Source organism: Vibrio sp. KUL78, from assembly GCF_059725505.1.
Genome location: NZ_AP045837.1, coordinates 2820594 through 2878264, shown reverse-complemented (window position 1 = coordinate 2878264; position 57671 = coordinate 2820594). Strand labels below are relative to the sequence as shown.

Below are 57671 nucleotides of genomic sequence, written 5' to 3'. Positions count from 1 at the left end.
TTGGAGGCGCACTATGTCTATGCCGATGTGACCGATGAGTTCTCGCTAAGCGAGCTCATGGCGATTGCGTTCGAGCGCTATGGCCAGATTGATGTGTTGGTGAACTGTGCTGGCTCGACCAATGGTTACAGCACCATCATGGAGTCGAAGAAATCGGAGTACAACGCCAACTTTGAAGTGAATGCGCTGGGTACGGCTTTGACGATCAAACACGCTGTACCTTACATGCCAAAAGGCAGCAGCATTATCAATATTGCATCGGTTGCCGGTACACAGGGTGTGCCATACCTGGGGGCGCTTGCTAGCTCAAAGTGGGCGGTCTTGGGTATTACTCAAACCGCAGCACTTGAACTTGGTACCAAGCAAATACGGGTCAACGCCGTATGTCCTACCTCTGTCGATACCCCGCGTGCGCACACGTCCGGTGGCGAGCCACAACTTCGCATGGAGAAGCGCGCTGTCCCACTTGGTCGTATCGCCCAGCCAGAAGAAGTCGCAGCGGTGGTGCATTTCTTAGCATCGGAAGACAGTAGCTTTGTGAATGGCCAATCAATTGGTGTTGACGGCGGTTTCAGCGCCGGCATGAGTATTGATGCCTACAATCAGCTCGCACAGTGATTAGCTCGCACAGAGATCAACTTGCACAAGAACCAACTAGCACAATAATTTGGAGCTTATTTATGAATAAAACCCGTTTACTTTTAGGAGCATGCCTATTGATGCTCAGCTCAAGTACTTTTGCTTATTATTGCGATCAAGAAGCAGAAGGCGCTGTTGTTGGTGCCGTCGATGGTGCGATTACCGGTGCGATTGTTGGTGGTATTGTTGATGGCAGTGATGGTGCGAAAACTGGCGCTGTGATTGGCGGCGGTGCTGGCGCGGTCGGTGGTGCTATTGATGGTGCTTACTATGAGGATGCTTGTGAAGTGGCAACGGATGTGATCGTTGAAGACGAGATCATTGCAGAGGAATATCTGGCGGAAGAGTATATTGAAGAAGAGTACATCGCCGAAGAGATCGTCGAAGAAGAAATTGAAGATGAGTACTTAGCTGAAGAGATCTACGACGACGCTTTGTACGACTAATTCGGAATTCACAGCCATCAAACTATAAGAAAAGAGAGCCAATCGGCTCTCTTTTCGATTCTAACTTTTTATAAACGCTCTAGGGCTTCAAGTAGCTTGTTTTTAATGGCTGGGCTTGAGATAAAGGCACCCAAATATCGCTCTTCATTACCCTCGAAGTCAGGGCGGATTTGTAGCATTTCTTTGTAGCTTGCTTGCGCTTGTTTGAATTCACCCTTGTAGACTTGGATGACCGCTTTGAGCATCGGGATCCAAAATAGACGACGCAGCGATAGCTTGCTGACCGACTTCTCAGCACCGTCAAAGTCATCTTGCATGATCTTATACACCACAGAGGCAATCGAGAACCAAGGTGGACGGAACGGGTTCAACTCTTTAGAGCTGCGAATCAGCTCTAGGCCTCGTTCGAATTCGCCTGCCATGCACAATGCCCAGCCACACAAACCAATCTGATAAGCGGCATTCGGGTTGATATCCAATACTTTGTCGACGGTCTCTATAATGCCGTTAACGTCGTCTTTCAACTGATGCGCCATCAGCATTGCCATTTGTGCTTCTTGGTTGCTTGGCTCTAGCTCTACCGCGCGGCGAGCGTGGTTCAGGCCGGTTTCAACGGCGTTATCGACTTGCCCCATACCAAGCATCTCGGCATCAAAGTACAGAACTGCGAGCATAGAGTGGAGCAGCGCTACATCAGGCTCGTTCTGAACCGCGCTAAGCAATGCTTGCATGGCTTGAAGGTGGGTATCTTCTGTCAGCGTCATTAGGTAGTGACGATAGCGCAGGGTGGCTTCATAAGTCGACAAGTGCTCAATCTTCTTCTGATTGCAGCTCGCATAGATTTCACGATGGATAATTCCAAAGCTAGACGCAAGCTCAGCAACAATCTCGGCGATGATGTCGTCTTGAACAGAGAATAGGTCTTCAGTGGCGAGGTCACAGGTGTACTTTTCAGCCCAGACTTGCTCACCGCTGTCGGTGCGATATAACTTGGCATAGATGCGTACCTTGTTGCCAAGTGCCTGCATAGTACCAGAGGTGATAAACGATACATTGAGCTTCTCACCAAGCCCTTTAACATCTGCGGACGTGCGAGGGTCAATATTGGTATCACCAAGGGCATGCATCGAGACAACTTTTAGCATGTCAAAGCGAGCAAGCTCAGTGGCGAGCTCTTCACCAAAGCCTTCTGCAAAGAAGCGTTTTTCAGCATCATCTGATAGAGACAAAAATGGCAGTACAGTAATGGTTGGATTAAGCGATTTATTGGTCTCGCCAACCATTTGCGCCAGAGTTGTTGATTGACGAGCGGCCTGTGGAACCTGAGGGGTAAAGAGAGGGCTGTAGCGACCTTTAGGGATCGACAGTACCAATGGGTCATTAACCCCTTCCGTTAAATAATACGTTTCGAGAGTGCGTCGGACGCGACCCGCTTGAATTCGAACAATTGGGTCTGCTTGATGATCAAAATCAGCATCACGATCAAAGACTTCGGTAGCAATCGTAAATTGCTTTAAGCGATCTCCATTGCCCGCCAAAGTTTGCTCTACAACGAAAGAGAGGAGCTGCTTCATCTTAGGGCTTTGGTCGAATGCTTTGCTGGAAAGAATGCGATTGAGTTGATCTTTCACACGGGCTTGATTTTCTTCGATTCGAATATCTAATGGAGCTTGTTCTGACACCGTTGGTAACTCTCTCTTTGTAGGATCTGCGTATTCTGCCACTTTAGGACATTGAAAAATAGTAACGAGTTCACTTCTTGATTAAAAACTAGATATCACTCGCTACTCATACCAATATAAAAGTATGCACGCCGTTAAAATAATAATCTAAACCATAGACTTATCATTAGTAACTATAGACGAGCCGAATGCTTACAGCGAGCCGACAGGCTGACATTTTTACTAAAAAGTGCCGCCAACTCAGTGGCTTTTGTTATCTAAACGTGATTATCATGTAACAATTGATATCCGCTAATGCTGTGCGTTTTTACGCGTGGGGAGAGGTCATGGAAAAGACGAATAATAGGATAATTCTGGCAGCGATTTCAGCCTTGTGTGTCTCGTCAAATGTTGGGGCGATGGGACAGTTTCTTGATCCCAAAGATGGAATGTTTGATGCGAGTAAATGGGTGCTGGATAACGCCGTGGGTTTTATGCCTGTGCCCATCATTATTACTGACCCAGCCGTTGGCGCTGGTGGTGGTGCCGCGCTACTGTTTTTCCATGAATCTGAGAAGCGCAAACAGCTTAGAGAAGAGAACCCCGACGAAGTGGTGGGTTTGCCGCCAAGTGTCACGGCAGTAGCAGCGGCGGCAACCGAGAATGGCTCTTGGCTAACCGGCGCATTCCATTTTGGTTCATGGCAAGAGGATACTTGGCGCTACCAAGGTGGTTTGTTTTACGGCTCCTTTAACCTTAAATACTATGTTGTCGATACCCCATTTGATTTCAATATCGATGGTCTCTATTTCATGCAGGATATTGACTACCGAGTCGCGGGCAGCGATTGGTTTGTTGGTGCTAAGTACTCGATTCTTTCTTCAAAAAGTACGTTCGATTTAGGCGGCTCGATCCCAAATATTCCCCCCCTCGATTTTGACTTAGAGGACGCTGGTGTCGAGCTTAAGGTTACCTATGACAGCCGGGATACCATCTTTACGCCTAATGACGGGCTAAAAGCTAAGCTAAGTGCCGACTTCCACAATACGGTATTTGGTGGCGATGTCGACTACACAAAAGCTCGTGCACAGGTGAACTACTTCGCACCTGTTCGAGATGCTCTCATTATCGGCGTCAGAGGCGATTACCAAACGGTTACTGATGATGCACCATACTACGCCAGACCTTTTATTAATATGCGCGGCATTGCCGCCATGCGTTATCAAGGGCAGGATATGGCATTGGCTGAGCTTGAGGCGCGCTATGACATCACCCCCCGCTGGTCAATCATCGGATTTACTGGAACCGGTAAAGCCATTGAAGATGGACAAAGCTTCTCCGATGCAGAGTATCAAAGTGTGTTTGGTGGCGGCTTCCGATACCTTGTTGCAAGACAGCTTAATATGCGGGTAGGTGTGGATGCTGCGAAAGGTCCAGAGGAGTGGGCGTATTACATTACTGTCGGGCATGCGTGGCAGTTATAGTGGTTGGAGAAGCCCACATCACGTGGGCTTGCTAAAGCTACTTTTTCTTGAGAAGCAAGGTTACCGCCGCGAGTATCAGTGTAACCACAATACTGCCCGCACAATAGTTAACCACCGAAACAAACCCGTTTAGCTCTATCAATTGACCTGCGATAAAGGTACCCGCACCAAAACCCCCAGCCATTGCAAACAATAGCAACCCTTGTGTCAGCGCCGGTGAGCTTGGGCTAAGTGACTCAGCAATCGCGGGTATAGCCATATCAAACCAAGAGATTGCCTGCATCATCAGCATAATGAGTAGGATAGGGACCAAGCTCGACACGCCAGTATCGACCGCTAGCCATAAACCTATTGAGGTTACGGCATAGCAAGCCAAAGCTGCCATCCAGACAACATAAGACCCAAACTTCTGCGCGCAACGTCCCGCTGGTTCAAGTAGTAGCATCGTAACAACGGCTGAAGCAGCAAGGCCAAAGGCTGAGTGCCCGAGGTCTACATTAAACACCTCTTTTATGATGATAGGCCCCGTTTCCATCAGGTTGCTTGAGGTGAACATCGAGATGAACACGGTTACGAGAAACACTATGAAAGCAAGAGTACTGGCACTTTTTGAAGTAGCTTGAACGCTGTCTTCAGATTCAGCGCTTGTGGTGATTCGTGGAGGAGGCGAGATAAACACAGTGATGATCGAAACCGCGACAAGCATCATCAATAGCAGCAATTGCTGCTCAGAGCTCCAGCCTAAAAGTGATACCAAGCCAACTAAACTACCAGCGACCACAATGCCAAAAAACTGCATTTGAAATAACCGACTTAACCCCCGGCTCTGATCTTGTTCATTGAGTGCATTGAGCACAAAGGCAGGGTTGAGCACAAGCTGTGTGACGGTGCCAATACCAATACTGAGTCCAACCAGAATATACATGTAGCTTGTGGTGCCAGCAAAGTAGAGCAGAATGAGTGAGGTGAGGTGGGAAAACAGCGCCACCTTTTGCAGCTCGCGGTGAATGGAGTATTTGTCTGCCAGCCAACCAATCAAGGGTGCGCAGACACCAAACAGACCGACCAGCGACATTACCGTACCCATTAGAGCCCCGCTGCCTGTTCGCTCAATAATGAGCGGTGTCAACATAAGGGCAATACCAACCCACTGAACAACACCAACGGACATCTGTGCCAAGTACCATGGCCTAAATATGGTCATAATCAAACCTCATAATATTTCCAAAACTAGAACTGATACCTAATGCACTGATTTGAAGAACAATTAGGGCTTAGGTATCGGCTCTCTGCTTTGTTGGACTATATCGATTTGAAGGCAATGGACGCAGTGTATTACTGGTTGTTACTCAAAAAGGCTAGGTATCTTACTGGCGGAGATGACGGCTAGATGAGACCTTGTCAAAACTAGTGATTGAGAATCACAGCCAGATCGGTGAAAATAGCGCCCATTATTTTTTCGACGCCTTCGAGTAGTGGTTGAGCCAATACTCTCAAACGCTATTCTACAAACCAAGAAGATCGAGATTCATGTCAAATCCTCAATTTCAGCAAGAAGTTTCTAAGCGCAGAACTTTTGCGATCATCTCTCACCCGGATGCGGGTAAAACCACCATTACTGAAAAAGTACTGTTGTTCGGAAACGCGATTCAGAAAGCAGGCACAGTAAAAGGCCGTGGCAGTGCACAGCACGCGAAATCGGACTGGATGGAAATGGAAAAAGAGCGTGGTATCTCGGTAACAACCTCCGTGATGCAGTTCCCATACAACGACTGCTTGGTTAACCTTCTTGATACCCCAGGACACGAAGACTTCTCGGAAGATACCTATCGAACACTGACGGCTGTTGACTCTTGCTTGATGGTTATCGATGCTGCTAAAGGTGTCGAGGATCGTACTCGTAAACTGATGGAAGTTACCCGTCTTCGCGATACGCCTATCGTTACCTTCATGAACAAACTTGACCGTGACGTTCGTGACCCAATGGAAGTATTGGATGAAGTAGAGAGCGAATTGGGCATGATGTGTGCGCCAATCTCTTGGCCAATTGGTTGTGGTAAAGAGTTTAAGGGCGTGTATCACATCCACCGTGACGAAACGATTCTTTATGAATCTGGTCATGGTCATGAAATCCAAGAAGTACGCATCATCAAAGGTCTTGATAACCCAGATCTTGATGAAGCTGTGGGCACTGATCTTGCTGAAAGCGTGCGTGAAGAGCTTGAGCTAGTGATGGGCGCATGCCCTGAGTTTGAACTTGAGTCATTCCTAAAAGGTGAACTGACGCCAGTTTACTTCGGTACCGCTCTTGGTAACTTCGGTGTTGACCACATGCTAGATGGTCTGACTAAGTGGGCGCCAGCGCCACAAACTCGTCAAGCAAACGAGCGCGACGTTGAAGCGACAGAAGACAAGTTCTCTGGTTTCGTGTTCAAGATCCAAGCAAACATGGACCCTAAACACCGTGACCGTATTGCCTTCATGCGTATCGTATCGGGTACCTACAAGCAAGGTATGAAGATGAACCACGTTCGTACTGGTAAAAACGTCAGCATCTCTGACGCAGTCACCTTTATGGCGGGTGACCGTGCGCGCGCAGAAAATGCGTACGCAGGTGATATTATCGGTCTTCACAACCACGGTACCATCCAGATTGGTGATACCTTCACTCAAGGTGAATCACTGAAGTTCTCTGGTATTCCAAACTTCGCACCTGAGCTGTTCCGTCGCATTCGCTTAAAAGATCCATTGAAGCAGAAGCAGCTACTGAAAGGTCTGGTTCAGCTATCTGAAGAGGGTGCAGTACAGGTATTCCGTCCACTACAAAACAACGATCTGATCGTTGGTGCGGTTGGTGTGCTTCAGTTTGACGTGGTAGTTGCGCGTCTGAAGTCTGAGTACAACGTTGAAGCGATCTACGAGAGCGTTAACGTTGCAACCGCGCGCTGGATTGAGTGTGACGACGATAAGAAGCTAGAAGAGTTCAAGCGTAAGAACCAAACCAACCTAGCGTTGGATGGTGGCGACAACCTAAGCTATGTTGCACCAACTATGGTAAACCTAAACCTAGCGCAAGAACGTTTCCCAGATATTAAGTTCCGTGCGACGCGTGAGCACTAATGCTGGTTGATTGAATGGAAAAGCCGCTCGGGAGAGCGGCTTTTTTTGTTTTTGGTAGGGTTATTGAAGAGCCTACCCCCTCTAACTCCCCCTTATAAAGGGGGAGAACTACAGGCTAGCTCCTATCGTCGCATCGCCGTTTTTTTGTAAGGCGATGCGTAGCGAGCCAGTAGTTCCTCCCCTTAATAAGGGAGGCTAGGAGGGGTAAAAACGCGAAGCGTTTTCTACTCACGCTCCTTAGTATAAGGCACCCCAATCGCCTTAGGCGCCACCGCCTTACCAATAAACCCAGCCAACAAGAACACCGTCAACACATACGGAATCGCCTCAATCGCCTGTACAGGAATTGGGAAGTCACCAATCGACACACCCTGCATACGAATCGCCAACGCGTCCAAGAAGCCAAACAGCAAACAGGCACCCATTGCCGTAAACGGACGCCATTTACCAAAGATCAGCGCCGCCAGAGCCATATAGCCCTTACCTGCACTCATGTTAGGAATGAACTGCGCCGTTTGCGCCACGGACAAGTAAACGCCGCCGATACCAACTAACACGCCACAAATAGCGACCGCAGCATAACGCATGCGAACTACTGAGATACCGGCGGTATCAACGGCTGATGGCGATTCACCCACAGCGCGTAGACGAAGTCCAAAGCGCGTCTTAAACAGTAGGTACCAACAAGCTGGTACGATGAAGACCACCATGTAAACCAGAATCGAGTGGCCACTGATAAGCTCTGAATAGAGCAGACCAAGCACAGGCACATCCGCTACCGCATCCGCACCCGGGAAGGTGATAGGCGCAAATCGCGCATCGCCTGAAAGTGCTGGTGTTTGACCACCTTGCTGGAACCAGTGACGACCAAGCGTAATGGTGAGGCCTGCCGCGAGGATATTGATTGCCATACCACTGACCACCTGATCGCCGCGGTGGGTGATCGAGGCAAAACCGTGGAGCAGGGCAAGTAATACCGATACGCCAATACCAGCAAACAGACCAAGCCAAGCGGAGCCTGTGACATGTGCTGTCGCAGCACCCGCAAATGCTGCCGCCAGAAGCTTACCTTCTAGGGCAATATTAACGATGCCCGAGCGTTCACAAAACATGCCAGCAAGCGAGGCAAGGATAAGCGGGGTTGCCACACGTAGCGTGGCATCAAGCATGAGAATAATCGTTTCAAACATAATCAAGCGACTCCTTTCTCTGCTTGTTGCTCAGCTTGTTTTTTGCCGAACAGTTTGAGGTAGGTTCTCTCTAGAGAAGGGCGGAACATGTGCTCAAGTGCGCCAGAGAATAGAATCACCAAGCCTTGTAGTACCACAACGATGTTTCGGTCAACACCATACTCAAAACTCAGCTCTGCACCACCTTGGTATAGGAAGCCGAACAATAAACTTGCCAGCAGTACACCCACTGGGTGGTTACGACCCATCAGTGCAACAGCGATACCAGTAAAGCCAAAGCCTTCAACGAAGTTCAGCTTGATCTGGTGTAGCTCACCTTGAAGTACGTTCAGACCAAAGAAGCCCGCCAGCATGCCCGAGATAAGCATGGTCAAGATGATGATCTTCACATACTTGATACCTGCGTAGTTAGCTGCCGATGGATTAGAGCCCACAGAGCGGATCTCGTAGCCCCAGCGTGAGTGCCACATCAGTAGCCACACAAACACACAGCACAAAAGAGCAAAGATAAAGCTCAGGTTCATTGGGCTTGGTGCCATTTCAACCCCAACGACCGCGAGGATCTCATGCATCTTTGGTAGCCAACTTGAAGCCGCAAAGACTCGGCTTTCTGTTGCCATCGTGGTTTCTGGCTTGAGGATATCGACCAACAAGTACGCCATCAAAGAAGAGGCGATAAAGTTAAACATGATGGTGGTGATAACGATGTGTGAGCCGCGCTTGGCTTGTAGGTAAGCTGGGATAAATGCCCAAGCTGCGCCAAATAGGCCGCCGACAACAATTGCTACCGGAAACACAATGTACCAAGGCGCATATTCGCCTAAGGTGAGACAGATAAGCCCCACACCGAGGCCGCCAATGTAGGCCTGACCTTCGCCACCGATGTTAAACAGACCCGCGTGAAACGCGACGGCAACAGCAAGACCGGTAAAGATAAAGCCTGTGGCGTAATACATGGTGTAGCCAAAGCCCTCGGCATAACCAAAGGCGCCCGTCCACATCACTTTTGCGGCATCAATCGGATTGATGTCGATATACATAAACAGCAGGGCTGACACTAGGAATGCCACCAACACGTTAATCGCTGGTAGCAGAGCCACGGTTACCCAAGCTGGAACTTTTGCTTGGCTCATGCACTTTCTCCTTGTGGCTGATTGGCCGCTGCCGATTTAAGGTGGTCAGGCATAATGTTTGCCATCATAAGACCTAACGTTTTCTCATCGGCATCTTTGATTGAGACCTCGCCGACAATCGCGCCATCGAACACGACAAGAATGCGGTCAGAAAGGCTCAAGATTTCATCGAGCTCTACCGAGACTAAAAGTACCGCCTTATCGGCATCGCGCGCTGCGATGATCTGCTGGTGGATGTATTCAATCGCGCCGATATCAACACCACGAGTCGGCTGCCCAACCAAAAGCACATCCGGGTTTTGTTCCATTTCACGGGCAATCACTAGCTTTTGCTGATTACCACCGGAGAAGTTAGCGGTTTTCAAAGTCGTGTCGTTGGGGCGCACATCCCACTTATCCATGCTCGCCTGACAGCTCTCCTTGATGGCCTGCTTGTCTTGCAGAAGACCTTTGTTGTATTGCGGCAGGTGATGGTAGCCAAGGATATAGGCCTCTTGCGCCTCGAACTTGTTGATAAGCCCTTGTTTGTGGCGATCTTCGGGAATATGCCCCACGCCAATCGCACGAACCTGCTGCGGATCGAGCACAGTGTGTTTATCGATGTGACTGCCATTGATGTTAATGCTGCCAGAGTAAGGCTGGATGATGCCGGATAGCAGGGCGAGGATCTCGGATTGACCATTGCCAGATACGCCAGCAATACCGACCACTTCACCTTGACGCACGCCAAAGCTCACGCTTTTCACGCGCTCGACGCCTGCGTCATCAAAGTACTGTAAGTTATCGACTTTAATCAGCTCTTTCTTCGGATGGGCCTCTGACTTATCGACTTTGAGGCGAACTTTGCGTCCTACCATCAGCTCAGCCAGTTGCTCTTTATTGGTGTCGGCGGTCACTACATGTTCTACCATCGCACCTTGGCGCATGACGGAGATGTTATCGGTGATCGCCAATACTTCACGCAGTTTGTGCGTGATGATCATAATGGTGGTGCCTTGCTGACGAAGTTTGTCGAGGATCTTAAATAGGTGATCCGCTTCTTGAGGTGTCAGCACGCCCGTTGGCTCATCGAGGATCAAGATCTTCGCACCGCGATAGAGCGCCTTTAAGATCTCCACTCGCTGCTGAAGACCTACCGGAAGCTCGCCAACTATGGCGTCTAAAGGGACTTCCAAGCCATAATCTTCGGCCAGTGCTTTGAGTTTCTTTTTAGCTTTGCCAAGGCTTTCTTGTAGCTTCCATCCATCTTCAGCGCCGAGAACAATGTTCTCGAGTACGGTAAAAGTCTCCACCAACATAAAGTGTTGGTGCACCATGCCGATGCCTGCCTTGATCGCTTCTTGAGAGTTCGTTGGCTTATAACGTTCGCCATTGACGGTCATCTCGCCTGCATCTGCGTGGTAAAAACCGTAAATAATACTCATAAGAGTGGACTTGCCTGCACCATTTTCACCAATGATGCCGTGAATCGTGCCTTGTGGAACTTTCAGGTCGATATACTTGTTGGCGTGCACCGCGCCAAATCGCTTATCGATCTGCTTGAGTTCGATGGCAATAGATTGTCCATGTGTCACTAGATACTGCCTTATAATTATACGCCGCTGTTTTTAGGCAGCGGCGTTGTTATATTTGAACCTAGGTTGTTGATAAATAGCTACAACATAGGTTTTCATTCTGAGTGTATGAGGTTATATGTTACACGTGTTGTCAGACATGTAGTCGTGAACGGCGATCTTGCCCGATACGATGTCAGCTTTAAGGCCGTCTAGGTACTCTTTCATTTCTGGTGTGATTAGATCTTTGTTGTAGTCATCGTATGCCCACTCAACCGCACCTTCTTTAAGACCTAGCACCTTGATGCCTGCTTCCCAGTTACCTTGCTCAGCTTCTTCCCACGTGTTGTAAGCGGCAACGCCTACCTTCTTAACCATTGACGTCAGCATAGTGCCTGGTTGTAGGTGGTTTTGGTTTGAGTCAACACCGATAGCGAAGTTGCCCGCATCTTTCGCTGCTTGGTAAACACCCATACCTGTGCCGCCTGCTGCTGCGTAGATAACGTCCGCGCCTTTAGAGAACTGAGATTTAGCAAGCTCAGAGCCTTTCGCTGGGTCAGCAAACGCTGCAGGCGTAGAGCCTGTCATGTTTTGGAAGGTTTCGATTTGTGGGTTTGCGTATTTCGCACCTTGGCGGTAGCCGCACTCAAACTTACGAATTAGCGGAATGTCCATGCCACCTACGAAGCCAACCTTCGCAGTTTTTGATGCTTTAGCGGCAAGTGCGCCGACTAGGAATGAACCTTCATGCTCTTTAAATACAATAGATTGCACGTTTGGCTTATCAACCACCATGTCGATGATCGTGAATTGAATGTCTGGGAATTCAGTGGCAACCTTTTCTACCGCTGAAGCCATGTTGAAGCCAACAGCAACGATTGGTGTGAATCCACGGCTCGCTAGACGGCGCAGACCTTGTTCGCGCTGTGCTTCATTCTGTGGTTCAAATTCACGTACCTTAATGCCTTTATCTGCATTGAAGACTTTTACACCATTTTGGAACACGGCTTCGTTGAATGATTTGTCGAATTTACCGGCTGTATCGTAAACCACTGCTGGTTTTGCTGCGAATGCACCAAATGAAGTAACTGCCACTGCGAGTGCAGACATTTTTAGAATAGTTTTTTTCACGATCAATTCCCTTATAGTGTCGAATGATGGGGCATCATTGACGATTCGATAGGCTAGGCGTATCCAAAATAACTTGCCTAGAAAGTAGTCGTTTGTAAAAACATGATCTGGCCAGCCACAAGCAAACCGAACAGTTTACAAACAATGCGTGCCATTTTATCGTTTGCTTGTGCAAAAAAAACGCTTTGCATGGCAGCATTGAGGTATAAGTCACAACTTAGTGACAAAACTCTAACTATTGCAGCTATCCTTTGTATAGCGAGGCGCAACGCGTTAAATACTGCAATCGATTACACCTTTTTTTGGGATTCATGATGTTGAAGTTAATGAAGAAATGGCTAAAGAAGTATGACGAATGGTGTGCCTCTCTCGGTCTCACTCCAGAGAACAAACGCAGCTGCGTTCCATACAAAAAAGAGCCCAACCGCGATGATAGATAGTCACTGTCATCTCGATCTACTTGCGGATAAAAAAGAGATCCAACAGGTACTTCTCGATGCGAAGAGCGCTGGTGTACAGAAAATTGTTGTCCCTGGGATCAATGAAGCGAATTGGGAGCGAATTAGAAAGCTCTCGACAGACTACGACCAGATCCATTATGCATTAGGTTTTCATCCGCAGTTTTTAGATGGCGTTACGAAAAGCAGTCTCGAGCGACTCGCTCAACTGGTTGAGGAACAGGTTCCAGAAAAATGTGTGGCGATTGGCGAGTGCGGGCTCGACTTTTATCAGGGTCGTGAGGATGAAGCCTTTCAAAAGCAGGTTCTAGAAGCTCAGATAACGTTAGCCAACCACTGCAAGTTGCCAGTATTACTCCATTGTCAAAAGGCTCATCAAGACCTTGTGGTATTACTTAAACAAACTCAGCCGAAATATGGCGGAGTTGTACATGGCTTTAGTGGCAGTCTGCAACAAGCGATGGACTTCGTAAAACTGGGTTTAAAAATTGGTGTAGGCGGTGTCATTACCTACGAAAGAGCAAAGAAAACACGCGCGACGATAGCGGCTTTGCCTTTGGAAAGTTTGTTAATAGAAACAGACGCACCTGATATGCCATTAAGTGGTTATCAGGGCAGTCCTAATGAGCCTAAAATGATAAGTTTGGTGCTATCTTCTTTAATTGAGTTGAGAAATGAATCCGAGCAAACGGTTGCCTCACAATTGGATGTCAATAGCAAATCTACGTTTAATTTTTGTGATTAAAATTTACTTAAATTGTGAATTCGAAAACGTTTGCAGAGTCTATTTGTGAGATTGATCACAAATCTCAGTGTATCTTCCATGTGTTCAGAACGAAAGTGTGAGGGGGGTACTACTTTCTTTTCTGTGGGTTTGTATAATCGCCCCCGCTTTTGAGCTTCAATTTTTGTTACACGCCAAATTTATTATATAAGGAAGTCATAAACTATGAGCCTGTTTATGAGCCTGGTTGGTATGGTAGTGCTTATTGCAATCGCAGTACTACTATCGGATAACCGCAAAGCTATTAATATCAGAACTGTGGCTGGCGCATTTGCTATCCAATTTGCACTAGGTGCATTCGTTCTTTACGTACCTTGGGGTCAAGAGATCCTACGTAGCTTCTCTGACGCTGTATCTAGCGTGATTAACTACGGTAACGACGGTACGTCATTCCTATTCGGTGGTCTTGTTTCTGACAAGATGTTTGAAGTATTCGGCGGCGGCGGTTTCATCTTCGCTTTCCGTGTACTACCTACACTAATCTTTTTCTCTGCGCTAATTTCTGTACTTTACTACCTAGGTGTAATGCAGTGGGTTATCAAGATTCTTGGTGGCGGTCTGCAAAAAGCGCTAGGTACATCTCGTGCGGAATCTATGTCAGCAGCAGCTAACATTTTCGTAGGTCAAACCGAAGCACCTCTAGTTGTACGTCCTTTCGTACCTAAGATGACTCAATCTGAGCTATTCGCTGTAATGTGTGGTGGTCTAGCTTCTATCGCTGGTGGTGTACTTGCAGGTTACGCTTCTATGGGCGTGCCAATCGAGTACCTAGTAGCAGCATCTTTCATGGCAGCACCTGGTGGTCTTCTATTTGCTAAGATCATCAAGCCAGAAACAGACGAGCCAGTAGAACAACTACACAGCATGCAAGCTGAAGGTGAAGACAAGCCAGCTAACGTTATCGACGCAGCAGCGGGCGGTGCATCAGCAGGTCTTCAACTAGCGCTGAACGTAGGTGCAATGCTAATCGCATTCATCGGTCTTATCGCTCTGGTTAACGGTATGCTTGGCGGCATCGGTGGCTGGGTTGGTATGCCTGAACTACGTCTAGAATTGATTCTAGGTTGGATCTTCTCACCACTAGCATTCCTACTAGGTGTGCCATGGTCTGAAGCGACAATTGCTGGTGAGTTCATCGGTATGAAGACGGTTGCGAACGAATTCGTAGCATACGCGAACTTCGCACCATACCTAGGTGACGCAGCACCAGTTGTTCTTTCTGAGAAGACTAAAGCTATCATCTCATTCGCTCTATGTGGTTTTGCGAACCTTTCTTCTATCGCAATCCTACTAGGTGGTCTGGGTAGCCTTGCACCTAAGCGTCGCGGTGATATCGCTCGCATGGGTGTGAAAGCAGTAATCGCAGGTACGCTATCTAACTTGATGGCAGCAACGATTGCTGGTTTCTGTCTAAGCCTTGCTGGCATGTAATTGCTCGCGTTAAGGTAATTAGTATATAGACGCCGTATTAAATCGCCCCGTAGCAAGAAATTGCTGCGGGGCTTTTTTGGTTTTTGGGGGCCAGAAAACCTCAATAGTCCTTTTGGGATAAGGGATGAATGATGGACAACGGAACTTTTTTGAGATACAAACCGTTTGCGTTTTAATCGGTACTACCGTTTTTGAGATCACTCCTATACTGTATAGGCTACTCAGTAACTCATCGTGTGTTTAAGGTAATGACACAGACAATTGATGAGTTATTCAGCCAGAGCCAGTTCTCACCACAGATAGGAATCAGGTGATCTAAACGAGCAGGTACTGTGCGGTGACAGGGATAGCAATTGGTGAGGCAGCGAGTTTGCCGAGCCGAGTCTTCAAGGAACCAAGTCCGTTCATTTATTGCTGACGTGTTTGTCAGGTAATTAATTGAATATATTGACCGGAGATAGAAATGAGCGATTTAAAATCAGCAGCTCTACGTGCACTAAAACTTATGGATCTAACCACGCTAAATGACGACGACACTAACGAGAAAGTGATCGCACTATGTCATGACGCGAAAACGGCTGTGGGTAACACAGCTGCGATCTGTATTTACCCTCGCTTTATTCCTATTGCTAAGAAAACCCTTCGTGAGCAAGGTACACCAGATGTACGTATCGCGACGGTAACCAACTTCCCACACGGTAACGACGACATTGAAATCGCAGTAGCAGAAACCAAGGCTGCAGTTGCTTACGGCGCAGATGAAGTAGACGTGGTGTTCCCATACCGCGCACTGATCGCTGGCAACGAAGAAGTAGGTTTCGAGCTAGTGAAACAGTGTAAAGAAGCGTGTGGCGATATTCTTCTGAAAGTTATTATCGAAACCGGTGAGCTAAAAGAAGAAGCACTTATCAAGAAAGCATCAGAAATCTGTATCAAAGCAGGTGCTGACTTCATTAAAACCTCTACAGGTAAAGTGCCAGTCAACGCGACTCCAGAGTACGCTCGCATGATGCTAGAAGTGATTCGCGATATGGGCGTTGCTAAGACCGTTGGTTTCAAACCAGCTGGTGGCGTGCGCACTGCGGAAGACGCGGCTGCTTACCTAGCAATGGCAGACGAAATCCTAGGCGCAGACTGGGCAGACAACATGCACTACCGCTTTGGTGCATCAAGCCTACTGACCAACCTACTGAATACATTAGAAGTAACTGACGAAACTGCGGATCCTAGCGCGTACTAAGTTACTTTGCGGGATTTGGGGTTTCGCGATTGACCCCTCCTTGCCTCCCTTTATAAAGGGGAGGAACCACTGGCTCGCTAGCGCATCGCCCTATATTCAAAAATATAGGCGACGCGACGATAGGAGCGAGCCCGAGGTTCTCCCCCTAATATAGGGGGAGTTAGAGGGGGTATAAAACGCCTATCTAAACCATCCACACGCCCGCAACTTCTACCCTACACTTATTTTGTACTTCAGCACTTCGCTGTGGAGGCACTAATGTATTTACCTCAAGAGATTATTCGTAAAAAACGCGACGGTCATGAACTAAGCGCGGAAGAGATCAACTTCTTCATTCAAGGTGTTGCGAAAGACACGGTATCGGAAGGTCAAATTGCCGCATTTGCGATGACCATCTTCTTCAATGAAATGACCATGCCAGAGCGCATTGCGCTGACGTGTGCCATGCGTGACTCTGGCATGGTTATCGACTGGAGCTATATGAATTTTGGCGGTCCGATTGTCGATAAGCACTCAACCGGTGGCGTGGGGGATGTTACCTCCCTAATGCTTGGTCCAATGATTGCAGCTTGTGGTGGCTTCGTTCCTATGATTTCAGGTCGTGGTCTTGGCCATACAGGCGGCACACTGGATAAGCTTGAAGCTATCCCAGGCTACAACATCACCCCGACTAATGAGGTATTTGGTGACGTAACGAAAGAGGCAGGTGTAGCAATCATCGGTCAAACCGGCGATCTTGCACCAGCTGATAAGCGCGTTTACGCGACACGTGATATCACGGCGACGGTTGACAACATTTCGCTTATCACAGCGTCTATTTTGTCGAAAAAGTTGGCTGCGGGCCTAGAATCTCTAGTGATGGACGTAAAAGTCGGCTCTGGTGCCTTTATGCCAACGTACGAAGCATCAGAAGAGCTTGCAAACTCAATTGTTGCAGTGGCAAACGGCGCGGGTACAAACACGACTGCGATCCTCACTGATATGAACCAAGTACTGGCATCCTCGGCGGGCAATGCGGTGGAAGTGCGTGAAGCCGTACAGTTCTTGACTGGTGAATACCGCAACCCTCGCTTGTACGAAGTGACGATGGCTCTGTGCAGTGAGATGTTGGTACTTGGTAAGCTGGCAAGCGATACCGAGCAAGCGGAAGCGATGCTTAATGAGGTACTCAATAACGGCAAAGCCGCTGAGTGCTTTGGCAAGATGGTGAAAGGTTTAGGTGGCCCAGCAGACTTTGTTGCTAACTACGATAATTACCTAGAGAAGGCAGAGATCGTTAAGCCAGTGTTTGCTGATGTTGACGGTATTGTCTCAGCGATGGACACACGTGCGATTGGCATGGCTGTCGTTGGTATGGGCGGTGGACGTCGCGTAGCAACAGATACTATCGATTATGCGGTTGGATTCGATCAATTCATCAAGCTTGGTGAAAAGGCAAGTGCAGACAAGCCACTTGCTGTTATCCATGCTCGCAATGAAGCGCAGTGGGAAGAAGCCGCAGACGCGCTGAAAGCCGCCATCACCGTTGGTGATACAGTTTATACAGAAACTCCTTGTGTATACCGCCATATTCGTGCGGAAGATCTAGCATAAGGGTGGAGAGAAGTTATGAAACGTGCATTTATTTTAGTTCTAGATTCTTTCGGTATTGGCGCAACAGCGGATGCCGATAAGTTTGGTGATGTGGGCTCAGATACCATGGGTCATATTGCTGAGCAGTGTGCGAAAGGTCTGGCAGACAACGAACAACGTAGCGGTGAGTTGAAGTTGCCAAACCTATCCAAGTTAGGCTTGGCTATGGCCCATAAAGAGTCAACGGGCGCACTTGCAGCCGGTTTGCGTGATGACGTCGAGGTCATTGGTGCTTACGGCCACGCTGCTGAACTGTCTTCGGGCAAAGATACACCATCTGGCCACTGGGAAATTGCCGGTGTACCAGTATTGTTTGATTGGGGTTACTTCACAGACAAAGAGAACAGCTTCCCTAAAGAGCTAACAGATCGCATTTTAGAGCGTGCAGGTATTGACGGCTTCCTTGGTAACTGCCATGCCTCTGGTACTCAGGTTTTGGATGATCTTGGTGAAGAGCATATGAAGACAGGGCAACCTATCTTCTATACCTCTGCGGACTCGGTATTCCAGATTGCATGTCACGAAGAGACATTTGGCTTAGAACGCCTGCTTGAGCTGTGTCAGATCGCTCGTGAAGAGCTTGAAGACTACAACATCGGTCGTGTTATCGCTCGTCCATTTATTGGTCCTGGTAAAGGTCAATTTGAGCGTACTGGTAACCGTCGCGACCTTTCTGTCGAACCGCCAGCACCAACTGTGCTGTCTAAACTGGTTGATGAAAAGCAAGGTCAGGTCGTGTCGATCGGTAAGATTGCTGATATCTATGCGAACTGTGGCATCACTAAGAAAGTGAAGGCGACAGGCATTCCAGCACTGTTTGAAGCAACCAAAGAGCAGATCAAAGAAGCGGGTGATAACACGATTGTTTTCACTAACTTCGTCGATTTTGATTCAGCGTACGGTCACCGCCGCGATGTTGCCGGTTATGCTGCGGCGCTGGAATACTTTGATTCTCGTATTCACGAAGTGATCGAGTTAATGCAAGAAGACGACGTGCTTATTCTGACGGCGGACCACGGCTGTGATCCAACATGGCAAGGTACCGACCACACTCGCGAGCATATCCCAGTCATCGTTTATGGTGAGAAAGTACCTGCAGGTTCTTTGGGGCTACGTGAAAGCTTTGCTGATATTGGTCAAAGTCTTGCGAGCTACTTTGGTACATCCTCAATGGACTACGGAAAGAACTTCCTGTAATGACAGTAAGTTAAGAGCAAGTTAGCTTGCTCTTAACTCGTTTAAACCATTTTTCAGAATTGATAACGAACAACGTAAAGGAAATAACAATGGCGACTCCTCACATTAACGCGGAAATGGGTGATTTTGCTGACGTAGTATTGATGCCAGGTGATCCACTTCGCGCAAAATACATTGCTGACACATTCTTGGATGATGCAGTACAAGTATGTGATGTTCGTAACATGTACGGCTACACAGGGACCTACAAAGGTCGTCGTATCTCGGTGATGGGCCATGGCATGGGTATCCCTTCATGCTCAATCTACGTGACAGAGCTGATTAAAGACTTTGGTGTTAAGAAGATTATTCGTGTTGGTAGCTGCGGTGCGGTGAACGAAGACATTAAAGTACGTGACGTAGTGATCGGCATGGGTGCGTGTACTGACTCAAAAGTGAACCGTATTCGCTTTAAAGATCATGACTTTGCAGCAATCGCGGACTACCACATGGTGAAGAATGCTGAAGAAGCGGCTAAAGCACGTGGTATTAATGTGAAAGTGGGTAACCTTTTCTCTGCTGAGCTGTTCTACACACCGGATCCAGAAATGTTCGATGTTATGGACAAGTACGGCATTGTTGGTGTTGAGATGGAAGCGGCGGGTATCTACGGCGTTGCAGCAGAATACGGTGCGAAAGCGCTGGCTATCTGTACTGTCTCTGACCACATCAAAACGGGTGAGCAAACCACTTCAGACGAGCGTGCAACAACGTTTAATGAAATGATGGAAATTGCACTGGACTCAGTACTTCTGGGTGACGCTGAATAAGCACGTTTTCTTAGATAGTTTAAGGCCTCGCAATTGCGAGGCCTTTTTGTATTCGATGGTTGCTTAAGAAGCCTAAGGTTGCTTAAGAAGTCTAAGGTTGCTTAAGAAATCTAGGGCTGCTTAAGAAGAAGGTTTTCGCCTTTGTCTTTCGATTGCCGTCTAAGCAGTACCATTAGCAAGATGCCGCACAAGAAGCTCATCAGGATCATCATATACATAAAGCGGTCACTTTTTCTGTAGTGGTGATCTGAAATCGCCGTTACTTTGCCGGTTTCAAAGGTAATACGAACAAAGCCAATAATCGTATTATCGTTAATGATAGGCTCGACCAGTTGCTGGCGTCCGATACTGGCAGTCGATAGTGGGGTATCGAGCCCCAATACTTCACGAACTGTCTGAGCATTGTTACTCGAGGCAACTTTGACCCCTTCAGAATCATAAACCGTCGCATCCAGAACCAGGCGTTCTTTGGACAGCTGATTCGTAAGTGCACCGAGACGCTCTTGATCTTGGTCTATAAGCATCTGCCTTGCCGACTTTGAGGCTTGCGAGATAAGTACTTTTGATAGCACTTCTAATTGGTTAGCTTGAATGCGCTCGTTCCCTTTGCTGATTAGTACGCTGTTACTGGTAATAAAAAACACCATCGCCGCGATCAAGCACAAGGCAACCAAACGCAAAAAATTCCTAAACGAAAACAGTGAACCGTCCATAAAAGTGCAAAAGTACTAAGAAATTACTGATTGGTTCATATTGATGCTTGCACAACCAAATTGCAATAGGGTAACGTTTCGGGAGCTCATTTGAAGGAAGGATTAGCCATGGATGCTATCAAACCGCTTGCGATCAGTAAGCGTATCCCACTAAAACAAAGATTTCCGGAGACATTACTCTCTCACTCGCTAGAGAAGCGCGCTGCTACCTGGATTGTCTACGCACCCACTTTATACACCGAATTGTTCAATGATTTGGACTTCTATGTTGGCGAGACCACTCGAATCTTAGATATCTGGCAAGTCGGTCAATACGAGGTTGCTTTGATGGAGGGCAACCTCACACCAGACCATATTAGTATTCTTGATGAACTGAACGTCGATTATGCAAGGCTTTGCGATGTTCCTGATCTCAACAAGCCAGGTGTTATTGTGCTCGATATGGACTCAACCGCGATTCAGATAGAGTGTATTGATGAGATCGCTAAACTGGCTGGCGTCGGTGAGCAAGTGTCAGAGGTGACCGAGCGAGCGATGCAGGGTGAACTCGATTTTGAGCAAAGCCTTCGCCAACGTGTTGCTGCATTAAAAGATGCTGACGAATCTATTTTAAGTGAAGTGCGTGAATCTTTGCCTTTGATGCCAGAGCTTCGCGAGATGATTAAAACACTGCAAAGCTACGGCTGGAAAACCGCGATTGCGTCAGGCGGCTTTACCTATTTCTCTGATCACTTAAAAGAGATGCTCGACCTAGATTTTGCACAATCCAACACATTGGCGATCAAAGATGGCAAGCTATTGGGAGAGGTTGTTGGAGAGGTGGTTTCGGCGCAAACCAAAGCGGACATTCTGCTTGAGCTTGCTGAAGAGTACGACGTGGAGCCGCACAATACGATCGCTGTGGGTGATGGTGCGAACGACCTAGTGATGATGAAGGCTGCGGGTCTCGGCATTGCTTATCATGCAAAACCTAAAGTTGAGGCGCAGGCTCAAGTTGCTATTCGACATGCTGGATTGGGTGGTATCGTTTGTATCTTGTCAGGTCTGCTTGCAAGACAAAAGAAAATTGGCTGGTAGTTGATAGCCAGTGATTTCAAAAAAAGCCCTCGCAGGTTAACCTGCGAGGGCTTTTTAGTTGGCGCAATTAATGGTTCATCTCAAGTCGGATCAACACTTCTTCAGTAATGTCCACGAGCTCGCAGTATCCAATAATAGAGGTCATTTCGTTTTCTAGGTTACGTGCATGGCTTAAGCTCAACGACAGCAGCTCGTTGATGTCTTTTTTCATGAGCGTAGTCAACGCGTCATAAACAGGTCCGGAAGAGACTCTCAGAATGTACAGCTCACCCATGCTAAGGGCATCTTTAATGAACTTAATGCGCTGCTGGGTAGACTCGAAATCATCGCGAACCTTAGTGTGAATCGATTGGATTCTATCGCCGAGTTTAAGGACGCCAATATAGAGCTCACAGGCAATAGGCTTGGCACCTGGTTTTCGTTTGAGAGGCTCGGCCAATAACGAATTACTTCTGCCTTTAAAGATGGGCTCAAGCGCCAGTTTTTGGTCGTGCCCAATGCGTTCAAAGAACTGCAAGTAGCCGGGCAGTGGAAAGTTAACGCCCACTGAGCGGCATTTGACTGAGGTACCGCGTTTATCGACGTAAACGGGCGTAGAGACCATTTTTCCTAGTAGCACGTTGTGCAGTGCCTCAAGTAATGAGCTACTTGGTAAGATTTCTTGCTGAGCGACTAACTTGTCTTGGTTGTTCTCTATAATGCCTCTAAAGAAGGCGATTGTTTTGACCGTCTTTCCAGATTCAACGATAGAGAGGTGCACCGTTTTTCTGTCCGCTGACATGCGAACAACTTCGTATGGTACCTGGTTCAATGGAATTCGGTCGTTGTAACGTTTGAGCTCCAAATAGTCGACACTAAGGATCGAACCAGAAGGAATAGCCAAAGGCTCTGCTAGCTTGATGCTCGCGCCGTGCTTAGATAAATCGACGGTCTGTCCTTGAATTCGAACATTCTCTCCCGCGCTGACAACAAGTGGTGAAGAAAACTGATATCTAGGTTCTCTTCGACGAGATTTGGCATCAAAGTACAGCCCTCTAGGCTGTGTTTTGACATTTCTCGGGTGTCGGAACTGATTAAGAGTACTGGCTGGCAACCTTGGCTTTTCAGTAAATAGATAGTCGCTGGCGGATTTGTCGTCACTGATTTCTTGCAGTATGCCAAAATGCGTCAACTTCTCGTCGTGACCAACAAGCTCACTGTAGTGTTTTGATATGGTCAACATATCATCGGTTGATAGCTCAAATACCGACAGCCTAAATGCACGCCAACTCGCTCTTCTACCGCCAACATGCCAGAACAGTTGACGCTCTTGGCGATCCGCTTCGGGCATCATCATGGAATAGAACAGCTTCATTCCATTGTGTTCGTGAGTAAAGGTATAGAGAACGTTACTGCATCCTTTTATACCAGCTTTGACTAGCAGGTCCATTCGCTGGTTAGAGAATAACGAGGCTAGCGATTGCTGGTTACGTTCGTCATGCCAATAGCGCCAGATATCTTGGTTGTTTTCTGTAAGCAACGCGACTTTCAGATCGTTGCCACTAAAGAATAGTGGCAGGTTACAAGCGTGCTTCAGGTAGGTATGCTCAAATCCACGAGTCCGTGCACGAGTAATACGATCTTGATTGTCGTGGCGAACCTTTTTGGACTCAGTATTGAGCATCTTGTCGACGACGAGCTCTACGGCATTGGTACGCGTTAACCTAAGTGTGCGTAGATACTTCACCGGAGAGATGCCATGCAGACCATCAACACCAAGCACTCGATACTCAATAGGTTTGGTGATTTCTTTTAGTTGACTGGTTTCCGCTAGTTCGTCGAATGTAACAGAAATAACTTGCCCTAAATCGTAATCAAAGGTGCCAGGTACTTTAAACTTAGCTCCAGAACTAGAGAGGTCGACACTCAGACCAATAACGGTTTCACCGTTCTCGAGCGTAATGGACACCTGTGACTCGACCTTTAAGCGGCACTCCTTGCGCTTGAGGTCATAACCTAGATTTATGGGTGTGGCAGCATAAGGACTTTGCGGGTCGGTTAAATCTCCGCTATTGGCATTGCGTTGCTCGTCACCCAAGTTGCTCAGTGTTTTCTTGTCAACAAGTAGCTCCCATACTCCCTCGGTGTAACCACCGTATTTGCGAGTGAGCTTGTGATAGGAGTTAAATGCGCGATCGTCCAGCCAGTGTGCAAGACCATCTAACTGGTACTCGTGACAGTTGGTAGAGACGCGTCCACGTAGGTCAATACGTTTATAGCAGGGCGCCATAAGACGATTGAGCTCCATCTTCACCAGTAACTTAGTAGACGCAGATTCGCCTTCGGTGACTTGGTTGAGAACTTGGTCGAAGTCCTCAGCGTGGTAAGCTGAAATCAAACGTTCGGCAATGGAAAGTATTTCTGTTTGCTGCATGAGTTTTGTTAAAGTGTCCCTTTGATGATGAGTTTCATCAGAATAAGTACAGCGTAATGCCTTATTATATCGGCAGCCATGCCGAAAACCTTAACGGTATGTATAGGAAAGATAAGGTATTGTCTCACTTTATTCTTAGGGTATTGTCATATATTGACAATACTTTTCATTGGTTACACACCGAAACTAATAGATTAGTCAATAAATAAATGCAACTCAGTGCATTGTAACGCTAGAGTAAGTAGGTTAGTTCAAATTATGGCAAAAGCGAAAAGAGCTTACGTTTGTAATGATTGCGGAGCAGATTTTCCCCGTTGGCAAGGTCAATGCAACGCATGTGGCAGTTGGAACACGATCAGTGAAATCCGTCTGGCTGCATCACCTCAAGTGGCTCGCAACGAGAGACTGACGGGTTATGCTGGTGGAGCGACGGAGTCGACAATCCAAACCCTCTCTGAGATTGATCTGCAAGAAGTGCCGCGATTTACCAGTGGCTTCAAAGAACTGGACCGAGTGTTGGGAGGCGGCGTTGTACCTGGCGCGGCCATCCTCATCGGTGGTAACCCTGGTGCTGGTAAATCAACATTGCTGCTGCAAGCTATGTGTTGGTTGTCCTCTCAGATGCCTACTTTATACGTCACTGGTGAAGAATCTCTACAGCAAGTCGCTATGCGCGCTTCTCGCTTAGGGTTACCGAAAGAGCATCTCAAGATGCTTTCTGAAACCAACGTTGATCGTATTTGCCAAATTGCTGAAAAAGAGCAGCCAAAGCTGATGGTTATCGACTCGATTCAGGTTATGCATGTTGCCGATGTCCAGTCATCACCAGGCAGTGTGGCGCAGGTACGCGAATCAGCGACAGCACTAACTCGTTATGCTAAGCAAAACAATGTAGCGATATTCATCGTTGGTCATGTGACTAAAGATGGTACCTTGGCTGGTCCAAAGGTATTGGAACATATCATCGACTGCTCAGTACTACTTGATGGCGGCACGGATAGCCGATTTAGAACACTTCGAAGCCACAAGAACCGCTTCGGCGCGGTAAATGAGCTTGGCGTATTTGCGATGACGGGGCAGGGGTTAAAAGAAGTCAGTAATCCATCGGCGATTTTCCTCTCTCGTGGCGAGGAAGAAACATCGGGCAGTTCAGTCATGGTGGTGTGGGAGGGGACTCGTCCGCTCCTCGTTGAGATCCAGGCACTGGTTGACTACAGTCAACTGGCGAACCCGCGCCGCGTTGCGGTAGGCCTTGAGCAAAACCGTCTTTCGCTTCTTTTGGCTGTGCTGCACAAACATGGTGGCTTGCAGATGGCGGACCAAGATGTGTTTGTCAACGTAGTGGGTGGCGTCAAAGTTACCGAGACCAGCGCAGACCTTGCTTTGGTTATGGCATTGCTTTCAAGCTTTCGAGATCGTCCGCTACCGAAAGATGTGGTTGTATTTGGTGAGGTGGGGCTTGCTGGCGAGATTCGCCCGGTACCGAGTGGCCAAGAGCGGTTAATGGAAGCGTTTAAACACGGCTTTAAAAAAGCGATTGTTCCGGCGGCCAACATGCCGAAAGGCGGTATTGAAGGCATGCAAATCCACGGCGTGAAGAAGCTTTCAGAAGCGATTTCAGCATTTGATGAACTTTAATGGTGGCTTTTGCTCAATTTCAGGTAGAATACCGCCAACAAAAGTACGATTTTGCGAAATGACATCGAAAAATCACCAAGAGCAGCTAAAATTAACTGCGATCTGGTAACAACACCCAAATCCGTTGAAGCTTGATGACATAAGCCTTGAGAGAGCATTTCTCCCAAGGTGGCGTGTGATCGAGTCGGGTTCGGGTAACTTTTTTTTAATACACATGCACGCAGAGGTATCGGTCTTTACAGATTGTGATATACTCTGCGCGCAATTTATACCTTATAAACAGAGTAAGACAATGGCAGATTTATCAAAGTACAGAAACATTGGTATTTTCGCGCACGTTGATGCGGGTAAAACTACCACCACTGAGCGTATCCTTAAGCTTACTGGTAAAATCCACAAAACTGGTGAAGTACACGACGGTGAGTCTACAACTGACTTCATGGAGCAGGAAGCTGAGCGTGGTATCACAATCCAGTCTGCTGCGGTAACTTGTGAGTGGAACGGCCACCGCCTAAACGTTATCGATACTCCGGGACACGTTGACTTCACAGTTGAAGTATATCGTTCACTTAAAGTACTAGACGGCGGTATCGGTGTATTCTGTGGTTCTGGTGGTGTTGAGCCTCAGTCAGAAACAAACTGGCGTTATGCGAACGATTCAGAAGTATCTCGTCTGATCTTCGTAAACAAGCTAGACCGTATGGGTGCAGACTTCTTTAACGTTGTTGACCAGGTTAAGAACGTTCTAGGTGCTAACCCACTAGTAATGACTCTGCCTATCGGTCGTGAAGACGATTTCGTTGGTGTTGTAGACGTACTAAACCGTAAAGCTTACGTTTGGGATGATTCTGGTCTTCCAGAAAACTACGAAATCCAAGACGTTCCAGCTGACATGGTTGACGATCTAGAAGCTTACCGTGAAGAGCTAGTTGAAACTGCTGTAGAGCAAGACGACGACCTAATGGAAGCGTACATGGAAGGTGAAGAGCCTTCTATCGAAGACCTTAAGCGTTGTATCCGTAAAGGTACTCGTGACCTAGCGTTCTTCCCAACATTCTGTGGTTCTGCATTTAAGAACAAGGGTGTTCAACTCGTTCTTGACGCTGTTGTAGATTACCTACCAGCTCCAACTGAAGTTGATCCTCAGCCTCTAACAGATCCAGAAACTGGTGAGCCAACTGGTGAAGTTGCGACAGTATCTGCTGATGAGCCACTAAAAGCGCTAGCGTTCAAAATCATGGACGACCGTTTCGGTGCACTAACGTTCATCCGTATCTACTCAGGCCGCATGAAGAAGGGTGATACTATCCTTAACTCTGCAACTGGTAAGACTGAGCGTATCGGTCGTATGTGTGAGATGCAGGCTGACGAGCGTAACGAACTTACTGAAGCACAAGCTGGTGACATCATCGCTGTAGTAGGTATGAAGAACGTTCAAACTGGTCACACTCTATGTGATCCTAAGCACGAATGTACTCTAGAAGCTATGATCTTCCCAGAACCAGTAATCTCTATCGCTGTTTCTCCGAAGGACAAAGGTTCTACTGAGAAGATGGGTATCGCTATCGGTAAGATGGTTGCAGAAGATCCATCATTCCAGGTTGAGACTGATGAAGATTCAGGTGAAACTATCCTGAAAGGTATGGGTGAACTTCACCTAGACATCAAGGTAGACATCCTTAAGCGTACTTACGGCGTTGAGCTAGAAGTAGGTGCTCCACAGGTAGCTTACCGTGAAACTATCACTCAACCAGTTGAAGATAGCTACACGCACAAGAAGCAGTCTGGTGGTTCTGGTCAGTTCGCGAAAATCGACTACCGTATCAAACCAGGTGAGCCAAACTCTGGCTTCACGTTCTCTTCTTCAGTTGTTGGTGGTAACGTTCCTAAGGAATTCTGGCCAGCAGTTGAGAAAGGTTTCGCATCTATGATGGAAACTGGTGTACTAGCAGGCTTCCCAACGCTAGACGTAGAAGTTGAACTATTTGACGGTTCATTCCACGCAGTTGACTCATCGGCAATCGCTTACGAAATCGCAGCGAAAGGTGCATTCCGTCAGTCTATGCCAAAAGCTGGTGCACAGCTTCTTGAGCCAATCATGCACGTTGACGTGTTCACTCCAGAAGATCACGTTGGTGACGTAATCGGTGACCTTAACCGTCGTCGTGGTATGATCAAAGACCAGCAAGCTGGTACTACTGGTGTTCGTATTAAAGCTAACGTTCCTCTATCAGAAATGTTTGGCTACATCGGTCACCTACGTACTATCACTTCAGGCCGTGGTCAGTTCTCTATGGAATTCGAACACTACGCAGCATGTCCAGCAAACGTTGCTGAAGAAGTTATCGCTAAAGCGAAAGAAGACAAGAAGTAATAGTTCTTTGACTTCAGATAGTAAAAACCCGCCGAAAGGCGGGTTTTTTTATAGCCTAGTATTAAGGTTCTACCGTGAGTTTGGCCTCAGAACGTAGTCGGTCTCGATGATGGAGAGGTGTGACATATCACAGCGCTTAAACTCATTCACTTCTTTGTTTAGCCAAGACAAGAAGGTTTGAATTTTTGGCCGGTTGAAGTGGTTTGTCGGTGCACAAACATAGTATGCAAATCTAGGTTTTAACGCGAAGTCACCGATACGAACCAGTGTCCCTTCTTTTATGTACCTGTAAGCGAGGCTGTGTTTAATCAACCCAACCCCTTGCACGGACAATGCTCCCTCTACAACGAAGTGTGCCCCATTATACTGAAGCGTTCGCGTGCCAATCGGTGCACCAACATGGTTAAGCCACAAGCTCCAGTCCATATCGGGCCAGGTATCTTCGATTAAGTCGGCTTTATGCAGATCATGAATTGTGTGGATGTTGTGTTGCTCCTGATACAGGGGATGACAAACGGGATAAATAATGTCCTCCATCAAAAGTCGGCTCTCGACATCAGGGTATTGCCCCTCACCATAGCGAATACAGATATCAACCGAGTCATCTTGGAATGTCACCAGTTTATTATTGGGTTCAAGTAGCAGGCTAAGCTCTGGGTATTGCTCACGAAAGCCCTGAATTCTAGGTACCAACCAATGCTGAGCAAAAGAGGGAAGGGTAGAGATAGAGAGTCGGTTGGGCTCTGCGTCGTTATGGATGCTCTGAACGCCGCGAATAATATGTTCAAAGCCCTGACTTAACTCCTTAAAAAGCGAATGTCCTTCGGCTGTGAGCATGACTTTTCTATGCTGTCGATAAAACAGCTCACAACCAAGCTGCTCTTCTAGCTGGCGTATTTGCTGGCTGATTGCCGCTGCTGAGACATAAAGCGTTGAAGCGGCATCCTTAAAGCTGCCAAGTTTGGCAGCTTGATAGAAATAATACAGCCCTTGGAGTGGAGGAAGTTTATCTTTCACTTAAGTTTTCCTTAACTCAATGGCAGGATAGATCGTTTGTCAGTTTTCTCTGTGTGCACAAAAATTATACGAAAAGACGGAGGGAAAACAAATGGACAGAACTATTACGAAGCTCGAATGTGTAGAGCAAGAAAATGATGGACTTGAGCAGAGAAAGAATATCTTAACTGTACTTGGCGTTTGGTATCGAAATTACAGAACTCGAAAAGCGCTTGCAGAGATGTCAGAATGGTTACTTGATGATATCGGAATCACTCCCTATGAAGCGAAACAAGAGCACCGTAGACCTTTCTGGAAATAAAATAGGCGACCCTAAGGTCGCCTATTCTGCGATAAAGAGTGATTACTCTTCCCATACCACAAGCTGACCTTTTGGCCAGTTCTGACCGACTTCGTGGTACTTCTGCTCCAGAAGGTGGCGTTTAATTTTAAGGGTAGGGGTTAGCAAACCGTTTTCAATGCTCCACGGCTCTTTAACCATAAGAACGCCTTTGATGTGTTCGTGAGATTCCAGCTCTTGATTCATGCGTTTGACGACTCGTTCTGCGGTACGAGCATAACGCTCGCGGTCGAAGTTCGGGAAGTCGTGAGGGACGACCAGTAAGATTGGTGCAGGCAGGCCTAAACCAATCAAACACATCATCTCAACGCGGCTGTACTCTGCGAGCTTTTTTTCAATAGGAACGGGCGCAACAAACTTACCTTTGGCGGTTTTAAAGGTGTCTTTTTTACGACCTTGGATAGTTAGGTAGCCTTCACTATCGATCACACCAATATCACCGGTATGCAGCCAGCCGTCACTATCAAATGACTCTTGTGTTGCGATATCGTTTTTGTAGTACCCAGAGAACAAGCCTTTACTGCGAACCATGATCTCTGAGTCATCGGCAATCTTGAGCTCAATACCCGGGCCTGCATTACCCACCGAACCGATTTTATCTCCGCGGAAAGGATGGTTGAGGGTGCTGTAGGCGAAGGATTCAGTCATCCCCCAAGCTTCGGTAATATTCAAGCCGACACTGTGGTACCACTCGAGAAGAGCAGGTGAGACAGGGGCTGAGCCACAACCTAAAACACGAGCCTGATCAAGGCCCAGGCCATCAGCGAGTTTCTTCTTAATCAGTGTGTTGACGAAAGGTATTTTCAACAGGATATTGAGTTTTTTCTGCGGTAGCTTGTCTTGAATTCGTTGTTGGAACAAGTTCCACAGACGAGGTACAGAGATAAACAGCGTCGGACGCTGCATCTTCACGTCTTCAATAAAGGTATCCAGTGATTCTGGGAAAGCAGTAGGTACGCCACCCTGTACTGAAGAGCCAAAAATATAGACTCGCTCGGTAATGTGCGCGAGTGGCAAGTAAGAGAACAAGCGGTCATTGGCTTCAATACCGATATGATCAATCAGTCGTTGTACCGACCAAGAAAAAGCGCCATAGGTCAGCATCGCACCTTTGGGTAGGCCTGATGTGCCCGAGGTGTAAACCAGCGACATCAGCTTATCATCATAGTGAACAGGGCGCTCTTCACTTGGCTCATTGTCGGCGACCAACTGAGTAAAGCTGTGTTGGCACTCTGGCGCTGAGTCATAAGGTAGAGAGATAGTAATCAGATCGCTAAGATTTCCCATCACCTCACTGGTGGCCGCTGCGTCATCCAGTTTTCCTGCGATAAGTACCTTACTCTCACTGTGAGTGAGACAATATTCAATGGTATCAGGACCTGCTGTAGGGAAGATCGGCACGCTGACATAGTCACCGAGCATCATCGCAAGATCGCAAATAAACCACTCGGCACAGTTTTTCGAGATTAACGCGACTTTATCACCAGGCTGAATGCCAAGCCCACGAAGTGCCGAAACCAATCGTAGTGCTTTATCAGCAACTTCGGCATACGTGAATTCAACAAATTGTCGGTTAATGATTTGTTTTAGGTAAACCTCGTTAGGTTTCTCATGCGCCCACTTTAGGATCATTTCGTTAGGCGGTGGTAGAGTACAGCTAGAAGTAGTCGTTTCGTTAGGCAGTATCATTCTTGAACTCCGTTTACGTGTAGAACGATAAATTTTATAGTTGTATTTATGTTAATTGATTGTTAACACTACAATACTAGACATACTGAGAATGGACTGCAAGAAGCGATTGGCGCATAAATGCGGCCCCGAGCACATAAGTCGAGTAAAAACTCAATTTTTCGGGGCGCATTCACAACGAGTAGAAGGCCGTTTCTTTGCTAACGGTTAATGTCTCGGTAGAAAGTTTGATTGCATCACAAGCTTTACAGCGTCTTGCTGCGCACGTAGGGCTTGAACACAGTTTCCGTCGATCTTGCCGAGGGTAACCATTTTCTCTAGCTCTAGAAGCGCATGGGTCAGTGACCAAGATTCGCTGTAGGAGCGGTGACTTGTCAGGGCATCAAAAATGTTAGCAACGGTTACAATTCGCGCTGATACAGGAATATGCGCGTGACTGAGGCCGCGAGGCGCGCCGCTGCCATCGAGATACTCATGATGATACTGAATGATCTCTCTTAGCAATTGAACACAGGTTTGTTGCTCTTCATGAATCTGCCGAGCTAAAGCGTTAATCAGATTGAGCCCTTGCTGGATCTGTGCGGTGAGTTTCAAATGATCCCCCCAATCCTCCAGCCAAAGGCTTTGCTGCTTAGTACCAAGATTCGAGTATTTACCTACATCATGCAGCTCAGCAAACTGAACCATATGCTCGATAGTTTCATCATTCAACTGATAAAGCTCTGCTACTTTTTCACCAATTAGGCGTGTGTACTGACCCACGCGATAGGCGTGATCAAGGCTCTCGTTCTGATGCTCGAAGTTGGTGCGGCGAAGAGAGAAGCCTAAATCGGACATAGCGTTGACGCACTGGTGCTGTTTACAAATCTGACGTACGAGATTATCAGAATCTTTGATGAGCTCGCTGGTGGTTGATGAGTCGAAGAACCCTTTGCGATCAGCATCGAAAAACAGCAGGCCTATAAACTCACCGTTGTCAAACACAGGTCGAGTGAATGAGGCTTCGTAGCCCTGTTCAAGTAACCATTTAGAATGCTGCGAGTCATTGGCAATTTCGGTTGGGATATCATTGACCACACGAGTTAGTTGGCGAGTGACCATCCTACCTAGGCGAGACTGAGCAGAGATAGGTGCGCTGTAATGAAGCAAGGGAGTGCCTTGTAACGTACTGTGCGCAAAGGTTCGCAGTTGACCATGAGTACTGTCATAGGATGCAAAGGCCAATCTGACGACTTCAGGTGTTTGCTCGTGAATAGCGAGGTGCGTCTGCTCAATAGCCTGATTGATTGAGCCGGCTTTGGCGGTGTTTAGGTGCCGATTGCGGGGTGTAGATTTGTCCATAACTCGCCTCCTTACTGTCACCTACATACATGGCACGCGAATCTGGTTGCGGTTACAGTTGCTCTCATAGATAGCGTCGTGAGAGCAAGAGGTTCGTGTGCGAACCGTGTTGGAAGGTGATTCTATAAATACACGCTTTTGCTTATATCGTTAACCCTTTTGATGCAGTTGACGGTCGATAAGGGGCATTTGCCCCTCATAATTAGTGTATGAATCAGCTAGAAAACTTGCGAGAAATATCGCTCAAAATCAGAGCGATACTTGATTTAGATTAAATTTGCTAGGCTCGGAGCAATCAGACCAGCACAAGCAAAATAGATGACCATCCACACAATAGGCAGTTTAAACTGTTTCATCAGTAAGGCGCCAAATAGAACCCAGGCTAAGTCAAGCGAAGAGACCACAGCACTGACGAAAACGGGCTGGTACAGCGCAGAGAGTAGTAGACCAACCACCGCAGCGTTGACCCCCATTAAAGCCCCTGACACCGCTGGAATGCTTGCGAGCTGTTGCCAATTCTTAAGAACGCCTACCAGCAATAGAAAGCCTGGAACGAAAACGCCTAGAGTGGCGATGATGGCGCCAGCAATAGGTGCCGTTGGCATAAGCTCATAACCAATATAGGTGGCGAAGGTAAACATTGGTCCCGGTACCGCTTGCGCCGCCGCATAGCCAGTAAGGAATGCATCTTGAGTTAATTGGTCACCAACAATATTTTGAAGTAAAGGTAGAACCACATGACCACCACCAAATACTAAGCTACCTGCCTGGTAGAAGTCCGCGAACAGTTGCAGTGACGGCGAAAACTGTGCAAGTAACGGCAGAGCAATAAGCAAAACAAAAAAGCTAACTAATGGCATAACCGAGAAGGAAAGTGAGCCAGCAGGGGACTCATTGTTGCCAGTCGCAAGATAGCGAGTACCTATAAGAGCTGCGATAATAAGCACGATGATTTGCGTGGCAATCCCCTGGAAGACCAACAGTGCAATGGCTGTCCCGATACACAAAGAGACAGTCAGCACCGACTTGCAGAAGTTTTTATACATTCCCCAAGCCGCGTCAGCCACGACCAGTACAGCAAGTAGCTTCAAGCCATGGACGATGTTTTGGAATACGCTCGACTCGGTTAATTGGCTGCTCAATACTGCAAGTGCCAACATGAGAATAACTGAGGGCAGTGTAAAGCCAAGAAAGGCCATGATGCCGCCGCCAAGACCGGCGCGCTGATAACCCACAGCAAAGCCCACTTGACTTGAGCCTGGTCCTGGTAAGAACTGGCTGAGGGCAACGATTTGTGCGTAGTCGTTATCACTGAGCCATTTGAGCTTTTCAACAAAGGTATTTCTAAAGTAACCGATGTGTGCAGCAGGTCCACCGAAGCTTACCCAGCCAAGGGCAAAAAAGATCTTAAAGATGGCAAACAAGGATTGCTGCTGAGTGGGTTCGCGAGTGAGCGAATCTGAGTTGCTTGTAGACAAAGTAATACCTGCGTAGCGATAACATTTTCGATTAGCGCTGATACTAAGTCGTGACATATAATGATTCAAATCGATAGTTTTGATACCTACTATGAATGAAATGGGACGAGGAAAATTAGATTGGAAGCGGATAGATCTCAACTTGTTGATTGTGTTCTATCACCTATATCAGACCCGCAGTGTCTCTGTCGCTGCGCAGAAGTGTTTCGTTAGCCAGTCTGCGATGAGTCATAGTCTCGCTAAACTTAGAGAGCTGTGTGGCGATAAGCTGTTTGAAAGAAAGTCGCACCAAATGGTGCCGACAGAGCGTGCGAGTGAGCTCTTTCCAACCGTAGAGCAGATCCTTAGCTTGGTTCAACATAAGGTCTTGCCAAAGGCGGTGTTTGATCCCAATGAGTATCGAGGTGTCTGTAAGATAGGTCTGACCGACTACGCTGAGTTTATTTTTGGTCCGGTGATTTACGATGCCATCCTAACCGATGCTCCTCATTCAAAGGTTAGCTTCGTCAACGTGAATCGCAATAATTATAAGTCGATCAGTGAGCAAGAAAGTCTAGATATGCTCATCGGCAGCATTCCCGAATTGGATGAGCAGTTCGATGGACAAACCTTATATACAGAAAAACATGTCTGTATTTATGACCAATCTCAGGTGCCAATTGAGCATGTCGATATCGAAACCTTCGTCTCCCTGCCGCACTGTTTGGTCAGCCCTGAGGGAGCCTTTACCAGCAATGTAGACAAACATTTGGATGCCGTAGGACTGACTCGCTCGGTAACCGCAGTGTCTCGCAATTTCCTCACCATCGGACGCTTGGTAAGTGGGCGTGCAATGTTTGCCATTGTTCCTGAAAAAATGGCGCAGATTAGCCTCATGCAGCCACACCTTACTGCCGTTGCTCCGCCGGTACCTGTTGCCGACTTTGACATCGCATTGATTTGGAGAAAGCAATCACAGTTGAGTGAAAAAGCTAAGTGGCTCAAAGAGGCCCTTTATGAAGCGGTGTTGACGTCAATAAGGGAGAGCAGTTTGTAATTCGAGCACATCGTTTGACTGATGTGCTCGATGGTATTTTGGAGGTGGCAGTGGCGGTTAAGTCAGGGCAAAGCGCGTCCATACTTTGGATCGCCAACGATGAATCATAACCAATCCACGCAGCCACTCATCCATACCTATCGCTATCCAGGCGCCCAAGATACCAAAGCCCCAATGCAGACCGAGTAAGTAGGCGAAGACAACGGCAATACCCCACATACTCAAGATCCCCATTTTTACAGGGAACTTGATATCACCAGCACCTTTCAGAGCGGCGATAAAAATGAGGTTAGAGACTCGACCTGACTCCACAAAAATAGAACCACCAATGAGCATTGCGACAAGCGTGACGATTTCCGGGTCTTGGGTGAACAGATCGATAAGTGGATATCGGAACAAGAACAGCGTAATCACTATGCCTGTCGATGCCGCAAGACCCACTAGATAGTATTTCTGGATGCGACCCAGTATGTCATCAGCCCAGCCTTTACCGATAAAGTAGCTCGTTTGAATCTGCCCTGCCTGACCCAGAGCAAGTGCAAAGGCAAAAGAAACGCGCGTGATATTCTGAGCATAGGTAAATGCCGCCAACGATGCGGTGCCCATCTGCACAACAAAGTAGACAATCGCCATCTGCGCCATGTTATAGGACAGGATCTCTCCGGCATTCATCATGCCGATCTTCATGATCTTCTTGTAGAGTGTGTTTGGGATAGCACGCCAGGTCTCGAATGGTAGATCAATGCGCTTTCCACGTACTGCCAATATCATTAATAGTGTACCGATCACTTGGCTTACTACCGTTGCCGTTGCTACGCCGCTTACACCAAAGACAGGCAAGCCAAACGGCTGATAGAGTGCGACATAGTTACCGAATATATTAATAACGCCCGCAATTAGGTTAATGACCATGGGAGAGCGTGAAAAGCCATGGCTTCTCAATATAGTGGTCAGTACGATACCAAGAGTGACGTTGAAGGTCATTGAGCCGCTGATGATAAGATAGTCGTAACCATAGGCTGCAACTTGTTCTTCTAATCCAAACAGCGCAATAAAATGCTCAGCACCCACAAGCAGTGACAAGCTCAGAATAGCGCCTAAACCAAGAGCCAGTAGAATGCTCGCGACACCCGTTTGCGCGGATTCAGAAAATTTCGATGCGCCATTGTATTGAGCGATGAGAATGCCTGTGCCACTGCTGACCATCATGGACACGACGATAAGAAAAAAGCTGATCTGGGTGATCACTCCGACCGCGGAAACCGCCTGATCAGAATAGCCACTGAGCATAAACACATCGGTAGTATTGAGAGCGGTGCGCAGTAAGACTTCGATAAAAATGGGCCACGTCAGCGCGACGATGTTCATTCGCTTATTGAGCGATGAAGCACTGTTAGACATTCGTTTTCACCTAGTATTAATAGGGTTTTGGTTAAAGGGTCGGCAAGTTTACTCTCTATTGGCGCAAACACAATACAATAATCATCTCCTCGAGAGAGTTTGACATTTTGTTCTATCAACGAGCGTTGTTATAAAAAATAGAGCCCTGATAAGAAGAACCTATTGCGTGATTCTTTCATTTTTTCCCCAAAGTAATTTATTACTTAATGACCATTACGTGTCTTTATGACTCTGAATTATTATGAGTCAAAAAAGACACTTATCTCTTTTATCTGTCTGATAAATAGTGACTTTAAGTGTGGCATGCTTCATGCAATAGGTTCTTAGTTAGAGATTAGATAGCGAGTTGAGATGTTGAATATCGTCGATAAAAAAGCCGAAGAAGCGATTCCTGCTTGGCTTAGATTGGGCTTTCGTCCATTTTTCTTACTCGGTAGCGTTTACGCTATTTTTGCAGTCGTAGCTTGGGTCATTATGTTCCAAACCGGTCAACCTGAAGTACTTAAAGTGCCGGCGTTGTGGTGGCACGCACACGAAATGATTTTTGGTTTTGCGATGGCAATAGTGGTGGGGTTTGTACTTACTGCAGTGCAAACTTGGACGGGTATTAATGGTACTAAGCATTATCGTTTGTTAATTTTGGTGGGGCTATGGGTTGCCACTCGTATCTTGTTTTGGACGCCTGTGCCTTTGTGGTTAACCTCAAGTATTGAATCTCTGTTCATTGCTTTGGCCGCCTATGAGGTTGGCTTTCGTGTGTATCGCTCAAAAGGGTGGCGCAATCTGTTCTTTGTTCCTCTTTTCCTACTAGCAATCTTCGCGAACTTTGCTAGCTATGCAACGATCAAAGGCATGCCTCCATTTAGCTCCAGCGCGGTATGGCAAGCGATGTTGTGGTGGTTTACTATCTTGCTGTCAGTGATGGGAGGACGAGTCATCCCGTTCTTTGCTGCCCGTCGTTTTCAATATGAAAAGCCACAACCTATTGTATGGCTCGAATGGTTATCAACCTTGCCGTTGATGATGCTGTTTGTACTGAGCTTTTTCCCATTGTCGCTAGCTACTCTAGGGAAACCTTTAATGTTGGTTGCTGGGGTGTTGCAATTGGCTCGTTGGATCCGCTGGAAACCTTGGTTAACCTTATCTGAGCCTTTGGTATGGTCGTTAATGCTAACCTACTTATGCTTGCCATTGAGCCTGTTATACCGTGGTATTCTCACTGACGCTTTCGCGGTTCACGCGATGCTTCATTTGTTTGCGGTAGGGGCCTTAGGTGGTCTTGTGCTCGCTATGATCAGTCGTGTCACCATGGGTCATACTGGACGAGCAATCTATGAAGGTCCAAACATGACACTGGCGTTTGGCGCTATCATCTTGGCAGCGGTCGTGCGCAGTGTCGGAGTCGCAGTTTGGCCTCAACACATGTTTACCATGATTGATATTAGCGCCGGACTATGGGCGTTTGCGTTTGCCATGTATGTTTATCACTTTGGCAAAATGCTCGTGACACCGAGAGCGGATGGACATCCAGGCTAGACCTATACAATAGACGTAAAAAAACCAGCCGAATGAAGTGACCCCATAAAGTTGGACATTTCTGTTATGCGGCTTGTAAGGCCTGATTTCGATATTCCATCGGAGTCAGGCCTTTTTAGTTTCACTTTGATGCGCTTTGTATTGTAATACTCGATGTATTCATCAATTTGTTCGATTAAGTCATCCGCATCTTCAAAGTGCTGATTATGGTACATTTCTGTTTTCAGCAAGGCAAAGAAGTTCTCTGCCACCGCATTATCCAAACAGTTTCCTTTTTCGCGACATACTTTGAGTTAACCCCCTGTCAGCGAGAGTTTTCTGATATTTCCTATGCCTATATTGCCACCCTTGATCGCTATGAACGATTGGCTTTGAGTTCTCATCTAAAGTCGCAACTGCCTCTGTCAGCATGTCTGTGACCAGAGGTAAGCACGCGTTTTTTGCAACCTTATAAGCGACGACTTCCTGCGTAAACAGATCGACGATTGGTGATAAGTACACCTTCTGCTGCTTAACTTTAAACTCAGTAACATCCGTTACCCACTTTTCATCAGGCTTCGTTGCATTGAAGTCCCGCTCAAGCACATTTGGTGCGGTTGTTCCTGCCTCTCCCTTGTATGAGCTGTATCGCTTGGGCCTAACCGTTGATTTTAGGCCAAGTAACCTCATCAGACGTTGGACTGTCTTGTGGTTAAGAGTGACGTTACGCCTCCTTAACTCGAGGTGAATGCGACGATAGCCATATCTCCCTTTGTGGTCATGATATATTTTCTCGATCAACTGCTTCTCATCTTGATAGCTATCGGCGGCGTTGCTCGACTGCGCGTGATAATAGAAGCTACTTCTCGCTAACTTAAGGGTATGCAAGAGATGTTGTTGTAGATGTTGATTTCTAAGAGCTAGAACTACTTTCGTTTTTTCTGTGTTCGACGACGTTTCTCCTGTTCCAGCTCCTCTAACTTTTTTAAGACAGCGTTCTCTGCTCGCAAGTACGCTAACTCCTCTTTGAGTTCTTCCAATGTCTTCTCATCATCGTGCTTATCTTGAATAAAGGGGTGCTTACTCATTGTTGGTCGTCCTTTTGCTACACTCAAGCCCCTGGATACCATCTCTTTCGTATTGTTTGAGCCAAACGGAGAGAGTGCCAGGAGACGAAAAATTCAGTACCGCACTAGTGTGGCCGACAGACCAACCATTCGTCCACATGTGTTTTAAGGCTTGCAGTTTGGTTTGTGCGTTCTTTGCAAACCCATGAGGCATAAATGCTTGAGCACCATGAATATCAAGCACTTGAGCCCAGTAACGTATTTGACGTGATGGTATGGAATGAAGACGAGAAAGCTCACCGGATGAACTCTCGCCTTGTAGATATTGTTTTGCTATCGAGCATTTTAATGCTCTGCTGTACTTGGACATAAAAAAGACCCCCAATAATTGGTGTCCAACTATTGGGGGTCAGTTCAGAAGCTGGTTTTTTGTATCTTAGTAAGCGTCGTTGTGAACGGCTTGAACCGCACGACCCGATGGGTCAACACAGTTTTGGAATGACTCATCCCATTCAATTGCTTTCGCTGAAGAACAAGCGACAGATGGACCACCCGGTACACACTTCGCTGCTGACTCTAGCGGGAACAACTCTTCAAAGATTTCACGGTATGCATAACCTTCTTTCGTTGTTGGTGTGTTGTATGGGAAGCGGAATGCCGCGGTTTCCATTTGTTGATCAGTGATCTTAGCTTCAGCCACTTCTTTTAGCGTGTCAATCCAGCTGTAGCCAACGCCATCAGAGAATTGCTCTTTTTGACGCCATGCGATTGATTCTGGTAGGTAATGCTCAAAACACTCACGAAGAATGTGTTTTTCCATCTTACCGTTACCACACATCTTATCTTCTGGGTTCAGGCGCATAGCCACGTCGATAAATTCTTTATCTAGGAATGGAACGCGACCTTCTACACCCCAAGCTGCAAGCGACTTGTTGGCACGAGCACAGTCAAACATGTTCAGTGCGAGTAGTTTACGCACAGTCTCTTCGTGGAACTCTTTGGCGTTTGGCGCTTTGTGGAAGTAAAGGTAGCCGCCAAAGATCTCGTCAGCACCTTCGCCAGATAGCACCATCTTAATGCCCATCGCTTTGATCTTACGACCCATTAAGAACATTGGTGTTGAGGCGCGGATGGTGGTGACGTCATAGGTTTCAATATGATAGATAACATCACGAATCGCATCCAAACCTTCTTGGATTGTGTAGGTCATCTCATGGTGAACGGTACCGATTTGATCAGCAACTTCACGAGCTGCTTTAAGATCTGGAGCACCTTCAAGACCTACAGCGAATGAGTGAAGCTGTGGCCACCATGCTGCAGATTGCTCATCGTCTTCAATACGCATTGCCGCAAAACGTTTTGCAACCGCTGAGGTGATAGAAGAATCTAGGCCACCAGACAACAACACACCATAAGGTACGTCAGTCATAAGCTGGCGCTTAACCGCTGCTTCAAGGGCTTCCGTCAGCTCTTCTTTGCTGGTGGTGTTACCTTGAACTGCCGCGTATTCGTTCCAGTCGCGGATGTAGTAACGCTGAGGTTCTGCATCTTTGGAACCGTAATAACAACCAGGAGGGAACTCACTAATGGTTTTACAAACTGGTACCAGTGCTTTCATTTCTGAAGCAACGTAGTAGTTACCATGCTCGTCATAGCCTTGGTAAAGTGGGATGATACCGATATGGTCACGGCCCACTAGGTACTCATCTTTTTCTTCATCGTACAGTACGAATGCGAAGATACCGTTTAGCTCTTCAAGCAGATCTGCCCCCATATCTTCATAGAGCGCTAGAATAACTTCACAGTCAGAATCCGTTTGGAACTCGTATTTACCTTCGTAACGAGCACGAATTTCTTTGTGGTTATAGATTTCACCATTTACTGCAAGGATGTGTTTTTTATCTTGGCTGTAAAGTGGCTGTGCACCACTATTAAGACCAACGATAGCTAGGCGCTCATGCGCAAGAATTGCTTTATCTGAAGCATAGATACCTGACCAATCAGGACCACGGTGGCGAAGCTTTTTAGACATTTCTAACGCGATTGGGCGTAGAGCGGCTGCATCACTTTTAATGTCTAAAATGCCAAATACTGAACACATACAACTTCCTTTTTGATGAAATTTAACGCTGTTGAGTTCAATTTGCCATCTGCACAAAAAAAAGCAACCGTGAACAATGAAAAATAGAATAAAAGGCGATGTTAGTTAGAAATTATTTAAATAAAATCCATTTTTGATGAATGAAATCAATGTTTGGGTGCTTTTTTGGTCGCTAAAAGCAAAACAGCCGCTATTTAGCGGCTGTTTAATTGATAAATTTGGCTTACTTTAGATTCGGCTGCAGTTGGTCACATACATGGCGAGCAAAACCACTACCTGCCTCGCTGTAGATATTAAACGCAGCGTTGACTCCCATTTCTTCAAGTTCCGCCAATTGATCTGGATAAGCGGCAATGGCTGCGACTTGTCCCTTGAACTGTTTTTTCTGAAGTAGCTCTAGCGCTGTTTGGTTACCTTGGTGGTGCGGCATCGCCAGAAGTACCAGCTTTACATGGGCGGTATCAAGGATACGTTCCCAAAAATCGGGGTCAGTCGCATCACCAGCGATAACATTTCGACCTTTAGCTTGGTGATCGGCAGCGGCCTCTTCGCGAACTTCCACTCCCAAGCTTACTTTTCCGTAGCGTTCATAGAGCTCATCGTAAGCTCCACTGCCGATTCGACCCATCCCTAGAATCAGTACCTGTGCTTCACCTGGGTTGATAAACTGATCTCGAGTGTTAATTTTCTCTGCTGCTTGCTCCTTCAGCCATTTTGCTGAGCGCAAATAGATGCTGTGACCCACGCGGTTGAGCGGGGCAGAGATGATGAATGATAGTGATACCGATATCGCTAATGCCACCAAGATATCGCCAGAGATCCAGCCGAGCTTAAAGGCAAGGCCGCCAACAATCAGTCCAAACTCACTAAAATTGAATAAGGTGAGTGTGGTTAGTAGACAAGTACGGACACGGAATTTAAATGCGTTGATCACCACGAAGTACAGAATGCCTTTGAGCGGTAGCAAGAGCAGCAGCAACACACCAAGGATAAAGCCTTGCATGGTCGGCTCCTCAGCTAAACCAATATTCAGGAAGAAGCAGACCAGGAACAGCTCTTTGAGGTTAAAGAGTGACTTAGACAGCTCAGACGCCTTGCGATGAGAAGCGAGCAGCATACCAAGGATTAGTGCGCCAAGATCTGGTTTCATGCCAACCAGTTCGAACAGACCCGCCCCCATAACCAGAGCAAAGAAAATACCACTCAGTACTAGCATTTCTCCGTGACCCGCTTTGTCGAGCAGCTTGAACATAATTGGACGCAATAACGGTAAACCAAAGAGGGCTATGGCATACCATTCAGGGAACTTACCCGTCGATGCGGTTAAGAAGATAACTGCAAAGATATCCTGCATAACCAGGATACCGATCGCCAGTGTGCCGTAGGTGGCATTCATTTCCCCTTTTTCTTGCAGTGTCTTCACCGCAAAAACAGTACTCGAGAAAGAGAGAGCAAAGCCAAGCAATATCAGTTGATCGATGCCTAGCGTTGCCAAACTGGTCACGCCAAGGAATTTTAGTCCCAGAAGTAGTAAGGCAAAGAGTAGGGTGGAAAGTAGATTGTGGACGGTCGCGCCGGCCCAGATTTCTTTGGACAGCAGTGTTTTAACGTCGAGCTTAAGACCGATAGTAAATAGCAGTAAGGTGACCCCAAGGTCTGCCAGTGTGGTGATGGTCGACGTTGATTCAAAGCCAAAGTTATGCAGCAAGAAGCCTGCGAGCAAAAAGCCGACTAAAGGGGGCAATTGGCATTTGAGAGCGAGAAAGCCTGCAATAAAGGCGACGGTGATTAGAATCAGTTCCATATTATTCTATTAGTTTTCCACAAAAAAAGACCACACATGCGTGTGGTCGTCTATTCTACTCGAAATTACCGCTTAGGTGCTGCGGAATTTCATTACACTTGTTCAATCTTCAAGTAGTTTTTGTAACAAAACGCCGTTGAGCATTGCTCTCTTGATCATCGCGAAAGCACCCATGGTTGGCTGCTTGTCTATCTCTGAGGCAACAATGGGTAGGTCGCTATGGAAGGTGGTTAGCGATTGATTCTCGACATTGCGGCGGATTGCAGGGAAAAGGATGTCTTTCGCCATGGTAATATCGCCAGCGATGATGACTTTTTGTGGGTTGAATAGGTTAATCGTAATGGCAATCGCTTTACCTAATTGATTACCCACGCGAACTAAGCTCTGTTTCGCCAGTTCGTCACCATTGAGTGCGTGAGAGCAGACATCTTCTATAGTGATGTGCTCTTTGAGTGCAAGCGTTGACTCATAGCCTTGTTCGATGAGGGTGCGAACTCGCTTAACAATTGCAGGGTTAGCCGCTACGGTTTCTAGACAACCAAAGTTGCCACATTGACACTGCTCGCCAAGTGGATCGATTTGGATATGACCAATCTCACCAACGTTACGGTTGTGCCCTAAGAAAACCTGACCGTTGACAATAATGCCGGCACCAGTGCCTCGGTGAACGCTGACAAGAATTGAATCTTGGCAATCACGGCTGGCACCAAAATAGTGTTCAGCAAGTGCTAGGCCACGAACGTCGTTACCAACGAAACACTCTACCTTAAACTGCTGCTTCACAAGATCTGCAAGCTCGAGTTTGTCGATATCGGTGTTTGGCATGTATTCCACAACACCTGTGGTTGGGTTGACCAAACCTGGCAGGGTAACGCCAATGGCAATAAGCTGATCGATCTTCGGGCTGTGTTGTTTAAGGAACTCACGGATTTCAGTGATTAAGCCTTCACTCAGCTCGTTTTGATTGGTGTAGTAAAGCTCTTTATGGGCAAACGCAAGCTCTTTGCCACCCAGGTCATAAAGTGAGAAAGAGATGTAATCACGGCCTAAGCGGACTGCAACGGAGTGGAAGGGTTCAACAGCGGTGGTCAACGATATCGCACGTCGGCCCCCGGTTGAAGCTTGCTGAGCGACCTCTTTGATAAGGCCGCGTTCAAGCAATTGGCGGGTAATTTTGGTAACACTTGCAGGAGCCAGTTGGCTGACGTCTGCAACTTGAATGCGCGAGATAGGACCTTGCTGGTCTATCAAACGGTAAACCGCTGCGCTATTGAGTTGTTTTACTAAATCTACGTTACCTATTTGTCCGCCATTCATGCTTAATTTTGCTCGTATTGTCCGTTAACAACCGTGCCTTGAACATTGAAGTCTCTGTCGAACACAGTCAGGTTAGCAACCATGCCTTTTTTGATACGACCGAGTTTGCCTTCGATACCCATCGCTTTCGCAGGGTAGAGCGTAGCCATACGTAGAGCTTCGTCCAAAGCGATACCAGCGTGTTCTACTGTATTTTGAACCGCTTCTATCATGGTCAGTGCGCTGCCACCCAAGGTGCCATTTTCATCCACACACTTACCATCCTTGTAATATACTTTCTTACCGACAAAAATAAAGTATTCCATGTCAGCACCCGCCGGAGCTGTGGCGTCCGTCACTAATACGAGCTTTTCGCCCTTCACTTTATGCGCGATACGAATATTCGCATAGTCGACATGAAAACCGTCAGCGATGATACCGGCGTAGACATCTGGTGTGTCATAAATCGCGCCAACGACGCCAGGTTCACGACCTGTCATTGGAGTCATCGCATTAAACAAGTGCGTCGCAAAGGTGATGCCTGACTCAAAGCCCAGGCGAGCTTGTTCGTATGTCGCATTGGTGTGACCAATAGAAACCACGATACCTGCATTGTGAAGTCTTTCGATGTGCTCTGGCGCATTTTGCTCAGGGGCCAGTGTTACCTTGGCAACGAGATCGCGATTTTCGCAGATAAGGTCAATCATTGCGTCGTCAGACTGACGAATGAAATCTGGGCTGTGGATGCCTTTTTTCGCGACGTTTAAATATGGACCTTCGAGGTGTAGACCTAGAGAGTGGTTCTTATATTGGTCGTGGTACTCACGAGCTGCCGATAGCGCCTGACGCATATTCTCATCTGACGATGTAATCAGAGTTGGCAGAAAGCTGGTACAACCCGACTTTAGGTTAGCTCTATGCATGGTGTGAATTGTATCTGCGGTGATTTCGTCGTTAAACATCACTCCGCCACAACCGTTAAGCTGCAGATCAATAAAACCTGGGCTTAGGTTAGCGCCATTCAAATCCACACGTTCGATTGACGAAGACAGTTCAGAGTCAGGAACGATAGAATGGATGTCTTCTCCATCAATAAGCACTGCATGATTGGTGAGAACATCAGAACCAGTGAAGACCTTACAGTTCGTTAATGCATACATAGTTAGCGAATCCTTGTGTTGTATTCTTTCTAGCTTGTTACATCGCTGAGATTAATCGTATTGATTTTACTTGATTTCTAGCACTTAGTAACAGGGCGAATTTTAAGTCAGCAAGTTATAAATAGTTAATATGGTCAAAGTAACTTAATGATTAATCGAGAGTTATTGTCATTTTTTCTATATGAACGGTTGTTGAAAACTTGATTTATATCGCAGTTTAACCGCCATTCTTTGCAACTCTCACTATGGAAATCCTACTTAGATTTGACCATTTTTTCGTATGATAAAATAAGTTTTATGATCTCGCTAGCAAAAAGCCTGAATTTTGGCAAAAACTGGTGATTAGGATCACAAATGATAAGGTTTTAATTTGCGGGGCGAATTTAATTCCATACACTGAAAAGGACTAAATTGAACGGCTAAAATAAGTCGTCCAAAAAAATTCAAATCCTATAGGGGGAACTTAAGGTGAATATTCTAGGATATGCGCAGAAGCTAGGTAAAGCATTGATGCTTCCTATCGCAACGCTTCCAATTGCGGCGCTTCTACTACGTTTGGGCCAACCTGATCTATTAGACGTTCCATTTATGGCGGCTGCAGGTAATGCAATCTTCAGTCAGCTACCACTACTTTTCGGTCTAGGTATCGCGATTGGTCTATCTAAAGATGGTAACGGTGCAGCAGGTCTTGCTGGTGCAGTTGCTTACTTCTCACTAACAGCGGCAGCAACCACAATTGATGCAAGCGTTAACATGTCATTCTTCGGCGGTATCTTCGCAGGTATCATCGCTGGTCACTCATATAACGCATTCCACGCTACTCGCCTACCAGAATGGCTAGCATTCTTCTCAGGTAAGCGTCTTGTACCTATCATGGCAGGTCTGTTTGCTCTAGTAGCTGGTGCGATCTCTGGTGTGGTTTGGCCTTCAATCCAAGGCGGTCTAGATGCTCTAGCACACGCAGTATCTACATCTGGCGCAGTAGGTCAGTTTGTTTACGGTACACTAAACCGTGCGCTTATCCCTGTTGGTCTGCACCACGTACTTAACTCTTACTTCTGGTTCGGTATGGGTACATGTCAAGAGATCATGGTAACTGGCGCGCAAGCAGCTGGCCAAGCTCTACCTGCACTACAACAGCTTTGTGTTGACCCAGCTCTTGCTAAGTCTCTAGTTGCTGGTCAGTCTCATACATTTGAATTCGCTAACTCAGTAACGCCTGAAATCACAGCAACAGTTAAAGAAGTTACTGAAACAGTGAAGTCTGGTGACCTACACCGCTTCTTCGGCGGCGACAAAGGCGCTGGCGTATTCATGAACGGCTTCTTCCCAGTAATGATGTTTGGTCTACCAGGTGCAGCACTAGCTATGTACCTAGCAGCACCTGCTGAAAAACGTGGTCAAGTTGGTGGCGCTCTATTCTCAGTAGCATTCTGTTCTTTCCTAACAGGTATCACTGAACCACTAGAATTCATGTTCGTATTCCTAGCACCTGCACTATACGCAATGCACGCAGTGTTCACGGGTCTATCTCTAGTCGTAGCGAACATGTTTGGTACGCTACACGGCTTCGGTTTCTCTGCTGGTCTAATCGACTTCGTACTGAACTGGGGTCTAGCAACGAAACCATTCATGCTACTTATCATCGGTCTAGGTTTTGGTGCTCTATACTTCTTCACTTTCAGCTTCGCAATCCGCGCATTCAACCTGAAGTCGCCTGGTCGTGAAGATGATGACGAAGCAGTAGAAGTTGCAGCTGGCGAAGGCAAAAACGGCGACCTAGCTCGCCAATACCTAAAAGCGCTAGGTGGTCATGACAACCTAACGTCAATCGATGCTTGTATCACTCGTCTACGCCTAACACTTAAAGACCGCTCTGTTGCTGACGAAGCAGTACTTAAGAAACTTGGTGCGAAGGGTGTGGTTAAACTAGGTGAAAACAACCTACAAGTTATCCTTGGCCCTCTAGCTGAAATCATCGCTGGTGAAATGAAGTCTATCGGCGCTGGTGAAGACCTATCAGAAGTGAAACTGCCATAATCACTCTGACTCATTGATTTCCATACCAAAGCCTCTCCCCCGAGAGGCTTTTTTTGTGCCTGTAGAACCGCCTGTGTTACCTGTTCATAATTCAGTACTAAAATAATCTAATGAAAATGCGAGATCTTGTTGAGGTTTCTCAAAGAATTGTGGATCATTAGCGTTTATATATCTGACAATACTTAAAACATAGAGGTGTTATAGATGAGTGAAGCTGAGGCTCGTCCATCGAACTTTATTCGCCAAATCATTGATAAAGATTTAGCGGATGGCAAGCATACTAGCGTGCATACTCGTTTCCCGCCGGAGCCGAATGGTTACCTGCACATCGGTCACGCGAAATCTATTTGTTTGAACTTCGGTATTGCTCAGGACTACCAGGGTCAGTGCAACTTGCGCTTTGACGACACCAACCCTGAAAAAGAAGACGTTGAATACGTTGAGTCAATTAAGAATGATGTAAGCTGGTTAGGCTTCGATTGGTCAGGTGAAGTGTGCTATTCATCTAACTACTTCGACAAGCTTTACGAGTATGCGGTTGAATTAATTAACAAAGGCTTAGCGTACGTTGAAGAGCTAAGTCCAGAGCAGATCCGCGAGTACCGTGGTACGCTAACCGCACCAGGTAAGCCAAGCCCTTACCGTGACCGTCCAGTTGAAGAAAACCTAGCGCTGTTTGAGAAGATGCGTGACGGTGGCTTCGAAGAAGGTACAGCATGTCTACGTGCAAAAATCGACATGGGCTCATCGTTCATGGTGATGCGCGACCCTGTTCTATACCGTGTTCGTTTTGCTGAGCACCATCAGACAGGTGACAAGTGGTGCATCTACCCGATGTATGACTTCACGCACTGTATTTCAGATGCGCTAGAAGGCATTACGCACTCACTATGTACGCTTGAGTTCCAAGACAACCGTCGTCTATACGACTGGGTTCTAGATAACATCACTATCGATTGTCAGCCTCGTCAGTACGAGTTCAGCCGACTAAACCTTGAATATACGGTAATGTCGAAGCGTAAACTAAACCAACTTGTGACAGAGAAACTGGTTAACGGTTGGGACGACCCTCGCATGCCGACTATCTCTGGCTTGCGTCGTCGTGGCTTCACGCCTGCGTCAATTCGCGAGTTCTGTAAGCGTATTGGTGTGACTAAGCAAGAGAACATGATCGAGTTTGGTTCACTAGAGTCTTGTATTCGTGATGACCTAAACGAGAACGCACCTCGTGCGATGGCCGTTCTTGATCCAGTTAAGATTGTTATCGAGAACTACGAAGGCGAAGGTGAGACGTTGACTCTTGCTAACCATCCAAACAAAGAAGAAATGGGCACTCGTGAAGTACCATTTACTCGTGAAGTTTGGATTGAACGTGAAGACTTCCGCGAAGAAGCGAACAAGAAGTACAAGCGTTTGGTGCTAGGCAAAGAAGTACGTCTGCGCGGCGCGTATGTGATTAAAGCTGAGCGCATCGAGAAAGACGATGCAGGTAACATCACCACTATCTTCTGTAGCTACGATCCAGAAACGCTAGGTAAAAATCCAGCGGATGGTCGTAAAGTGAAAGGCGTAATCCACTGGGTATCAGCGGACAAAGGTCTTCCAGCAGAGATTCGTCAATATGATCGCCTGTTTACCGTTGCTAACCCAGCAGCGGCAGATAACTTTGCTGAAACCATCAACCCAGACTCACTGGTAGTGATCAACGGCTTTGTTGAGCCAAGCCTAGCGGCAGCGAAAGCTGAGCAAGGTTACCAGTTTGAGCGTATGGGTTACTTCTGTGCGGACTCTAAAGATTCTACTGCTGAGTCTTTGGTGTTTAACCGCACGGTTGGTCTTCGTGATACTTGGGCGAAGATTGAAGGGAAGTAGGTTTAAGAGCTGGTAGAGCTTATCCCCTCTAGCTTCCCCTTATAAAGGGGGAGAACAACAGGCTCGCTGCGCATCGCTGATATAATTTGAGGCGATGCGACGATAGGAGCCAGCCAGTAGTTCCTCCCCTTAAAAGCGGGGCGCGTAGCCGGGAGGCTAGGAGGGGTAAAAACAGCGCTCACCAAACCCAACCCACAAAAAAACCAGCCATCAGGCTGGTTTTTTCATATCCAAATAAAGACTTACTTAGGCTTGTGCGCCTTAGGATCTGTCTTACACGCGCCACCAACACACTTACCATATAGGTACAAGCTGTGGTTCGTTAGCTCGATGTTGTATTTAGCCGCGATTTCTTTCTGACGAGTTTCGATTAGGTCGTCAGAGAACTCAATGACTTCACCACAGTCTAGGCACACTAGGTGGTCGTGGTGGTGCTGAGTTGATAGTTCAAATACTGACTTGCCGCCTTCGAAATGGTGACGAGTGACAATGCCGGCATCATCAAATTGGTTCAATACTCGATAAACTGTTGCTAGACCGATCTCTTCGCCAAGGTCGATAAGCTTCTTATACAAGTCTTCTGCGCTAATGTGTTGGTACTCTGGCTTCTGCAGTACTTCTAAAATTTTAAGTCTTGGCAACGTGACTTTCAGTCCCGCGTCCTTAAGTGCCTTGTTATTGTCTGACATAAACTTTCCTGTGATGATCTGCAGCAATAAACAGATTTCATGTATCCATTCATTATAGGGTACTACAGCGTAACAATAAACCACGAACTTCAAAGGGTTACTAACTATTAACATAGAAGCAGAACTATGTCACTTTACAAACACATCTGACCAGTTACAATTTATTTACATCTGGTGAAGAGTTGTAGTTATGGATAGACGATTAGCAAAAATTTATAAACCTAAATACGTTAAGTTTGCTTTGAATATTTGGCCACCTTTTTGGGGGGCGGGCATACGCATTGAAGAGATCAGTGAGGATTTTCGTTCTGTGAAGGTTCGTTTGAAGCTGCGCTGGTGGAACAAGAATGCCAACCGCTCTCAGTTTGGTGGCAGCATTTTTGCAATGACGGATCCTATCTACTCTTTGATGCTGATGGGGATATTGCGCGAACAGTATTATGTATGGGATAAAGAAGCGAGTATCGATTTTATTAAGCCGGGATTTTCCGATCTTCGAGCCGAATTTGTGGTGAGTCAGGACATGTTGGATGACATTTTGCAGAGCACTGCCACTGGAGAAAAGTGCTTTCCTGAATTTGTTACTCATATCCAGAACAACAAGGGCGAGGTTGTATCGACTATTCAGCGTAAGCTGTATATTCGTAAAAAGGCTGAGTATCGAGAAATGCAAGCCAGTGATATTGAATCAGTGGGAGCATAGAGTTTTACTGCTTTAGATACAAAAAAACCTCCAATAGGAGGTTTTTTTAGGTTTATGAAGAATTAGTCTTCTAGCTCTGCTAGGCACATCTCTTCATAAAGCTGCTTAGTCCAGCTCGATACGCGCTCATCCGTCAGTTCTGGTTGACGATCTTCGTCGATACACAGACCAACAAATTGAGATTCGTCGCCTTCAACAAGTGCTTTTGACGCTTCAAACTCGTAGCCATCTGTTGAAGTGTAACCGATGATAGTACCACCTTTGCCTTCAACGATGTCGCGTACTGTACCCATCGCATCACAGAAGTACTCTGCGTAATCTTCTTGGTCACCACAGCCGAAGATAGCCACTAGCTTAGTAGAGAAGTCGATGCCCTCTAGCTCAGGGAAGAAGTCATCCCAATCTGCTTGAGCTTCGCCGTAATACCAAGTCGGGATACCAAGTAGAAGCAGATCGAAGTTATCGATGTCTTCTTTACTACTTTTAGCGATGTCTTGAACGTGGATGAGCTGTTTACCCAATTGTTTTTGGATCATCTTTGCAATAGCTTCTGTGTTGCCAGTATCGCTACCAAAGAATAGACCTACACTTGCCATAGATTCAGTACCTTTTTATCTGTCTTCGTTGGATTCAGGAACAGTGGCGATTAGCCCAGTCCTGTGCCTTCCCAGCTAAGCTGAATAATGCCTTTCGCGACAAAACCTGCACAGCCTAAGAACAGCACAAGCCACACAATACGTCGACCAAACACGGGGACATTGCCTTGTTTTAGTACATCTTTGATTGCCATACCGATCAGAAAAAAGATGGACGCAAACAATAGATCCAAACCAATGGACTCGAGTTTATCTATATAGTCGTAAAGCATGGTATTCCTTTGTGCCAATATGCTTGCGCGGAACTATACCATTGTTACTCGGTAAAGTTAATCCATGGAAATCAACCTGCTTACGATGTAGGTCAAAATTAGATGAATTTGCGTATCGCTCGCAATACCTCGTTTGGCTTTTCTGCGTGCAGCCAGTGACCCGTGTTCGCGACAATGTGGACCTTTACCTGACCAAACTGCTGTTGAATCTGTTGCTGATGATCCGCTTGGAGGTAGTCAGAGTCGGCACCTTTTAGAAACAGGACAGGCGTCTCGGTCTTACGGATTGGGTGCCAGTCGAGTATCTGCATGTAATTTTGCTCTAGACCTTTGAGGTTAAAACGCCATCCCATGTGCTCACCGGTGTTATAGAGCGACTTACCGAGAAACTGCCTAACTCCTTCCATTTCGATGTGTTCACTCATTACTGCCATGGCTTCGCCGCGTGTCTTTGGTGTTTGCTGACAAACGGCATTCAGCCCAGCGAGCACGTTGTCATGTCGTCGGGTGTCGTATTTGACCGGAGACATGTCCATTACCACGAGTTTTTGGATGGGGTAGTCGTAATCACAAAGCTTCATCGCGACCTTTCCACCCATGGAGTGACCAATAATAATCGGGTGTTCTACATTAAGTTCTTCAAGTAACTCAATGATATCGTTCGCCATTAATGAATAGCTATGTTCTTCGCTGTGAAACGAACGCCCGTGATTGCGAAGATCGATGCTGATGACATCATGATCTTGCTTAAGTTCTCGAGCAAGCACGCCAAGGTTATTGAGGTCACCAAATAGTCCGTGGATGAGAACGACTGGCGCGCCGTGACCTTCTCTTTTGTAGTTTAATAAAGCTGACATTTTCTGTTATTCGTGATGTGTTTAACGTGGAGGTTCATCGCGGAACTCGTTATAATCATCCAGAGTTTAAACATAGAGATTGTGAAAAGCGAATGAAAACAATTGAGGTTGATGAGGATCTATACCGTTACATTGCAAGCCAGACCCACCACATTGGCGAAAGTGCTTCAGATATCTTACGACGTTTATTAAAGGTAGATGCAGCCGAGACGGAAAAGAGACCCGCTGCCGCTAAGACGATTGTCGTGAGTAAAGAGGCACCGAAAGTAGAAGCTGTTGATTCAGTAAAAGAGATGCGCTCTCTACTGATTTCAGACGAGTTTGCTGGCCTTAAGAAAGCGATTGACCGCTTTATGTTGGTCTTGTCTACTTTGCATCGCTTGAATCCAGAAGGTTTTTCAGAGGCGACGCAAGTGAAAGGTCGCAAGCGTGTCTACTTCGCTAACAATGAAGCGACTCTGCTAGGGAGTGGCAATACAACGAAACCAAAAGCCATTCCAAATACGCCGTTTTGGGTGATTACCAACACCAACACCAGTCGTAAGAGACAAATGGTCGAGCAGGTAATGACCATGATGGAATTCCCTGCAGAGCTCATCGAGAAAGTCACGGCTTCTATCTAAGATTTCGATTTAAACCTCATAATGTTCAAACTTAAACGAGTATTATGAGGTTTTTTGTATTTTTAAGCTTGAATTTGAAAGGACGTCAGTTATGGCTATACACCCACGCGCGGGCCAAAAAGGCTTTGCAAGAAGATTTGCATAATATCCCAGCGCTTGTTTCTAATTACTTCTTAGTTCAACCAGAAGCTGGTAACACAGCTCAAAGCGTACAGTTTGGTACGTCTGGTCACCGCGGTAGTGCCGACAAGGCAACCTTCAACGAAAACCACATCCTTGCCATTGCACAAGCTGTGGCTGAAGTACGCGCAAAGAAAGGCACAACGGGCCCACTGTTTGTCGGTAAAGATACTCACGCACTGTCAGAACCAGCGTTCGCGACTGTGGTTGAGGTATTGGTTGCCAACGGTGTACACGTGATTGCTCAGGAAGATAACGGCTATACGCCAACCCCTGGTATTTCACACGCGATTTTGACTTACAACCTGTCCAGCGATAAGAAAGCGGACGGTATTGTTATTACGCCTTCACACAACCCACCTCAAGATGGCGGTATCAAGTACAACCCAACGCATGGTGGTCCAGCAGAAGCTGAGCTAACTCAAGCGATTGAAGACCGTGCTAACGAAATCATCAGCAACGAAATGAAAGACGTTAAGCGTCTACCTATCGCCGTTGCTAAAGCGAATGATTTGTTTGAAGAGCGTGATTTGGTGAAGCCGTATATTGATGACCTAGTCAATGTCATTGATATGGAAGCAATCCAAAAAGCGGGTCTCAAGATTGGTGTTGATCCGTTGGGTGGCTCAGGCATTGATTACTGGCGTCAAATTGGCAAAGCGTACAATCTAGATCTTACTTTGGTTAGCGAAGCGGTCGATCCATCATTCCAGTTCATGTCATTGGATAAAGATGGCGTCGTTCGTATGGACTGCTCGTCTCCATATGCAATGGCTGGTCTACTGGCACTTAAGGATGACTATGACTTGGCATTTGGTAATGACCCAGACTACGACCGTCACGGTATCGTAACGCCAAAAAGGTCTGATGAATCCAAACCATTACCTAGCAGTGTGTATCGACTACCTATACCGTCATCGCAGTGAATGGCGCGCTGACGTTGCTGTAGGTAAAACGCTGGTATCGAGTGCACTGATTGACCGTGTTGTTGCCGATCTTGGCCGTACGCTGTGTGAAGTGCCTGTTGGCTTTAAGTGGTTTGTTGACGGTTTGTACAACGGTGAGTTTGGCTTTGGCGGTGAAGAAAGCGCAGGTGCGTCTTTCCTTCGTAAAGATGGTACACCGTGGTCAACAGACAAAGACGGCATCATTCTTTGTCTTCTAGCGGCAGAAATCACTGCGGTAACGGGTAAGAACCCTCAGCAGTACTATGAAGAGCTCGCGGCTAAGCACGGTGAGTCTAAGTACAACCGTATTCAAGCGGTAGCGAATACAGAGCAGAAGAACGTGCTTAAGAAGCTATCACCAGAGATGGTGTCTGCAGAAACTCTAGCTGGTGACGCGATTACGGCTCGCCTAACGCATGCGCCAGGTAATGGCGCGGCAATCGGTGGCCTAAAAGTCACAACCGCTAATGGTTGGTTTGCAGCGCGACCATCTGGTACTGAAGATATCTACAAAATCTACTGCGAAAGCTTCAAAGGTGATGAGCACCTAAAACAGATTGAAGCCGAAGCACAAGAGATTGTGAATCAAGTATTTGCAGACGCTGGCTTGTAATCCTAATCTGACATAAACGATTAGCTCAGCTATTAATAAAACTATAGAAAGCGGTCACCATGGGTGGCCGTTTTTTTATGGGCTGATTTAGCGGATATAACTATCCAGAATTAGTGAATAAAATTCGGATAAAAAAACACCGCCATATAGGCGGTGTAAGAAAATTTGACAGACAGGTCAAAAATACAGGAAGTACACACATCAACTAGGGGATAACTAGCCAAGGTGTGGTGGTAGAATTCTACCTAACTCGAAAATCGAGATTGCAAACACAACATCGCAAGCGCAGAGTCAATCGGTTCTAGAGAGAACCGAGCCGTTCAGACTCGCGTTTGCGGGATGAAATATAGAATTTCTCTGGCTGTTCGGCAATGGACAAATTATAATGTTTCAGATTAAAAAAACTAATGCATTAGAGAGTCGTTATGTCGAGACGTTTGCCTCCCCTCAATTCGCTCAAAGTTTTCGAGGCGGCCGCGCGCCATTTGAGCTTTACCAGAGCTGCGGAAGAGCTGTTTGTCACTCAAGCGGCGGTCAGTCATCAGATAAAAGCACTTGAGGAATTTTTGGGCCTCAAGCTGTTTCGTCGCCGAAATCGTTCGTTGCTACTGACAGAGGAAGGCCAAAGTTACTTTCTTGATATCAAAGATATTTTCACGTCACTTGCCGAAGCAACTGACAAGGTACTCGAACGCAGTGAAAAAGGCGCACTAACCATTAGCTTGCCCCCAAGTTTTGCGATTCAATGGCTGGTTCCTCGCCTTGCGGATTTTAATGAGCAAGAACCCGATATCGACGTGCGAATCAAAGCGGTGGATATGGATGAAGGCTCACTTACCGATGACGTAGACGTTGCGATTTACTATGGTCGCGGCAACTGGCCTGGACTTCGTGCTGATAAGTTATATCAAGAGTTTTTGGTTCCTTTGTGCTCTCCAGCTCTCCTGCTTGGCTCTAAACCGCTCAACACCCTAGAAGATTTATCGAAGCACACGCTGCTTCACGATACCTCACGTAAAGACTGGAAGCAGTTCGCCAAACAAAATGAACTTGACGGTGTTAACGTCAATCATGGCCCTATCTTTAGTCACTCAACCATGGTGCTGCAGGCTGCGGCTCACGGGCAGGGCATCGCGCTCGGTAACAATGTGCTTGCTCAGCCTGAGCTCGATGCTGGGCGTCTCATTGCACCGTTTGATGAGGTCTTAGTGAGTAAGAACGCGTTTTATGTCGTTTGCCACGACAAACAAGCTGATATGGGGCGTATCGCCACGTTTAGAGATTGGATGCTCGCGAAGGCGCAAAGTGAGCAAGAGGTACTACTAGATGACTAACCTTGTATTTGATGGGCCAGAGCAAGGTCCGCTGTTTCTGTTCGCTCATGGCGCTGGTGCGGGGATGGATCATGATTTCATGCAGGATATGGCTACTCGTTTAGCTGCGAAAGGTATCCGAGTAGTCAGGTTTAATTTCCCTTACATGGTGAAACGCGCCGAAGATGGTAAGAAACGTCCGCCAGATCGCGCGCCAAAGCTGCTAGAGGCGATGACACAAGTGATTGAGGATGTTGCAAACGGCCAGCCTATTGTCATCGGCGGTAAATCGATGGGTGGTCGAATGGCATCATTGCTTTCTGAGCATGAACTCGTCAAGTCGATTGCCTGTTTGGGTTTTCCTTTTCATCCGCCGGGCAAGCCTGAAAACTTCAAAGGCGACCATTTAGCGACGATGGAAAAGCCGTGCCTTATCTTACAAGGTGAGCGCGATACCTTTGGTAAGCAAGAAGAGTTCGCTGATTTTACTCTTTCAGATAAGGTCGAAGTGAGCTTTGTACCCGATGGCGACCATAGTTTTAAACCGAGAAAATCTTCAGGCTTTACTGAAGCGCAAAATCGCCAGATGGCAGCGGATCGTTTAGCACTATTTATAAAGGGCATTAATGATATGGAGGAGGCGAGTGCGTAGTCGAACTCTTGTTGTTATTGCTGCGCTGTCTGGGCTTGTCAGTGTTGGGCTTGGCGCATTTGCGGCGCATGGCCTTAAAAACCTGTTGTCGCCTTATTTGCTTGGTGTGTTCGAAACAGGTGTGACGTACCAGTTTATTCATACCTTAGCTTTGCTGCTGTGTGCGCTATTTGCGTTGAATACCCCTATATTGAATGCGCAAAAGGCGTTTCATCGCGCCGCGATTTGCTTTATCATCGGCATCCTTTTCTTTAGCGGTAGTCTATACGCCCTTGCGCTAACAGGAGTGAAGTGGTTTGGTCCGATTACTCCATTGGGCGGGGTGATGTTTATGGTAGGTTGGGGATTCCTCGCTTATGCTGGATATCAGATGACTGACGAAACAAACAAAGATGGAGTCAATCAGTGAAACAGGTAATGCTTTATTGCCGCTCTGGATTCGAGAAAGAGTGTGCAGGCGAAATTCAAGACAAAGCGACAGCCCTTGAGGTATTCGGCTTCCCGCGAGTCAAAAACAACTCAGGCTACGTGATTTTCGAGTGTTACCAAGACGGTGATGCGGACAGACTCATCCGCGATATCGATTTCCAATCGCTTATCTTCGCTCGTCAAATGTTCGCGATTGCGAGTGAGCTTGAAGCTCTGCCATCGGATGATCGCATTTCTCCGCTGCTGGCTGCGCTCGATGTGGTGGAAGATTTCCCTCGCTGTGGCGATATCCGCATTGAAACGCCAGACACCAACGAAGCGAAAGAGCTACTCAAGTTCTGCCGTAAGTTTACCGTGCCAGTGCGTCAAGCGATGCGTGGCAAGGGCTACCTGTTCAACAAAGAGCACGCCAAGAAGCCGGTTCTGCATATCTGCTTTATCGCACCGGGTCATTGTTACGTGGGTTACTCGTATCCAAACAACAACTCCGCGTTCTTTATGGGCATTCCACGCCTCA

At 47.0% G+C, this 57671-nt stretch carries 49 protein-coding genes and 1 pseudogene (2 of these 50 cut by a window edge); 26 read left to right on the top strand and 24 right to left on the bottom strand.

Going from position 1 to position 57671, the window contains the following annotated elements; all coding sequences use genetic code 11:
- Nucleotides 1–618, top strand: partial view of an SDR family NAD(P)-dependent oxidoreductase gene (locus tag AC6I8Y_RS13410; RefSeq protein ID WP_042473607.1) — the 3' portion only. Its footprint begins 150 nt before the window's first position; only the last 618 of its 768 coding nucleotides appear in the window; the start codon falls outside the window, past its left edge; it ends in the stop codon at nucleotides 616–618.
- A 62-nt stretch (nucleotides 619–680) separates the two neighbouring features.
- Nucleotides 681–1085 carry a YMGG-like glycine zipper-containing protein gene (locus AC6I8Y_RS13405; RefSeq protein ID WP_498020335.1) on the top strand — a complete coding sequence of 135 codons (405 nt, stop codon included), beginning with the start codon at nucleotides 681–683 and terminating at the stop codon, nucleotides 1083–1085.
- 68 nt (nucleotides 1086–1153) lie between these two features.
- On the opposite strand, the gene AC6I8Y_RS13400 is transcribed toward AC6I8Y_RS13405, so the two are convergent.
- On the bottom strand, nucleotides 1154–2767 hold the full coding sequence (locus AC6I8Y_RS13400) for a FlgO family outer membrane protein (RefSeq protein ID WP_234495257.1): 1614 nt from the start codon (nucleotides 2765–2767) through the stop codon (nucleotides 1154–1156).
- A gap of 326 nt (nucleotides 2768–3093) precedes the next feature.
- On the opposite strand from AC6I8Y_RS13400, the gene AC6I8Y_RS13395 reads away from it, so the two are divergent.
- Nucleotides 3094–4230, top strand: coding sequence for a BamA/TamA family outer membrane protein (locus AC6I8Y_RS13395; protein WP_498020334.1), 1137 nt, complete (start codon nucleotides 3094–3096; stop codon nucleotides 4228–4230).
- A 37-nt stretch (nucleotides 4231–4267) separates the two neighbouring features.
- On the opposite strand, the gene AC6I8Y_RS13390 is transcribed toward AC6I8Y_RS13395, so the two are convergent.
- Nucleotides 4268–5434 (bottom strand): MFS transporter, encoded by a 1167-nt coding sequence (locus AC6I8Y_RS13390; protein WP_394150789.1) that lies wholly within the window; start codon nucleotides 5432–5434, stop codon nucleotides 4268–4270.
- A 326-nt stretch (nucleotides 5435–5760) separates the two neighbouring features.
- On the opposite strand from AC6I8Y_RS13390, the gene prfC reads away from it, so the two are divergent.
- Nucleotides 5761–7350 (top strand): peptide chain release factor 3, encoded by a 1590-nt coding sequence (gene prfC, locus AC6I8Y_RS13385; protein WP_394150788.1) that lies wholly within the window; start codon nucleotides 5761–5763, stop codon nucleotides 7348–7350.
- A 224-nt stretch (nucleotides 7351–7574) separates the two neighbouring features.
- Here prfC and AC6I8Y_RS13380 read toward each other — a convergent pair whose 3' ends face one another.
- From AC6I8Y_RS13380 to AC6I8Y_RS13365, 4 genes are all read right to left on the bottom strand, one after another.
- Nucleotides 7575–8540, bottom strand: a complete 966-nt coding sequence (locus AC6I8Y_RS13380) for an ABC transporter permease (protein ID WP_042473613.1) — start codon at nucleotides 8538–8540, stop codon at nucleotides 7575–7577.
- Nucleotides 8541–8542: 2 nt separating this feature from the next.
- The gene (locus AC6I8Y_RS13375) at nucleotides 8543–9673 is read right to left on the bottom strand and encodes an ABC transporter permease (RefSeq protein ID WP_498020333.1); all 1131 of its coding nucleotides are present in this window, start codon (nucleotides 9671–9673) and stop codon (nucleotides 8543–8545) included.
- The gene (locus tag AC6I8Y_RS13370) at nucleotides 9670–11247 is read right to left on the bottom strand and encodes an ABC transporter ATP-binding protein (protein WP_498020332.1); all 1578 of its coding nucleotides are present in this window, start codon (nucleotides 11245–11247) and stop codon (nucleotides 9670–9672) included. The genes AC6I8Y_RS13375 and AC6I8Y_RS13370 overlap by 4 nt, the downstream gene beginning before the upstream one ends.
- Nucleotides 11248–11361: 114 nt before the next feature.
- Entirely contained in the window at nucleotides 11362–12357 is a 996-nt protein-coding gene (locus tag AC6I8Y_RS13365; protein WP_197058735.1) for a BMP family lipoprotein, read from the bottom strand.
- Nucleotides 12358–12671: 314 nt separating this feature from the next.
- Between AC6I8Y_RS13365 and AC6I8Y_RS13360 the strand changes: the two genes are divergently transcribed.
- The 7 genes from AC6I8Y_RS13360 to deoD all read left to right on the top strand — a co-directional run bounded on the left by AC6I8Y_RS13360 (nucleotide 12672) and on the right by deoD (nucleotide 19908).
- Entirely contained in the window at nucleotides 12672–12797 is a 126-nt protein-coding gene (locus AC6I8Y_RS13360; RefSeq protein ID WP_128648315.1) for a DUF5363 family protein, read from the top strand.
- Nucleotides 12787–13560, top strand: a complete 774-nt coding sequence (locus AC6I8Y_RS13355) for a TatD family hydrolase (RefSeq protein ID WP_498020331.1) — start codon at nucleotides 12787–12789, stop codon at nucleotides 13558–13560. The genes AC6I8Y_RS13360 and AC6I8Y_RS13355 overlap by 11 nt, the downstream gene beginning before the upstream one ends.
- Before the next feature lie 204 nt (nucleotides 13561–13764).
- Nucleotides 13765–15030, top strand: a complete 1266-nt coding sequence (locus AC6I8Y_RS13350; RefSeq protein WP_252012333.1) for a NupC/NupG family nucleoside CNT transporter — start codon at nucleotides 13765–13767, stop codon at nucleotides 15028–15030.
- Between the two features lie 463 nt (nucleotides 15031–15493).
- Nucleotides 15494–16270: a deoxyribose-phosphate aldolase gene (gene deoC / locus AC6I8Y_RS13345; protein ID WP_042473619.1), complete on the top strand. Its 777-nt coding sequence runs from the start codon at nucleotides 15494–15496 to the stop codon at nucleotides 16268–16270.
- A 258-nt stretch (nucleotides 16271–16528) separates the two neighbouring features.
- Nucleotides 16529–17863, top strand: a complete 1335-nt coding sequence (gene deoA / locus AC6I8Y_RS13340; protein WP_498020330.1) for a thymidine phosphorylase — start codon at nucleotides 16529–16531, stop codon at nucleotides 17861–17863.
- A gap of 15 nt (nucleotides 17864–17878) precedes the next feature.
- Nucleotides 17879–19099 (top strand): phosphopentomutase, encoded by a 1221-nt coding sequence (locus AC6I8Y_RS13335; RefSeq protein ID WP_128648299.1) that lies wholly within the window; start codon nucleotides 17879–17881, stop codon nucleotides 19097–19099.
- 89 nt (nucleotides 19100–19188) lie between these two features.
- Nucleotides 19189–19908, top strand: a complete 720-nt coding sequence (gene deoD / locus AC6I8Y_RS13330) for a purine-nucleoside phosphorylase (RefSeq protein ID WP_042473625.1) — start codon at nucleotides 19189–19191, stop codon at nucleotides 19906–19908.
- Nucleotides 19909–20018: 110 nt separating this feature from the next.
- On the opposite strand, the gene AC6I8Y_RS13325 is transcribed toward deoD, so the two are convergent.
- A complete protein-coding gene (locus AC6I8Y_RS13325; protein WP_042473628.1) occupies nucleotides 20019–20621 on the bottom strand; it encodes a YtjB family periplasmic protein in 603 nt (200 codons plus the stop codon).
- 108 nt (nucleotides 20622–20729) lie between these two features.
- Here AC6I8Y_RS13325 and serB point away from each other — a divergent pair, with 108 nt between their 5' ends.
- A complete protein-coding gene (serB, locus tag AC6I8Y_RS13320; RefSeq protein ID WP_394150782.1) occupies nucleotides 20730–21698 on the top strand; it encodes a phosphoserine phosphatase in 969 nt (322 codons plus the stop codon).
- 67 nt (nucleotides 21699–21765) lie between these two features.
- On the opposite strand, the gene AC6I8Y_RS13315 is transcribed toward serB, so the two are convergent.
- Nucleotides 21766–24111, bottom strand: a complete 2346-nt coding sequence (locus AC6I8Y_RS13315; protein ID WP_394150781.1) for a PilZ domain-containing protein — start codon at nucleotides 24109–24111, stop codon at nucleotides 21766–21768.
- Between the two features lie 258 nt (nucleotides 24112–24369).
- Here AC6I8Y_RS13315 and radA point away from each other — a divergent pair, with 258 nt between their 5' ends.
- Nucleotides 24370–25749 carry a DNA repair protein RadA gene (gene radA, locus AC6I8Y_RS13310; RefSeq protein ID WP_394150780.1) on the top strand — a complete coding sequence of 460 codons (1380 nt, stop codon included), beginning with the start codon at nucleotides 24370–24372 and terminating at the stop codon, nucleotides 25747–25749.
- A gap of 292 nt (nucleotides 25750–26041) precedes the next feature.
- Nucleotides 26042–28123, top strand: a complete 2082-nt coding sequence (gene fusA, locus AC6I8Y_RS13305; RefSeq protein ID WP_394150779.1) for an elongation factor G — start codon at nucleotides 26042–26044, stop codon at nucleotides 28121–28123.
- A gap of 69 nt (nucleotides 28124–28192) precedes the next feature.
- On the opposite strand, the gene AC6I8Y_RS13300 is transcribed toward fusA, so the two are convergent.
- Nucleotides 28193–29140, bottom strand: coding sequence for a LysR substrate-binding domain-containing protein (locus AC6I8Y_RS13300; protein ID WP_498020329.1), 948 nt, complete (start codon nucleotides 29138–29140; stop codon nucleotides 28193–28195).
- A 91-nt stretch (nucleotides 29141–29231) separates the two neighbouring features.
- Here AC6I8Y_RS13300 and AC6I8Y_RS13295 point away from each other — a divergent pair, with 91 nt between their 5' ends.
- On the top strand, nucleotides 29232–29441 hold the full coding sequence (locus AC6I8Y_RS13295) for a DUF1127 domain-containing protein (protein ID WP_498020328.1): 210 nt from the start codon (nucleotides 29232–29234) through the stop codon (nucleotides 29439–29441).
- A gap of 42 nt (nucleotides 29442–29483) precedes the next feature.
- On the opposite strand, the gene AC6I8Y_RS13290 is transcribed toward AC6I8Y_RS13295, so the two are convergent.
- The 3 genes from AC6I8Y_RS13290 to chrA form a co-directional block, all read right to left on the bottom strand.
- A complete protein-coding gene (locus tag AC6I8Y_RS13290) occupies nucleotides 29484–31169 on the bottom strand; it encodes an AMP-binding protein (protein ID WP_252012313.1) in 1686 nt (561 codons plus the stop codon).
- Between the two features lie 207 nt (nucleotides 31170–31376).
- Nucleotides 31377–32510, bottom strand: coding sequence for an HD-GYP domain-containing protein (locus tag AC6I8Y_RS13285; RefSeq protein ID WP_498020327.1), 1134 nt, complete (start codon nucleotides 32508–32510; stop codon nucleotides 31377–31379).
- A gap of 266 nt (nucleotides 32511–32776) precedes the next feature.
- Nucleotides 32777–33934 (bottom strand): chromate efflux transporter, encoded by a 1158-nt coding sequence (chrA, locus tag AC6I8Y_RS13280; protein WP_394150933.1) that lies wholly within the window; start codon nucleotides 33932–33934, stop codon nucleotides 32777–32779.
- 145 nt (nucleotides 33935–34079) lie between these two features.
- Between chrA and AC6I8Y_RS13275 the strand changes: the two genes are divergently transcribed.
- Nucleotides 34080–35024 (top strand): LysR family transcriptional regulator, encoded by a 945-nt coding sequence (locus AC6I8Y_RS13275; RefSeq protein ID WP_498020326.1) that lies wholly within the window; start codon nucleotides 34080–34082, stop codon nucleotides 35022–35024.
- A 57-nt stretch (nucleotides 35025–35081) separates the two neighbouring features.
- On the opposite strand, the gene AC6I8Y_RS13270 is transcribed toward AC6I8Y_RS13275, so the two are convergent.
- Nucleotides 35082–36425 carry an MATE family efflux transporter gene (locus tag AC6I8Y_RS13270; RefSeq protein WP_252012307.1) on the bottom strand — a complete coding sequence of 448 codons (1344 nt, stop codon included), beginning with the start codon at nucleotides 36423–36425 and terminating at the stop codon, nucleotides 35082–35084.
- A 351-nt stretch (nucleotides 36426–36776) separates the two neighbouring features.
- On the opposite strand from AC6I8Y_RS13270, the gene AC6I8Y_RS13265 reads away from it, so the two are divergent.
- Nucleotides 36777–37961 (top strand): NnrS family protein, encoded by a 1185-nt coding sequence (locus tag AC6I8Y_RS13265; protein WP_498020325.1) that lies wholly within the window; start codon nucleotides 36777–36779, stop codon nucleotides 37959–37961.
- A gap of 2 nt (nucleotides 37962–37963) precedes the next feature.
- Here the strand turns inward: AC6I8Y_RS13265 and AC6I8Y_RS13260 are convergent, their stop codons facing one another.
- The 7 genes from AC6I8Y_RS13260 to nagA all read right to left on the bottom strand — a co-directional run bounded on the left by AC6I8Y_RS13260 (nucleotide 37964) and on the right by nagA (nucleotide 45368).
- On the bottom strand, nucleotides 37964–38224 hold the full coding sequence (locus AC6I8Y_RS13260; RefSeq protein ID WP_498020324.1) for an IS3 family transposase: 261 nt from the start codon (nucleotides 38222–38224) through the stop codon (nucleotides 37964–37966).
- Nucleotides 38217–38981, bottom strand: a complete 765-nt coding sequence (locus tag AC6I8Y_RS13255; protein WP_498021515.1) for an IS3 family transposase — start codon at nucleotides 38979–38981, stop codon at nucleotides 38217–38219. The genes AC6I8Y_RS13260 and AC6I8Y_RS13255 overlap by 8 nt, the downstream gene beginning before the upstream one ends.
- A gap of 39 nt (nucleotides 38982–39020) precedes the next feature.
- Nucleotides 39021–39377 (bottom strand): helix-turn-helix domain-containing protein, encoded by a 357-nt coding sequence (locus tag AC6I8Y_RS13250; RefSeq protein ID WP_498020323.1) that lies wholly within the window; start codon nucleotides 39375–39377, stop codon nucleotides 39021–39023.
- A 66-nt stretch (nucleotides 39378–39443) separates the two neighbouring features.
- Complete coding sequence (gene asnB, locus AC6I8Y_RS13245; protein ID WP_234495278.1) at nucleotides 39444–41108, bottom strand: asparagine synthase B; 1665 nt, start codon at nucleotides 41106–41108, stop codon at nucleotides 39444–39446.
- 223 nt (nucleotides 41109–41331) lie between these two features.
- The gene (locus AC6I8Y_RS13240) at nucleotides 41332–42912 is read right to left on the bottom strand and encodes a cation:proton antiporter domain-containing protein (protein ID WP_498020322.1); all 1581 of its coding nucleotides are present in this window, start codon (nucleotides 42910–42912) and stop codon (nucleotides 41332–41334) included.
- A 102-nt stretch (nucleotides 42913–43014) separates the two neighbouring features.
- Nucleotides 43015–44229 carry a DNA-binding transcriptional regulator NagC gene (gene nagC, locus AC6I8Y_RS13235; RefSeq protein ID WP_234495280.1) on the bottom strand — a complete coding sequence of 405 codons (1215 nt, stop codon included), beginning with the start codon at nucleotides 44227–44229 and terminating at the stop codon, nucleotides 43015–43017.
- A gap of 2 nt (nucleotides 44230–44231) precedes the next feature.
- Nucleotides 44232–45368 (bottom strand): N-acetylglucosamine-6-phosphate deacetylase, encoded by a 1137-nt coding sequence (nagA, locus tag AC6I8Y_RS13230; RefSeq protein WP_498020321.1) that lies wholly within the window; start codon nucleotides 45366–45368, stop codon nucleotides 44232–44234.
- A gap of 468 nt (nucleotides 45369–45836) precedes the next feature.
- Between nagA and nagE the strand changes: the two genes are divergently transcribed.
- Both nagE and glnS read left to right on the top strand, forming a co-directional pair.
- Nucleotides 45837–47408 carry an N-acetylglucosamine-specific PTS transporter subunit IIBC gene (nagE, locus tag AC6I8Y_RS13225; protein WP_394150771.1) on the top strand — a complete coding sequence of 524 codons (1572 nt, stop codon included), beginning with the start codon at nucleotides 45837–45839 and terminating at the stop codon, nucleotides 47406–47408.
- A 204-nt stretch (nucleotides 47409–47612) separates the two neighbouring features.
- On the top strand, nucleotides 47613–49280 hold the full coding sequence (gene glnS / locus AC6I8Y_RS13220) for a glutamine--tRNA ligase (RefSeq protein ID WP_498017748.1): 1668 nt from the start codon (nucleotides 47613–47615) through the stop codon (nucleotides 49278–49280).
- Between the two features lie 242 nt (nucleotides 49281–49522).
- On the opposite strand, the gene fcrX is transcribed toward glnS, so the two are convergent.
- Nucleotides 49523–49969 (bottom strand): ferric iron uptake transcriptional regulator FcrX, encoded by a 447-nt coding sequence (gene fcrX / locus AC6I8Y_RS13215; protein ID WP_252012297.1) that lies wholly within the window; start codon nucleotides 49967–49969, stop codon nucleotides 49523–49525.
- Nucleotides 49970–50159: 190 nt separating this feature from the next.
- On the opposite strand from fcrX, the gene AC6I8Y_RS13210 reads away from it, so the two are divergent.
- Nucleotides 50160–50672 (top strand): DUF4442 domain-containing protein, encoded by a 513-nt coding sequence (locus AC6I8Y_RS13210; protein WP_498020320.1) that lies wholly within the window; start codon nucleotides 50160–50162, stop codon nucleotides 50670–50672.
- 62 nt (nucleotides 50673–50734) lie between these two features.
- Here AC6I8Y_RS13210 and fldA read toward each other — a convergent pair whose 3' ends face one another.
- From fldA to AC6I8Y_RS13195, 3 genes are all read right to left on the bottom strand, one after another.
- A complete protein-coding gene (fldA, locus tag AC6I8Y_RS13205; protein ID WP_042473660.1) occupies nucleotides 50735–51268 on the bottom strand; it encodes a flavodoxin FldA in 534 nt (177 codons plus the stop codon).
- A gap of 50 nt (nucleotides 51269–51318) precedes the next feature.
- A complete protein-coding gene (locus AC6I8Y_RS13200; RefSeq protein WP_042496654.1) occupies nucleotides 51319–51540 on the bottom strand; it encodes a DUF2788 domain-containing protein in 222 nt (73 codons plus the stop codon).
- A 98-nt stretch (nucleotides 51541–51638) separates the two neighbouring features.
- Nucleotides 51639–52397 (bottom strand): alpha/beta fold hydrolase, encoded by a 759-nt coding sequence (locus AC6I8Y_RS13195; protein ID WP_498020319.1) that lies wholly within the window; start codon nucleotides 52395–52397, stop codon nucleotides 51639–51641.
- A gap of 92 nt (nucleotides 52398–52489) precedes the next feature.
- On the opposite strand from AC6I8Y_RS13195, the gene seqA reads away from it, so the two are divergent.
- The 6 genes and pseudogenes from seqA to rlmM form a co-directional block, all read left to right on the top strand.
- Complete coding sequence (gene seqA, locus AC6I8Y_RS13190; protein WP_498020318.1) at nucleotides 52490–53020, top strand: replication initiation negative regulator SeqA; 531 nt, start codon at nucleotides 52490–52492, stop codon at nucleotides 53018–53020.
- Nucleotides 53021–53111: 91 nt separating this feature from the next.
- Nucleotides 53112–54760, top strand: a pseudogene (pgm, locus tag AC6I8Y_RS13185) (phosphoglucomutase (alpha-D-glucose-1,6-bisphosphate-dependent)).
- A gap of 425 nt (nucleotides 54761–55185) precedes the next feature.
- Complete coding sequence (locus AC6I8Y_RS13180; protein WP_252012292.1) at nucleotides 55186–56094, top strand: transcriptional regulator GcvA; 909 nt, start codon at nucleotides 55186–55188, stop codon at nucleotides 56092–56094.
- The gene (locus AC6I8Y_RS13175; protein WP_394150766.1) at nucleotides 56087–56725 is read left to right on the top strand and encodes an alpha/beta family hydrolase; all 639 of its coding nucleotides are present in this window, start codon (nucleotides 56087–56089) and stop codon (nucleotides 56723–56725) included. The genes AC6I8Y_RS13180 and AC6I8Y_RS13175 overlap by 8 nt, the downstream gene beginning before the upstream one ends.
- Complete coding sequence (locus tag AC6I8Y_RS13170) at nucleotides 56718–57134, top strand: DUF423 domain-containing protein (protein ID WP_394150765.1); 417 nt, start codon at nucleotides 56718–56720, stop codon at nucleotides 57132–57134. The genes AC6I8Y_RS13175 and AC6I8Y_RS13170 overlap by 8 nt, the downstream gene beginning before the upstream one ends.
- A protein-coding gene (gene rlmM / locus AC6I8Y_RS13165; RefSeq protein WP_394150764.1) for a 23S rRNA (cytidine(2498)-2'-O)-methyltransferase RlmM crosses the window boundary here: on the top strand, nucleotides 57131–57671 show its beginning. 551 nt of this gene lie beyond the right edge of the window; 541 of the gene's 1092 nt are visible here — the first part of the coding sequence; its start codon is at nucleotides 57131–57133; its stop codon lies off the right edge, out of view. The genes AC6I8Y_RS13170 and rlmM overlap by 4 nt, the downstream gene beginning before the upstream one ends.

Bases quoted from the DNA above. Each gene is read 5' to 3' on its own strand.
- AC6I8Y_RS13360 (WP_128648315.1), top strand. From the start codon at position 12,672: ATGTTGAAGTTAATGAAGAAATGGCTAAAGAAGTATGACGAATGGTGT.
- seqA (WP_498020318.1), top strand. From the start codon at position 52,490: ATGAAAACAATTGAGGTTGATGAGGATCTATACCGTTACATTGCAAGC.
- AC6I8Y_RS13270 (WP_252012307.1), bottom strand. From the start codon at position 36,425: ATGTCTAACAGTGCTTCATCGCTCAATAAGCGAATGAACATCGTCGCG.
- AC6I8Y_RS13200 (WP_042496654.1), bottom strand. From the start codon at position 51,540: ATGCTTTACGACTATATAGATAAACTCGAGTCCATTGGTTTGGATCTA.
- nagC (WP_234495280.1), bottom strand. From the start codon at position 44,229: ATGAATGGCGGACAAATAGGTAACGTAGATTTAGTAAAACAACTCAAT.
- asnB (WP_234495278.1), bottom strand. From the start codon at position 41,108: ATGTGTTCAGTATTTGGCATTTTAGACATTAAAAGTGATGCAGCCGCT.
- AC6I8Y_RS13315 (WP_394150781.1), bottom strand. From the start codon at position 24,111: ATGCAGCAAACAGAAATACTTTCCATTGCCGAACGTTTGATTTCAGCT.
- deoD (WP_042473625.1), top strand. From the start codon at position 19,189: ATGGCGACTCCTCACATTAACGCGGAAATGGGTGATTTTGCTGACGTA.
- AC6I8Y_RS13390 (WP_394150789.1), bottom strand. From the start codon at position 5,434: ATGACCATATTTAGGCCATGGTACTTGGCACAGATGTCCGTTGGTGTT.
- fusA (WP_394150779.1), top strand. From the start codon at position 26,042: ATGGCAGATTTATCAAAGTACAGAAACATTGGTATTTTCGCGCACGTT.
- AC6I8Y_RS13380 (WP_042473613.1), bottom strand. From the start codon at position 8,540: ATGTTTGAAACGATTATTCTCATGCTTGATGCCACGCTACGTGTGGCA.
- AC6I8Y_RS13290 (WP_252012313.1), bottom strand. From the start codon at position 31,169: ATGATACTGCCTAACGAAACGACTACTTCTAGCTGTACTCTACCACCG.
- AC6I8Y_RS13375 (WP_498020333.1), bottom strand. From the start codon at position 9,673: ATGAGCCAAGCAAAAGTTCCAGCTTGGGTAACCGTGGCTCTGCTACCA.
- AC6I8Y_RS13250 (WP_498020323.1), bottom strand. From the start codon at position 39,377: ATGTCCAAGTACAGCAGAGCATTAAAATGCTCGATAGCAAAACAATAT.
- prfC (WP_394150788.1), top strand. From the start codon at position 5,761: ATGTCAAATCCTCAATTTCAGCAAGAAGTTTCTAAGCGCAGAACTTTT.
- fcrX (WP_252012297.1), bottom strand. From the start codon at position 49,969: ATGTCAGACAATAACAAGGCACTTAAGGACGCGGGACTGAAAGTCACG.
- glnS (WP_498017748.1), top strand. From the start codon at position 47,613: ATGAGTGAAGCTGAGGCTCGTCCATCGAACTTTATTCGCCAAATCATT.
- fldA (WP_042473660.1), bottom strand. From the start codon at position 51,268: ATGGCAAGTGTAGGTCTATTCTTTGGTAGCGATACTGGCAACACAGAA.
- AC6I8Y_RS13195 (WP_498020319.1), bottom strand. From the start codon at position 52,397: ATGTCAGCTTTATTAAACTACAAAAGAGAAGGTCACGGCGCGCCAGTC.
- AC6I8Y_RS13325 (WP_042473628.1), bottom strand. From the start codon at position 20,621: ATGGACGGTTCACTGTTTTCGTTTAGGAATTTTTTGCGTTTGGTTGCC.
- deoC (WP_042473619.1), top strand. From the start codon at position 15,494: ATGAGCGATTTAAAATCAGCAGCTCTACGTGCACTAAAACTTATGGAT.
- AC6I8Y_RS13175 (WP_394150766.1), top strand. From the start codon at position 56,087: ATGACTAACCTTGTATTTGATGGGCCAGAGCAAGGTCCGCTGTTTCTG.
- AC6I8Y_RS13210 (WP_498020320.1), top strand. From the start codon at position 50,160: ATGGATAGACGATTAGCAAAAATTTATAAACCTAAATACGTTAAGTTT.
- AC6I8Y_RS13275 (WP_498020326.1), top strand. From the start codon at position 34,080: ATGAATGAAATGGGACGAGGAAAATTAGATTGGAAGCGGATAGATCTC.
- AC6I8Y_RS13265 (WP_498020325.1), top strand. From the start codon at position 36,777: ATGTTGAATATCGTCGATAAAAAAGCCGAAGAAGCGATTCCTGCTTGG.
- AC6I8Y_RS13180 (WP_252012292.1), top strand. From the start codon at position 55,186: ATGTCGAGACGTTTGCCTCCCCTCAATTCGCTCAAAGTTTTCGAGGCG.
- AC6I8Y_RS13355 (WP_498020331.1), top strand. From the start codon at position 12,787: ATGATAGATAGTCACTGTCATCTCGATCTACTTGCGGATAAAAAAGAG.
- nagA (WP_498020321.1), bottom strand. From the start codon at position 45,368: ATGTATGCATTAACGAACTGTAAGGTCTTCACTGGTTCTGATGTTCTC.
- AC6I8Y_RS13285 (WP_498020327.1), bottom strand. From the start codon at position 32,510: ATGGACAAATCTACACCCCGCAATCGGCACCTAAACACCGCCAAAGCC.
- AC6I8Y_RS13350 (WP_252012333.1), top strand. From the start codon at position 13,765: ATGAGCCTGTTTATGAGCCTGGTTGGTATGGTAGTGCTTATTGCAATC.
- AC6I8Y_RS13295 (WP_498020328.1), top strand. From the start codon at position 29,232: ATGGACAGAACTATTACGAAGCTCGAATGTGTAGAGCAAGAAAATGAT.
- serB (WP_394150782.1), top strand. From the start codon at position 20,730: ATGGATGCTATCAAACCGCTTGCGATCAGTAAGCGTATCCCACTAAAA.
- AC6I8Y_RS13240 (WP_498020322.1), bottom strand. From the start codon at position 42,912: ATGGAACTGATTCTAATCACCGTCGCCTTTATTGCAGGCTTTCTCGCT.
- deoA (WP_498020330.1), top strand. From the start codon at position 16,529: ATGTATTTACCTCAAGAGATTATTCGTAAAAAACGCGACGGTCATGAA.
- AC6I8Y_RS13405 (WP_498020335.1), top strand. From the start codon at position 681: ATGAATAAAACCCGTTTACTTTTAGGAGCATGCCTATTGATGCTCAGC.
- AC6I8Y_RS13335 (WP_128648299.1), top strand. From the start codon at position 17,879: ATGAAACGTGCATTTATTTTAGTTCTAGATTCTTTCGGTATTGGCGCA.
- radA (WP_394150780.1), top strand. From the start codon at position 24,370: ATGGCAAAAGCGAAAAGAGCTTACGTTTGTAATGATTGCGGAGCAGAT.
- AC6I8Y_RS13395 (WP_498020334.1), top strand. From the start codon at position 3,094: ATGGAAAAGACGAATAATAGGATAATTCTGGCAGCGATTTCAGCCTTG.